General features: G+C 43.8%; 52 protein-coding genes, 1 tRNA gene and 1 rRNA gene (1 of these 54 running past the window's edge). 34 read left to right on the forward strand and 20 right to left on the reverse strand.

Annotation, left to right across the window (positions count from 1 at the left end):
* The 3 genes from rrf to MHN79_RS08685 all read left to right on the forward strand — a co-directional run.
* A 5S ribosomal RNA gene (rrf, locus tag MHN79_RS08675) occupies nt 1-93 on the forward strand; the annotation flags it as partial.
* Nucleotides 94-152: 59 nt separating this feature from the next.
* Nucleotides 153-243 (forward strand) — tRNA-Ser (locus tag MHN79_RS08680).
* Nucleotides 244-487: 244 nt separating this feature from the next.
* Complete coding sequence (locus MHN79_RS08685) at nt 488-1,198, forward strand: ester cyclase (protein ID WP_239172560.1); 711 nt, start codon at nt 488-490, stop codon at nt 1,196-1,198.
* 699 nt (nt 1,199-1,897) lie between these two features.
* On the opposite strand, the gene MHN79_RS08690 is transcribed toward MHN79_RS08685, so the two are convergent.
* Nucleotides 1,898-2,731 (reverse strand): SMP-30/gluconolactonase/LRE family protein, encoded by an 834-nt coding sequence (locus tag MHN79_RS08690; RefSeq protein ID WP_239172561.1) that lies wholly within the window; start codon nt 2,729-2,731, stop codon nt 1,898-1,900.
* Nucleotides 2,732-2,833: 102 nt separating this feature from the next.
* Between MHN79_RS08690 and MHN79_RS08695 the strand changes: the two genes are divergently transcribed.
* The gene (locus tag MHN79_RS08695; protein ID WP_239172562.1) at nt 2,834-3,427 is read left to right on the forward strand and encodes a helix-turn-helix transcriptional regulator; all 594 of its coding nucleotides are present in this window, start codon (nt 2,834-2,836) and stop codon (nt 3,425-3,427) included.
* Nucleotides 3,428-3,436: 9 nt separating this feature from the next.
* Nucleotides 3,437-4,003 carry a hypothetical protein gene (locus tag MHN79_RS08700; protein WP_239172563.1) on the forward strand — a complete coding sequence of 189 codons (567 nt, stop codon included), beginning with the start codon at nt 3,437-3,439 and terminating at the stop codon, nt 4,001-4,003.
* On the opposite strand, the gene MHN79_RS08705 is transcribed toward MHN79_RS08700, so the two are convergent.
* The 4 genes from MHN79_RS08705 to glnA form a co-directional block, all read right to left on the reverse strand.
* Nucleotides 3,977-4,402 (reverse strand): hypothetical protein, encoded by a 426-nt coding sequence (locus tag MHN79_RS08705; protein ID WP_239172564.1) that lies wholly within the window; start codon nt 4,400-4,402, stop codon nt 3,977-3,979. The two genes, MHN79_RS08700 and MHN79_RS08705, sit on opposite strands and share 27 nt — an antisense overlap.
* A 597-nt stretch (nt 4,403-4,999) precedes the next feature.
* Nucleotides 5,000-6,403, reverse strand: coding sequence for a nitrogen regulation protein NR(I) (gene glnG / locus MHN79_RS08710; protein WP_239172565.1), 1,404 nt, complete (start codon nt 6,401-6,403; stop codon nt 5,000-5,002).
* A gap of 28 nt (nt 6,404-6,431) precedes the next feature.
* Nucleotides 6,432-7,487, reverse strand: a complete 1,056-nt coding sequence (glnL, locus tag MHN79_RS08715) for a nitrogen regulation protein NR(II) (protein WP_239172566.1) — start codon at nt 7,485-7,487, stop codon at nt 6,432-6,434.
* A gap of 177 nt (nt 7,488-7,664) precedes the next feature.
* Nucleotides 7,665-9,074, reverse strand: a complete 1,410-nt coding sequence (glnA, locus tag MHN79_RS08720) for a glutamate--ammonia ligase (protein WP_114785849.1) — start codon at nt 9,072-9,074, stop codon at nt 7,665-7,667.
* A gap of 483 nt (nt 9,075-9,557) precedes the next feature.
* Here glnA and typA point away from each other — a divergent pair, with 483 nt between their 5' ends.
* The 9 genes from typA to MHN79_RS08765 all read left to right on the forward strand — a co-directional run bounded on the left by typA (nt 9,558) and on the right by MHN79_RS08765 (nt 19,470).
* Nucleotides 9,558-11,387 carry a translational GTPase TypA gene (gene typA / locus MHN79_RS08725; RefSeq protein ID WP_239172567.1) on the forward strand — a complete coding sequence of 610 codons (1,830 nt, stop codon included), beginning with the start codon at nt 9,558-9,560 and terminating at the stop codon, nt 11,385-11,387.
* A 331-nt stretch (nt 11,388-11,718) separates the two neighbouring features.
* On the forward strand, nt 11,719-13,395 hold the full coding sequence (locus MHN79_RS08730; protein ID WP_239172568.1) for a peptide ABC transporter substrate-binding protein: 1,677 nt from the start codon (nt 11,719-11,721) through the stop codon (nt 13,393-13,395).
* Nucleotides 13,396-13,410: 15 nt separating this feature from the next.
* A complete protein-coding gene (locus tag MHN79_RS08735; protein ID WP_239172569.1) occupies nt 13,411-14,340 on the forward strand; it encodes an ABC transporter ATP-binding protein in 930 nt (309 codons plus the stop codon).
* Complete coding sequence (locus MHN79_RS08740) at nt 14,340-15,167, forward strand: ATP-binding cassette domain-containing protein (protein WP_239172570.1); 828 nt, start codon at nt 14,340-14,342, stop codon at nt 15,165-15,167. Before MHN79_RS08735 ends, MHN79_RS08740 begins: the two co-directional genes overlap by 1 nt.
* Before the next feature lie 31 nt (nt 15,168-15,198).
* Nucleotides 15,199-16,170 (forward strand): ABC transporter permease, encoded by a 972-nt coding sequence (locus MHN79_RS08745; protein ID WP_239172571.1) that lies wholly within the window; start codon nt 15,199-15,201, stop codon nt 16,168-16,170.
* Nucleotides 16,167-17,075 (forward strand): ABC transporter permease, encoded by a 909-nt coding sequence (locus tag MHN79_RS08750; protein ID WP_239172572.1) that lies wholly within the window; start codon nt 16,167-16,169, stop codon nt 17,073-17,075. Before MHN79_RS08745 ends, MHN79_RS08750 begins: the two co-directional genes overlap by 4 nt.
* An 81-nt stretch (nt 17,076-17,156) precedes the next feature.
* Nucleotides 17,157-18,074 carry a virulence factor BrkB family protein gene (locus tag MHN79_RS08755; RefSeq protein WP_239172573.1) on the forward strand — a complete coding sequence of 306 codons (918 nt, stop codon included), beginning with the start codon at nt 17,157-17,159 and terminating at the stop codon, nt 18,072-18,074.
* On the forward strand, nt 18,046-18,480 hold the full coding sequence (gene dtd, locus MHN79_RS08760) for a D-aminoacyl-tRNA deacylase (RefSeq protein ID WP_239172574.1): 435 nt from the start codon (nt 18,046-18,048) through the stop codon (nt 18,478-18,480). Before MHN79_RS08755 ends, dtd begins: the two co-directional genes overlap by 29 nt.
* A 51-nt stretch (nt 18,481-18,531) precedes the next feature.
* A complete protein-coding gene (locus MHN79_RS08765) occupies nt 18,532-19,470 on the forward strand; it encodes a bifunctional GNAT family N-acetyltransferase/hotdog fold thioesterase (protein WP_239172575.1) in 939 nt (312 codons plus the stop codon).
* On the opposite strand, the gene MHN79_RS08770 is transcribed toward MHN79_RS08765, so the two are convergent.
* The 4 genes from MHN79_RS08770 to hslR form a co-directional block, all read right to left on the reverse strand.
* Entirely contained in the window at nt 19,425-21,356 is a 1,932-nt protein-coding gene (locus MHN79_RS08770) for an AsmA family protein (RefSeq protein WP_239172576.1), read from the reverse strand. The genes MHN79_RS08765 and MHN79_RS08770 overlap by 46 nt on opposite strands.
* A gap of 157 nt (nt 21,357-21,513) precedes the next feature.
* Complete coding sequence (gene pckA, locus MHN79_RS08775) at nt 21,514-23,142, reverse strand: phosphoenolpyruvate carboxykinase (ATP) (protein WP_239172577.1); 1,629 nt, start codon at nt 23,140-23,142, stop codon at nt 21,514-21,516.
* A gap of 337 nt (nt 23,143-23,479) precedes the next feature.
* Nucleotides 23,480-24,355 carry an Hsp33 family molecular chaperone HslO gene (gene hslO, locus MHN79_RS08780; RefSeq protein WP_239172578.1) on the reverse strand — a complete coding sequence of 292 codons (876 nt, stop codon included), beginning with the start codon at nt 24,353-24,355 and terminating at the stop codon, nt 23,480-23,482.
* A 53-nt stretch (nt 24,356-24,408) separates the two neighbouring features.
* Nucleotides 24,409-24,795 carry a ribosome-associated heat shock protein Hsp15 gene (hslR, locus tag MHN79_RS08785; RefSeq protein ID WP_239172724.1) on the reverse strand — a complete coding sequence of 129 codons (387 nt, stop codon included), beginning with the start codon at nt 24,793-24,795 and terminating at the stop codon, nt 24,409-24,411.
* 252 nt (nt 24,796-25,047) lie between these two features.
* Between hslR and gspC the strand changes: the two genes are divergently transcribed.
* From gspC to MHN79_RS08845, 12 genes are read left to right on the forward strand one after another with little or no spacing between them, the layout of a single operon-like run.
* Nucleotides 25,048-25,914, forward strand: coding sequence for a type II secretion system protein GspC (gene gspC, locus MHN79_RS08790; protein WP_114785861.1), 867 nt, complete (start codon nt 25,048-25,050; stop codon nt 25,912-25,914).
* A gap of 39 nt (nt 25,915-25,953) precedes the next feature.
* Complete coding sequence (gene gspD, locus MHN79_RS08795; RefSeq protein ID WP_239172579.1) at nt 25,954-28,002, forward strand: type II secretion system secretin GspD; 2,049 nt, start codon at nt 25,954-25,956, stop codon at nt 28,000-28,002.
* The gene (gspE, locus tag MHN79_RS08800) at nt 28,002-29,486 is read left to right on the forward strand and encodes a type II secretion system ATPase GspE (RefSeq protein WP_239172580.1); all 1,485 of its coding nucleotides are present in this window, start codon (nt 28,002-28,004) and stop codon (nt 29,484-29,486) included. The genes gspD and gspE overlap by 1 nt, the downstream gene beginning before the upstream one ends.
* Nucleotides 29,486-30,709: a type II secretion system inner membrane protein GspF gene (gene gspF, locus MHN79_RS08805; RefSeq protein WP_152429267.1), complete on the forward strand. Its 1,224-nt coding sequence runs from the start codon at nt 29,486-29,488 to the stop codon at nt 30,707-30,709. The genes gspE and gspF overlap by 1 nt, the downstream gene beginning before the upstream one ends.
* 53 nt (nt 30,710-30,762) lie before the next feature.
* On the forward strand, nt 30,763-31,206 hold the full coding sequence (gene gspG / locus MHN79_RS08810; protein ID WP_152429268.1) for a type II secretion system major pseudopilin GspG: 444 nt from the start codon (nt 30,763-30,765) through the stop codon (nt 31,204-31,206).
* Between the two features lie 33 nt (nt 31,207-31,239).
* On the forward strand, nt 31,240-31,839 hold the full coding sequence (gene gspH, locus MHN79_RS08815; RefSeq protein ID WP_239172581.1) for a type II secretion system minor pseudopilin GspH: 600 nt from the start codon (nt 31,240-31,242) through the stop codon (nt 31,837-31,839).
* Complete coding sequence (gspI, locus tag MHN79_RS08820) at nt 31,829-32,182, forward strand: type II secretion system minor pseudopilin GspI (protein ID WP_239172582.1); 354 nt, start codon at nt 31,829-31,831, stop codon at nt 32,180-32,182. The genes gspH and gspI overlap by 11 nt, the downstream gene beginning before the upstream one ends.
* Entirely contained in the window at nt 32,169-32,816 is a 648-nt protein-coding gene (gene gspJ, locus MHN79_RS08825) for a type II secretion system minor pseudopilin GspJ (RefSeq protein ID WP_239172583.1), read from the forward strand. The genes gspI and gspJ overlap by 14 nt, the downstream gene beginning before the upstream one ends.
* A complete protein-coding gene (gene gspK / locus MHN79_RS08830; RefSeq protein ID WP_239172725.1) occupies nt 32,816-33,835 on the forward strand; it encodes a type II secretion system minor pseudopilin GspK in 1,020 nt (339 codons plus the stop codon). The genes gspJ and gspK overlap by 1 nt, the downstream gene beginning before the upstream one ends.
* Nucleotides 33,798-35,009: a type II secretion system protein GspL gene (gene gspL, locus MHN79_RS08835; protein WP_239172584.1), complete on the forward strand. Its 1,212-nt coding sequence runs from the start codon at nt 33,798-33,800 to the stop codon at nt 35,007-35,009. The genes gspK and gspL overlap by 38 nt, the downstream gene beginning before the upstream one ends.
* Before the next feature lie 9 nt (nt 35,010-35,018).
* Nucleotides 35,019-35,510, forward strand: coding sequence for a type II secretion system protein M (locus tag MHN79_RS08840; protein WP_239172585.1), 492 nt, complete (start codon nt 35,019-35,021; stop codon nt 35,508-35,510).
* A 6-nt stretch (nt 35,511-35,516) separates the two neighbouring features.
* Nucleotides 35,517-36,281 carry a type II secretion system protein N gene (locus MHN79_RS08845; RefSeq protein WP_239172586.1) on the forward strand — a complete coding sequence of 255 codons (765 nt, stop codon included), beginning with the start codon at nt 35,517-35,519 and terminating at the stop codon, nt 36,279-36,281.
* 69 nt (nt 36,282-36,350) lie between these two features.
* Here the strand turns inward: MHN79_RS08845 and envZ are convergent, their stop codons facing one another.
* Together envZ and ompR are read right to left on the reverse strand one after the other, a co-directional pair.
* Nucleotides 36,351-37,664 carry a two-component system sensor histidine kinase EnvZ gene (gene envZ / locus MHN79_RS08850; protein WP_239172587.1) on the reverse strand — a complete coding sequence of 438 codons (1,314 nt, stop codon included), beginning with the start codon at nt 37,662-37,664 and terminating at the stop codon, nt 36,351-36,353.
* A gap of 70 nt (nt 37,665-37,734) precedes the next feature.
* Nucleotides 37,735-38,454: a two-component system response regulator OmpR gene (ompR, locus tag MHN79_RS08855; RefSeq protein WP_152429276.1), complete on the reverse strand. Its 720-nt coding sequence runs from the start codon at nt 38,452-38,454 to the stop codon at nt 37,735-37,737.
* A gap of 180 nt (nt 38,455-38,634) precedes the next feature.
* Between ompR and greB the strand changes: the two genes are divergently transcribed.
* Nucleotides 38,635-39,126 (forward strand): transcription elongation factor GreB, encoded by a 492-nt coding sequence (greB, locus tag MHN79_RS08860; RefSeq protein WP_239172588.1) that lies wholly within the window; start codon nt 38,635-38,637, stop codon nt 39,124-39,126.
* Nucleotides 39,127-39,163: 37 nt separating this feature from the next.
* Here greB and MHN79_RS08865 read toward each other — a convergent pair whose 3' ends face one another.
* The gene (locus MHN79_RS08865) at nt 39,164-41,068 is read right to left on the reverse strand and encodes a RimK/LysX family protein (protein ID WP_239172589.1); all 1,905 of its coding nucleotides are present in this window, start codon (nt 41,066-41,068) and stop codon (nt 39,164-39,166) included.
* 209 nt (nt 41,069-41,277) lie between these two features.
* On the opposite strand from MHN79_RS08865, the gene MHN79_RS08870 reads away from it, so the two are divergent.
* The gene (locus MHN79_RS08870; RefSeq protein ID WP_239172590.1) at nt 41,278-43,587 is read left to right on the forward strand and encodes a Tex family protein; all 2,310 of its coding nucleotides are present in this window, start codon (nt 41,278-41,280) and stop codon (nt 43,585-43,587) included.
* 59 nt (nt 43,588-43,646) lie between these two features.
* Here the strand turns inward: MHN79_RS08870 and MHN79_RS08875 are convergent, their stop codons facing one another.
* Nucleotides 43,647-44,117, reverse strand: coding sequence for an ATP-dependent Lon protease (locus MHN79_RS08875; protein WP_239172591.1), 471 nt, complete (start codon nt 44,115-44,117; stop codon nt 43,647-43,649).
* A 111-nt stretch (nt 44,118-44,228) separates the two neighbouring features.
* Entirely contained in the window at nt 44,229-45,026 is a 798-nt protein-coding gene (gene bioH / locus MHN79_RS08880; protein ID WP_239172592.1) for a pimeloyl-ACP methyl ester esterase BioH, read from the reverse strand.
* A gap of 62 nt (nt 45,027-45,088) precedes the next feature.
* On the opposite strand from bioH, the gene MHN79_RS08885 reads away from it, so the two are divergent.
* The 4 genes from MHN79_RS08885 to cysQ all read left to right on the forward strand — a co-directional run bounded on the left by MHN79_RS08885 (nt 45,089) and on the right by cysQ (nt 48,008).
* On the forward strand, nt 45,089-45,814 hold the full coding sequence (locus MHN79_RS08885; RefSeq protein ID WP_239172593.1) for a ComF family protein: 726 nt from the start codon (nt 45,089-45,091) through the stop codon (nt 45,812-45,814).
* Between the two features lie 72 nt (nt 45,815-45,886).
* The gene (gene nfuA / locus MHN79_RS08890) at nt 45,887-46,474 is read left to right on the forward strand and encodes a Fe-S biogenesis protein NfuA (RefSeq protein ID WP_114785880.1); all 588 of its coding nucleotides are present in this window, start codon (nt 45,887-45,889) and stop codon (nt 46,472-46,474) included.
* 130 nt (nt 46,475-46,604) lie between these two features.
* Nucleotides 46,605-47,153 carry an ADP compounds hydrolase NudE gene (nudE, locus tag MHN79_RS08895; RefSeq protein ID WP_239172594.1) on the forward strand — a complete coding sequence of 183 codons (549 nt, stop codon included), beginning with the start codon at nt 46,605-46,607 and terminating at the stop codon, nt 47,151-47,153.
* A 27-nt stretch (nt 47,154-47,180) separates the two neighbouring features.
* Nucleotides 47,181-48,008: a 3'(2'),5'-bisphosphate nucleotidase CysQ gene (cysQ, locus tag MHN79_RS08900; protein WP_239172595.1), complete on the forward strand. Its 828-nt coding sequence runs from the start codon at nt 47,181-47,183 to the stop codon at nt 48,006-48,008.
* A gap of 25 nt (nt 48,009-48,033) precedes the next feature.
* Here the strand turns inward: cysQ and recG are convergent, their stop codons facing one another.
* The 5 genes from recG to gmk all read right to left on the reverse strand — a co-directional run bounded on the left by recG (nt 48,034) and on the right by gmk (nt 54,134).
* Nucleotides 48,034-50,112 carry an ATP-dependent DNA helicase RecG gene (recG, locus tag MHN79_RS08905; protein ID WP_239172596.1) on the reverse strand — a complete coding sequence of 693 codons (2,079 nt, stop codon included), beginning with the start codon at nt 50,110-50,112 and terminating at the stop codon, nt 48,034-48,036.
* Between the two features lie 102 nt (nt 50,113-50,214).
* Entirely contained in the window at nt 50,215-50,898 is a 684-nt protein-coding gene (gene trmH, locus MHN79_RS08910; RefSeq protein WP_239172597.1) for a tRNA (guanosine(18)-2'-O)-methyltransferase TrmH, read from the reverse strand.
* 60 nt (nt 50,899-50,958) lie between these two features.
* The gene (gene spoT, locus MHN79_RS08915; protein WP_239172598.1) at nt 50,959-53,082 is read right to left on the reverse strand and encodes a bifunctional GTP diphosphokinase/guanosine-3',5'-bis pyrophosphate 3'-pyrophosphohydrolase; all 2,124 of its coding nucleotides are present in this window, start codon (nt 53,080-53,082) and stop codon (nt 50,959-50,961) included.
* Nucleotides 53,083-53,121: 39 nt separating this feature from the next.
* Nucleotides 53,122-53,394, reverse strand: coding sequence for a DNA-directed RNA polymerase subunit omega (gene rpoZ / locus MHN79_RS08920; protein ID WP_006957184.1), 273 nt, complete (start codon nt 53,392-53,394; stop codon nt 53,122-53,124).
* 116 nt (nt 53,395-53,510) lie between these two features.
* Entirely contained in the window at nt 53,511-54,134 is a 624-nt protein-coding gene (gene gmk, locus MHN79_RS08925; protein WP_239172599.1) for a guanylate kinase, read from the reverse strand.
* A 314-nt stretch (nt 54,135-54,448) separates the two neighbouring features.
* Here gmk and MHN79_RS08930 point away from each other — a divergent pair, with 314 nt between their 5' ends.
* Nucleotides 54,449-56,110: a hypothetical protein gene (locus MHN79_RS08930; RefSeq protein WP_239172600.1), complete on the forward strand. Its 1,662-nt coding sequence runs from the start codon at nt 54,449-54,451 to the stop codon at nt 56,108-56,110.
* Nucleotides 56,111-56,159: 49 nt separating this feature from the next.
* Here MHN79_RS08930 and MHN79_RS08935 read toward each other — a convergent pair whose 3' ends face one another.
* On the reverse strand, nt 56,160-57,026 hold the full coding sequence (locus MHN79_RS08935) for a YicC/YloC family endoribonuclease (RefSeq protein WP_239172601.1): 867 nt from the start codon (nt 57,024-57,026) through the stop codon (nt 56,160-56,162).
* 179 nt (nt 57,027-57,205) lie between these two features.
* Between MHN79_RS08935 and rph the strand changes: the two genes are divergently transcribed.
* Nucleotides 57,206-57,671, forward strand: partial view of a ribonuclease PH gene (rph, locus tag MHN79_RS08940; protein ID WP_152429295.1) — the 5' portion only. 251 nt of this gene lie beyond the right edge of the window; only the first 466 of its 717 coding nucleotides appear in the window; the start codon lies at nt 57,206-57,208; its stop codon lies beyond the right edge, outside the window.

Here is a 57,671-nt window from a genome sequence, read left to right on the forward strand (position 1 = left end):
CCCACCTGATCCCATGCCGAACTCAGTAGTGAAACGCAATAGCGCCGATGGTAGTGTGGGGCTTCCCCATGTGAGAGTAGGACATCGCCAGGCTTTAAACAATATCGAACTAAAGCAATATAAAATAAGACTTTAGTGAGATTACATATTATGGAGAGATGGCTGAGTGGTTGAAAGCACCGGTCTTGAAAACCGGCATACGTTAATAGCGTATCTAGGGTTCAAATCCCTATCTCTCCGCCACATCTAAAAGCCGCTGTTTTTACAGCGGCTTTTTTATTAATTACTTTGTCTAAAATTCCTTTGTTTGGACCTTAAAGTTAACCATTCGGTCTATTTATTTTTACATTTCAAGCAACTTCATAATACTTCATAGTTACCATTTAAGTTAAATATATGGAACAATAAGCTTATTGTCTTCAATCAATTTTGATATTTAACCCATGCCTATTCCGTTAAATAGAAAATAAAATATGTTGTAAAAAGTATGAAACATCGGGATCCAAATGCTCGCTTAGCGAGAAATTTTATGGAGCATGTTTGGCTAGAACGTGTTCAGGAAGGTTTGGATGAATTTTTGTCGCATCAAATTCTGGTAAAGTCACCTCTAAAACAGAGTGTAGGGGTAGATACGCTCACTAATGCATTTTCCGTTTGGTTTAGGGGATTTCCCAATCTTTCCTATCGCGAGAAAAAGTTTAATATTTCCAATGATAAAGTGGATATTGAGTGGGAAGTCGAGGGGAATCATTTAGGTGAGTTTTTTGGTTTCTCTCCAACTGGAAAGCCAATTCAGTACTCAGGAACGACAGAGCTTGTCATGTTTGATGGAAGAATACAAACTTACAGCGCTGATGTCCAAATCGGTGCGGTTATAGAGCAGATATCGTCACATACTCCTATTGTTGTAGAAAATGTCAGTGATGATATTTACATTAGGCTCAATCATATCTTAGGACTCAGTCTGACAAAAAGACAAATAGATTGTCTCGCACTCAATTGTTTGCGTTGTGATAATACACTCATCTTATCGAAGCTCAATATCAAATACACCACTTTCAGAACCCATATCGAGAGGATACTACCGATCCTTGGCTTGACCTCTCGAAAAGATATTTTTGATTGGGCGATGTCAAACCACATATTAGAACTCTTAATACACATTGGGTTAGAAAAGCTTCATTCGAGAGACGCTTAGTAAAAAGGTTTTGCGTTCGGTGCTCTAGCAATCTAGGTATTCGCTAAAGTCACTCTTCACTGTAATACTTGCAAAATAAAAAAGAGGGCATGAGACTCATACCCAAAAAACAAAATTACATTAGCAATAACTATGGTTTGTGGAAAAATTAGTCTGCCCAAGACATCAAAAAATTTAATGACACAAGCTAGAGTAGTAAGTCCACGTACATAATAACTATACCAACATTAAACATTTCCATCAATAAAAAGAACATTTTTGGTACAGATTGGTACATTTTGATGTGTGTTTAGTAAATATCTCAAAATTTCCTGTAGAAGCACTTACTTTATATTCATCGGTAATGTTTATAAGTTAATAATGATTGAGTTCAAAGAAGTTTAAGGCGTTCTCATTTATAATATCTGCCTGAAAAACACTAAATATCTTATGTTTATCCAGTTATGCTTAATGCCTTCTTTGTCATTTATTGGTCGGTATAGCGACAATTATGAAGCCACTAAAGTTTTTAGGGCTGCATTGAAATAGAAATCCTTGAGTACTCAAAAAGCATTTCTATTTCGCAATGAATAGTAGGTCTAAAAATAATGGCCTAACTTTTATTATAGAAATTAACATTAATAAAAATTCCTATAAAATTTACATACCAAATTTTTCTTTTGTAAAGAAATACTGCGATGTTTTAGCTATTCTTTGAGGTTACATCCTGATACCGGCTGTTTCAACTCTAGCTATATCTATCCGGCCATGTTTGCGATCTCGCGTTGAGCTCATAATATAAAGGTTTTTCATATCTTCACCACCGAGGACACAATCGAATGCAAGGTATCCATTTGGTAAATCTATCCGATGTGTTATTTCGCTATTTCCATTTATACGTACAACACCCATTAAACCAAACGGATCAGCAACCCATACACCTAATTCTTTATCCAAAGATATTCCATCAGGTATTAAATTATCAACTTGGCAGAAAAATTCTTTGTTGGCCAGCATTCCATTATTTTTTAATTTGAATCTAGATACAGTGCCGTTGAATGATTCGGCCACATATAGATAACCATCATAGATAACGCTACCATTTGGGAAAATGACACTATCGTCAACTATGCAGTAGTTACCATATTTATCGACCTTAAAGATCTTACCTGTCTTTTTATTCTCGGGTGTATCCCAATGGAACCCGATGTCTCCCACATAGGTATCACCATTAGAATGAGTTACCATATCATTTATAAAGAACTCTGTAGCTGATGATAAATCACAGTGTAAGGTCAGCTCTCTACCATCCCACTTATAAATTTTATAATTATCCATCATAGATGAGATTAGCATTTCTCCAGTAGGCAACCAACCGAGACCTGAAGGAAACGGTATATCAAAAAGCTTTATAGTATTTTCATTTTTAACCCTATAAACAGCATGACCATCCATATCGGAAAAAAATAATTGTCCATTATGCCAACGAGAACCTTCAGGAAACTTTATTCCCTCAGATACGATATTTTTAAAAATTTTAATACTTTTAGTCAATATTATGTACCTTGTTATTTAGCATTCACACAGCTCGATTTTCGTTCTACTATACAATAACTAAAGTTTGATGCTTAATGCTACAGTTTTATTGGGAGATATATGGCAGACAATCCATTCATAACATCTGGAAATCGTGTTCAATATCTGAGGCACCTCTTAAACCACTCACGAACGTCGTTTTCTGAACGATATGGTATTTCTCCATCTACTTTAAGGCAGTGGGAGTCAAGCAAAAAAGCTGAGACATCAGAGAGGGTATCAATCATTTTGTCCGAAGCTCTTAGAGGAGAGCTCAATATAAATGTTGATTGGCTTAGAACTGGAGAAGGTAATTCTCCTACACTAAAAGAGACTAGACAATTAGATTTCTACGATCTGTCAGTCGCTTATGATGATGCCTTTCGGCTAATAGATAGGTATAGGTCTGAAAAACTCGAAATTATAACAATTTCGAATAACGATTGGAGACCATGGCTTTCTTCAGGAGATATTGTTATAGCCTCACAAGCGGCTAAAGTACCCATTAAAAACAGGCTCTATATCGTGACTTCAAATGAAGGTATAAGATATTCGGGCTTTATAATTAGCTTAGAAAATAGTCTCCTAACCTTAGACACTGGTAATGGTACAATTGAAAATCTATATAAACCTCTTGATATAATGAAAGTAATTCAGATAAGATATCTATCATAAGGGCATACTATGAACTCTAGTGACTTAAGCGGAATAGAAAACTTAACCCGAACTCTAAAATCTTTATATAGAGATTTGGAGAAAGAGTGTGGATGCAACTACATTGCTTTTTTTAGAGAAAATGTAGTTACAAAAGACAAGATTTACTGGTCGTCTAATAAAGATTGGAGTTCCTATTTTTTTACTCCTGAAAATTTTCACCAATGTCATTTAGTAAATGCAGGTTCGAGCATGCTAGAAAATAATCCCCAAATCATCCTCCCTTGGGACTCGATTAAACCACTGACAATTTCTCAAAAAAGACTTAGTGGGGAAAGAAGAGAGCATGGTTTAGATCATGGTATAACATATGCCTCCGAAGTTAACGGTATATTTCAAGGACTAGCTCTTGCCACTGAAGCTAAACCTTATCGTTCACTGAGCTTCGCCAGAGATGTGATTGAAAACAAACAAAAAATATTTAACATCATAAAAAAAATAGATGAATGCATCAATAATAATTACTATCTTCATGAAAATAACTATCAAGGTACATGCAACTTAAGAGATTTAGTTAATAGAATTTATAACATTTAGGCATTCTTTAATAACAGTTTCTTTGTTAATTTTTTCATTATAGTAACGGTTAATTATATCGTTATCTCTAGTTAATGATGATATAATTTCTACCCTTTGCTTTGTGTTGATGTTTTTTATTTCAGATAAAATTGTTGATATATATATAATAGCTTCCATTTCTCGATTGAAAGAGTGAAATAGCAAGCTAGGTTCAACTTCCTTTTTGGTTAATAATGTTCTCCAATCATCAACAGATAAAACATCAGCATATATTCTGGCATACTTCTCATTTATTGGCCTAGTGCCTAGCTCATGTGCATTTACAGTTCTGATGTTAAGACCCAATTCTTTTGCAAACTTTGTAGCAGTTGGGTAGCCACTCCTAAGGCGAAGTGATCTTAGTAATGAAGTCTTCATGATAATATGTTTATTTTATAAAATATAATTTTTCAACATTAAACTGATAATTATTATAGATATTATATTTTAGATTAAAAATATAATATACACCAATACAAAATACCTCACAACAATCAATAAGGTTTATGTTTAATTTGTTAATCATTAGGATTTAATATGTTCCCTATAACTATGCCGTAATTAAATAAATTATTCTTTGGTAATCGCTAAGTCATAGGATAAGACTATTTCAGACCCTTGATCCAGTAGAGAAAATTTAAGGCTTATATTGCCACAGGTGTAATCACCTAGTTTAACTAGTCATTAGATAATTAAATGACTTATTTCTTTGCTGATGGTTGTAACTATAGTGTGTGATATCACAAAATCTAGTTTTATATAATGCTTGTAGTCATTTTTTGAGGACACCTATGTTATGGTGGCTGCTGTTAGGAAGTTGGATGGAAACGACACAAGTTCAATACGCTTTTTATTGGCTAGATATGCTTTTTTTTCGGAGATGGTATATCTCAGGGTTCTTGATAGAGCCCTGTTATGAAGCCATAAGCCAATTGGTTTGTACCCCGGGACTATTTAGTCACGGGGTTTTTTTGACTAGTAAAGTTCTTTGAGTTTTCTTGTTAGGGTATTTCTCCCCCAACCCAACACTTTCGCAGCGTCTTGCTTATGGCCTCTGGTATGCTCAAGAGCCGCTTCCAGAAGAATTCGTTCAAATTCAGGTAACGCTTTGGTGAGGATTTCGGTACTTCCCTCTGATAGTGAGCTTTTGGCCCACACCGCCAATTGACTTTGCCAACTTGTCGATGCTTTATCGCTTGAGCCTTCGACTGTGGTAAAGAGCTCAGTAGGGAGATCTGAAGGTAAGACTTCTCCTCCACTCGCCATAACAGTCAGCCAGCGACAGGTATTTTCGAGTTGTCTAACATTGCCCGGCCAATTGAGCTTACTAAGAGCTTGAATTGTGGATGAGTGAAGCGTTTTGGCATCTACTTCAAGCTCTTTGGCGGCTTCGGATAGAAAGTGTAAGGTAAGCTTCTCGATATCTTGTTTTCGTTTACGCAGTGCTGGAATGTGCACGCGTATCACGTTGAGTCGATGAAATAAATCTTCTCGAAAATCACCTTCATTGACCAAACTTTCTAAATGTTGATGTGTCGCGGCTATTATACGCACGTCAACTTGTATTGGTGAGTGGCCACCAACTCGGTAGAACTGCCCATCAGATAGTACGCGCAATAAGCGAGTTTGAATATCAAGTGGCATGTCGCCAATCTCATCGAGAAATAACGTGCCACCGTTAGCTTGCTCAAAACGACCCTGGCGTATGCTAGCAGCGCCAGTAAAGGCACCTTTTTCATGGCCAAATAACTCAGACTCTATGAGATCTTTTGGTATGGCAGCCATATTAAGTGCGATAAAAGGCTTAGATGCTCTCGGGCTATGCCTGTGAAGCGCTTTAGCAACCAGCTCTTTACCAGTACCAGACTCTCCATTGATCAGCACAGAAATTGACGAGCGTGAAAGCTTACCAATGGCACGAAAGACTTCTTGCATTGCTGGCGCTTCGCCTATGATTTCTGGCGTACTGTTGCTATTGATTTGGTTTAAGCTTTGAGCCTGTTTCTGCTCTTGATTATGGGACAGTGCTCTTTCAACTAGGTTGAGTGTGTCGTCGACGTCAAATGGTTTAGGTAAGTAATCAAAGGCTCCCTTTTTATAGGAATTAACCGCGGCATCTAGGTCTGAATGGGCGGTCATTATGATAACAGGTAGGTTGGGATAACTTTGGTTAACACGCTGTAATAAATCCATACCATCAATGCCTGGCATACGAATATCTGATACTAAAACGTCCGGTGTTTCGCGCTCCAAAGCCACTAAAACACTTTCTGCTTCGGTAAACGTCTCGCACTTTATATTCGCTGATGAGAGAGTTTTTTCTAACACCCAGCGAATAGAACTATCATCATCGACAACCCAGACGTATCCTTTACTCATAGGGCATTTATCCTTTCAGTTATACTATTCATGTAATCGAAATTGGTAGGTAGATGGTAAATTTTGTGTGACCTGGCCAGCTTTCTAGGTCAATTTTCCCTTGGTGCTGATCTATTAGGTTTTGGGCGATGGATAGCCCAAGGCCAGTCCCCCCTTCTCTGCCACTGACCATTGGATAGAACAGAGTATCTTGCAGATTTTCGGGTACTCCCGGTCCGTTATCTAGGATGTCGATTTTTGCTGCCAGCTTGTAGTTTTGGCCATGTATATTGACTTGGTGCGCTGTTCGAGTACGTATCAGGATATGGCCATAAGCTTGGTCTTGTAAGATCTGACCTGCGTTACTGACAATGTTCAGCATTGCTTGCTCTATTTGGTCTGCATCAAGCATGAATTCAGGCAGACTAGGGTCATAGTCTCGTTCAATTTTTATATGGGGCTCGGTATCTAGTTCGACCAACTGACGCACTTTTTCTAGGATAAGATGCAGGTTTTGGCATTTCTTTTCCCCTGGTCTTTGTGGCCCTAGCAGTCTGTCAACCAGTACTCTCAACCTATCTGCTTGCTCAATAATGATTTGGGTGTACTCGACCATTGAAGGATCGGGGAGCATTCGCTCTAAAAGCTGCGCCGCGCCGCGAAGACCGCCAAGAGGGTTTTTTATCTCGTGAGCCAGCCCTCTAACTAAAAGCTTGGCAGCTTGCTGCTGTGCGTGTTGATGGATCTCTTGGGATAAGCGACGCTGCTCTTCTACTTTTCTTAGCTCAACCAGAAGCAGCAATTGTTTGTGCCAGGTGATTGGACTGGTAGTCACCTCTAGAATCAGCGGCCTGTCATCGATTATTAATGTGCAGTTACTGTCTGTCATGCTTTGACCTGTTTGAACGGGTCGTAATAGCCAATCTAAATCAATGGATGGATTTTGCAATAGGTTGGTTAGCTTTTGCTCGGTGATACGCTTAGCATTATGAGCAAATAGCTGTTCGGCGGCAGCATTCAAATATTGAATTTGAAAAGATTCGTCAATGATAATCACAGCCGTGGTTTGGTGACTGAGTATGATGCTGTTGAGCTCACTATTCACATCTGATCCTCATCCATGATAACACTATCAAATTTTGCACCAAATTGGTGCGATAACTTAGTATGGATTAATTATGCTGCTAAGCGAAGCAAAAAGTTTGTTTCCCACAGTCAAAGCTTGATAGAAAAAAGGCCCACCTATCTGTGAGCCTATTTTAATTGCTGATTCAGTAATGAATCACACAGAGTAATACAGTTCAAACTCAAGTGGATGAGTGGTCATGTTGACCTGTGCAACATCTTGCGATTTAAGGTCGATATAAGAATCAATAAAGTCATCAGAGAACACACCGCCAGTTGTTAAGAACTCACGATCTTGATCGAGTGAATCAAGCGCGTCTTTTAGCGAGTATGCAACGGTTGGGATCTCTGCAGCTTCTTCAGCAGGCAGGTCGTAGAGATCCTTATCCATAGCTTCGCCTGGGTGAATCTTATTTTTAATTCCATCAAGGCCAGCCATAAGCATTGCAGCAAAGCATAAGTATGGGTTTGCTGATGGATCGCCGAAACGAACTTCAATACGTCTTGCTTTAGGGCTTGGTACGACTGGAATACGAATCGAAGCGCTTCGATTTCGAGCTGAATAAGCGAGCATTACAGGTGCTTCAAAACCAGGAACTAAGCGTTTGTACGAGTTAGTGGATGCATTAGCAAAGGCGTTAATGGCACGAGCGTGTTTGATGATACCACCAATGTAGTAAAGCGCGGTCTCAGAAAGGCCGCCGTACTTGTCACCTGCAAATAGGTTGACGCCGTCTTTTGCTAGAGACTGGTGAACGTGCATACCACTGCCGTTATCACCCACTAACGGTTTAGGCATGAATGTCGCTGTTTTGCCAAAGGCGTGCGCAACATTGTGTACTACGTACTTATAGACTTGGATTTCATCGGCTTTCGATGTAAGTGTGTTAAAGCGAGTTGCGATCTCGTTTTGTCCTGCTGTGGCAACTTCGTGGTGATGAGCTTCTACCACAAGCCCCATTTCTTCCATGATAAGACACATAGCAGAGCGGATGTCTTGGGATGAGTCGACAGGAGCTACAGGGAAGTACCCACCTTTAACGCCAGGACGGTGTCCTTTGTTGCCTTCTTCGTAATCAGAGCCTGTGTTCCACGCAGCTTCAACATCATCAATCTTGAAGAACGAACCTGACATGTTGGTTGAAAATTTGACGTCATCAAATAGGAAGAATTCTGGTTCAGGACCAATTAAAACAGTATCGGCAATACCGGTAGAGCGCATGAAGTCTTCTGCGCGCTTTGCAATTGAGCGAGGGTCTCTGTCGTAACCCTGCATGGTAGCTGGTTCAAGGATATCACAACGGATGTTGAGAGTGGCATCTTCAGTAAATGGGTCAAGGACGGCAGATGAAGCGTCTGGCATCATCACCATGTCTGATTCGTTGATACCTTTCCAGCCTGCAACGGAAGAACCATCGAACATTTTGCCTTCTTCGAAGAAATCGGCATCGATTTGGTGGGCCGGGATGGAGATGTGTTGCTCCTTCCCTTTAGTGTCGGTAAAACGTAGATCCACAAACTTAACTTCATTCTCTTGGATCAGTGACAGAACATTTTCAACTGACATCTTGGATAACCTCCAGTGTTATTAAAGCGGTAGAAGCTCGATTAAATAAACAAATCTAGCATTGATTAATTTCATTGGTATTAATCGATGCTGACTCTACACAAGCTAGTACCATGCCATGTTTTTTTATCTTTTAAAATCAATATATTAAAAATAAATTCCTTGTTTTGGTGCAAAATATTGCACCGATGTGGACTCTGTTTGCACCATGTTGGTGCGGAAAAATGATTTGTTTATACTAGAAGTCCAAGATTATTTCATTGCGCTAATAAATACTACTCATGTCAACGAGTAATGGTGTATTGGTAGACATATAGGTATTTTTTCGCATGGGTTGCGAAGAAAACTAATGTATCAGATCACATATTTCTGGGTTTTTCGCTAAAATCTGGTACATTACGGTCGTTTTTTTAATCAAATAAGCAGTGCTCGTTAAATGTACGATTTAAGAGGGTTGCTTCCTTTATAAGTGAATCAAGGTCCATGGCTACTCCACAGATTGATAATTTAAGAAATATCGCGATTATTGCGCACGTTGACCACGGTAAAACCACCCTGGTTGATAAACTATTGCAGCAATCCGGAACCCTAGAGTCTCGCGGTGAGGCAGAAGAGCGAGTCATGGACTCGAACGATATCGAGAAAGAACGTGGTATTACCATTCTTGCGAAAAATACCGCGATTAACTGGAATGACTACCGCATCAATATCGTCGATACTCCTGGACACGCGGACTTCGGTGGTGAAGTAGAGCGCATTATGTCAATGGTAGATTCAGTACTACTGATCGTTGATGCGGTTGATGGTCCTATGCCGCAGACTCGTTTTGTTACTCAAAAGGCGTTTGCACATGGCCTTAAGCCTATTGTCGTTATCAACAAGATTGACCGTCCAGGTGCTCGTCCTGACTGGGTAATGGACCAAGTTTTCGATCTGTTTGACAACTTAGGTGCCACCGATGAGCAGCTAGACTTTAAAGTGGTGTACGCTTCTGCATTAAATGGCTGGGCTTCACTAGAAGAAGGTGAAACTGGCGATGACATGGAACCACTATTTCAAACTATCGTTGAAGAAGTGGCTGCGCCTCAAGTTGACTTAGATGGCCCGCTTCAAATGCAGGTGTCTCAGCTTGATTACAGCTCTTACGTAGGTGTAATTGGTGTGGCACGTGTTACACGTGGTAGCGTCAAACCAAACCAGCAAGTGACGGTAGTCAGTGCCGATGGTAAGACGCGTAATGGTAAAGTGGGCACTGTCATGGGCTACCTTGGCTTAGATCGCCATGAAGTCGATCAAGCGAACGCCGGTGATATCATCGCGATTACAGGTCTTGGTGAGCTTAAAATTTCAGACACTATTTGTGCGCAAAACGCGGTTGAAGCTTTGCCTGCACTGTCGGTTGATGAGCCAACGGTTACCATGACTTTCCAAGTCAATACCTCTCCATTTGCAGGTAAAGAAGGTAAGTTTGTTACCTCACGTAATATCCTTGAGCGTCTTGAAAAAGAGCTAGTGCATAATGTGGCACTGCGCGTTGAACAAACAGACGATCCAGACAAATTCCGCGTTTCTGGTCGTGGTGAGCTTCATCTCTCTATCTTGATTGAGAACATGCGCCGTGAAGGTTTTGAACTCGCGGTATCTCGCCCTGAAGTTATTATCAAGGAAGAAGACGGTCAGCTAATGGAACCGTTTGAAACCGTAACTATTGATGTTATGGAAGAGCACCAAGGCGGCATCATGGAAAACATTGGCTTGCGTAAAGGTGAGCTGAAAGACATGTCACCTGATGGTAAAGGTCGAGTACGTATGGACTTTGTTATGCCATCGCGTGGCTTGATTGGTTTCCAAACTGAGTTTATGACCTTAACATCTGGCTCTGGTCTTCTTTATCATACTTTTGATCACTATGGTCCACACAAAGGTGGCAACATAGGTCAGCGTATTAACGGTGTATTAATTGCCAATGCGGCGGGTAAAGCTCTGACTAACGCACTGTTTAACCTACAAGAACGTGGTCGTATGTTTATCGGTCATGGTGTGGAAGTATACGAGGGTATGGTGATTGGTATTCATAGCCGAGACAACGATTTGACGGTTAACGCGCTTAAAGGTAAGCAGCTAACCAACGTTCGCGCCTCTGGTACTGATGATGCTCAGGTTCTGACGCCGCCAATCATTATGACTCTAGAGCAAGCACTTGAGTTTATCGATGATGATGAGCTAGTTGAAGTGACGCCAGAAAGCATCCGTATTCGTAAGAAGTTCCTTACAGAAAGCGATCGTAAGCGAGAAGCTCGTAACGCGAAATAGTCTAGCGGATTCTTTTATAAGCCCTACTGAAGTCTTTCAGTGGGGCTTTTTTATACCCTGATTCCACAAATAATCCTCACTCAATTATTTTTGCAATAAATATCATATGCTTGAGTTGATCGAGCAATTAATGCATATTGTTTGCTCGCATACATGGATCGTAGCGTACGTACAACGAGCAAATAATGGTTCTTACTGGACAAAACCTCTTTCGAGATGAATTTCCAACCCCTATTTGTTTACGGCACTGCGCATCTTGGTTTATCTCAATCTCAGGGCATTAAACGATTAATAAATAAGACTCTGAGTGTGCTTTCGATATGGAGATCGTATGAAACTCAACAAGACCCTTTTAGCAACATTTTGCAGTGCAGCACTACTGAGCACTCCCGCTATTTCAGCTGAAGATTCATTGACCATTGGTGTCTCTCAGTATCCAGCAACCCTTCACCCAGCCATAGATAGTGCCGTAGCTAGAGATTATATCCGCGGTTTTACTCAGCGCGATTCCATTGGTTTTGACCAAAACTGGCAATTAACCTGCTATTTGTGTGAGCAGGTTCCGACATTTGAAAATGGCTTGGCTAGCATTATTGACCGACCAGACGCTAAACCAGGAGAAAGTCAGCAAGGGATAAAAATGACCATTCGGCTGAAAAAAGATTTGTTCTGGGGCGACGGTACTCCAGTCACCAGCCAAGATCTTGCCTTCTGGCATCAAGTGGCAACATCGTCAGATGTTCAAGGTAACCCTGAGTTATCATTGGTTCGGCAAATTGAGAGAATGGATGTGATTGATGACCGAACGGTTGATATGTATATCGATAGAATCACGTATGAGTACAATTCTAGCCTGAGGCCAAAGATTCTTCCCCGTCATCTTGAAGAACCTATTTTTAAAGCTAATCCTAAAGAGTATCACCTTAAGACCAAGTACGTGACTGATCAAACGAATCCTGGTTTGTACAACGGACCTTATATTATTGAGCAAGCTAAGCAAGGTCAGTTTGTAAAGCTTGCCAGCAATCCATATTGGAAAGGCAAAGCGCCGCACTTTGAAAACATTACCATAAAAACCATTACTGATACTCAGGCCCTGCAGGCTAACCTTCTCTCTGGCGATATTGACTATATTCCGGGCGAGCTTGGTTTGACGTTAGATCAAGCTCTACAGTTTGATAAACGCTATGGCAGTAAATTTAATGTTGATATTCGACCTGCCGCTTTGTATGAGCACTTGGACATACAGCTGGATAACCCTCATCTAAGCGATGTTAGGGTGCGCCAAGCACTGCTTTACGGCCTTGACCGCGAGCTGCTGACGCAAAAGCTATTTCAGGGCAAGCAACCTGTAGCAACAACAAGCGTCAACCCTCTGGATTCGACATTTGACCCTAATACACCTTTCTACAACTACGACCCAGAGAAGGCTAAGCAGCTGCTTAAAGAGGCTGGCTATAAACTGGTCAACGGCGTACAGATGAAAGATGGTCAGCCATTAGAGCTAGAGTTTATGACCACGGCTGGTAATAAAACCCGTGAGTTGGTCCAGCAATTTGCTCAAGGTCAATGGAAGAAAGTTGGCATTAAAGTGGTGATTAATAACCAGCCTGCGCGCGTTTACTTTGGCGCAACTCTTAATGAGCGCAAACATAAAGGCTTAGCTATGTTTGCTTGGTCAAGTTCACCAGAAGGCTTACCCAACACAATATTGCATTCTGAGCATATCCCTAGCAAAGAGAATGGTTGGTCTGGGCAAAATTATGCGGGTTACTCAAATGCTAAAATGGACGGCTTGATTGACCAACTTGAAGCTGAAGTGGATGCAGAAAAACGCAAGGCGTTATGGAAGAGCTTGCAGAATCTTTATGCTACCGATTTACCAGCCCTTCCCCTTTACTACCGCTCTGAGAGCTATATCTATCCCAAGTGGCTTGTTGGCGTTGAACCGACAGGGCATCAGTATTATTCGAGCTTCTGGGCGGAAAACTGGGCCCGGGCCAATTAAGCGGTTGGTGTGTCTATGAGTGAAGTAGTATTAGACGTTCGTAATATGAGTGTGGCTTTGGGGCCACACCTTGCGGTGAAAGAGATCAGCTATCAAATTCATGCTGGTGAAATTTTAGGCGTAGTGGGTGAGTCAGGTTGTGGAAAATCACTGACTTCACTTGCAGTCATGGGGCTTTTGGATAAAAAGCTGGCACTGTCGGGTGAGATTCTATTTGCGGGTGAAAACCTAGTAGGTATGAGTGAGAAGCGTTATCAGCACATCCGTGGTGAAGGCATAGGTATGATTTTCCAAGAGCCTATGACGGCGCTTAACCCTGTTGTTACCGTTGGTGGACAAGTGGCGGAAATGTTTTTGGTTCATGAAGGCGTATCTAAAGCTGAAGCCATGAACCGGGCAATAGAAATGCTAAGGCAAGTACATATACCCTATCCGGAAAAGAGAGCGAAAGCGTTTCCTCATGAGCTGTCTGGTGGTATGCGTCAGCGAGTCATGATTGCCATGGCACTTGCCTGCAAACCTAAAGTATTGATTGCTGATGAGCCAACCACAGCATTGGATGTGACAGTCCAAGCCCAAGTCCTTGATTTGCTCGAAGAGCTAAGAGAGACCACAGGCACTGCTATCCAATTTATCAGTCATTCACTTGGTGTGGTGTCGCAAATTTCTGATCGCGTTATGGTGATGTACGCAGGGCAAGTAGTCGAAATTGCTGATGTAAATGATATTTTTGATAATCCACAACATCCCTATACCCAGGCATTGCTCGATACCATACCGCGAGTCGGGGTTGATATTAAACGTTTGCCAGCAATACCGGGGAGTGTTCCACCTCTTGACCAGCGGGGTGACAATTATACATTCCGCGATCGATGCCCTGAGCTTTTCGACCATTATACCCAACTGGCGAAGCAGCGTAATGAGCAAATGGTGAGGGGGTATTGATGGCGCTATTAAAAGTTAATAATTTGCACAAGTATTATGTGCTTGAGGCTGGCTCTGCTTTTGGGCGAAAGCCTAAGTACTTGCATGTGACCAAAAACGTTTCCCTTAGCCTAGAAGCAGGCAAGACCTTGGCTGTGGTCGGAGAGTCTGGATCTGGAAAGTCCACCTTAGGTAGGATGGTCAGCATGCTAGATAGACCTGCATCGGGCGAGATTTACATAGCCGGTCAAGAGGTGTCGCGCCTGAGTTCTAAACAGCAAAGGCCAATACGTCAACGGATAGGTTTAGTTTTTCAAGATCCTTACTCTGCGCTTAACCCAAGAATGCCAATCTTAGACTCTTTAATTGAGCCAATGAAAGTCAATAAAATTGGTCATCGACACTCTCAGCGAGACCGTGCGCTGGAGGTGCTAGAGTGGGTTGGGATGCATGAAGATGTGCTCACTCGATACCCTCATGAGTTTTCAGGAGGTCAGAGGCAGCGTATTGCTATTGCACGAGCCCTGATGTTGAAGCCTGAGCTTATTATTGCTGATGAACCGCTCTCTGCTCTGGATGTATCGGTACAATCTCAAATCTTGAACTTGTTTAAAGATCTGCAAGAGGAACATGGAATCGCCTTTTTCTTCATTAGTCATGATATGGCAGTGGTATACCACTTGGCTGATGAAGTGGTCGTGATGAAAAATGGTGAGATTGTCGAGCAAGCGGATAAGGCGAGCTTTTTCGCACATCCTAAGCACCCATATAGCCAAGAGCTACTTAATGCAGTGCCTGATATCGGTAATGTAAGACGTCGTAATCAGATCGAGAGAAAATCAGCATGAAAGTAACAAATAATCCACAGATAGGGGGACGATGATGAAACGCTTTCTTATTTCTCGTTTCCTACAAATGGTGCTGGTACTCTTTTTAGCATCATTTGCTGCCTACAACTTGATGGGGCTTATGCCTGGCGACCCGATTGATTTGTTGGTGCAAAGTAATCCAAGCATGACTTCGGAAGATATTGCTCGGCTTAAAGCTGAGCAGGGTTTGGATAAACCCGTCTACGTGAGATATTTTATTTGGCTAAAAGATGCCATGCATGGTGATCTTGGATACTCACGTATGTTTGCCCAGCCTGCAATTGATGTGCTTTGGGACGCAATGAAAAATACCTTAATTCTGGTGGGCAGTGGCACTTTGTTGTCGATTTTAATTGCTTTACCGATTGGAGTTTTGTGTGCGGTTAAGAAAAACAAAGCGACAGACTACATTATTAGCGGCTTAACCTACCTATTTTTGTCGACACCGGCAGCTTGGCTGGCTCTTATGTTGATTATGGTGTTTGCCGTGGTATTGCCTGTGTTTCCAGCAGGAGGTACAGGCGAGGCTGAGGGTGCACAAGGGTTGGCAAAGCTTGAATATATGATTTTGCCAATATTGAGTTTAACCTTGCTCAGCATCGCATCCATTTCACGTTTTATGCGCTCAAGTATGCTTGAGGTCTTTCGCCAAGACTTTGTGCGCACCGCGAAGGCAAAGGGATTGTCGTCGACTCGTGTGCTACTAAAACACTGTATCAAAAATGGCATGCTTCCAATGATCACTGTGCTTGCAATGGATGTGGCAGGATTAATGAGCGGTGCTGTATTGACGGAAACGATTTTTAGTTGGCCTGGTATCGGGAAATTAACCGTTGATTCAATAAATGGTAATGATTACAACGTTGCCATGCTTTGTTTTATGGTCGCGACGACAGCGATACTTGTGATGAACTTTATTGCTGACATTCTTTACTCAAAAGTCGATCCAAGAATTGATTTAACTAAGGGGGGCGTCCAATGAGTTATATAGTAAAACGCAGTCAAAACCCTTGGTTTCAGGTCGCTCAGCGCTTATCTCGGCATAAGCTGGCCATGTTGTCATTGGTGTTTTTATGCCTATTGGCTCTGGTTTGCTTCGGAGCAAATCCTATTGCACTTTGGTTAGGTGTCGATCCCTATGCCGATGATTTGTTCTCTCGCTTCTCCCCACCTAGTGGTCTCAATCTGTTAGGAACCGATGAGCTGGGGCGTGATATTTTTACCCGCTTACTGCTTGGTGGCCAAGTCTCACTGACATTTGCTTTTATGGCTGCCTTAACCACATCTGTTATAGGCACGGTGCTCGGAGTGATAGCTGGCTACTATGGCGGTAGAGTTGACGCATTTATCATGCGCAGTGCCGACTTTATTATTAGCTTGCCAAGCATTATGTTGCTTATACTGATCCAAAGTGTCGACATGACCAAGCTTGGGCTGTCTGAAGAACTGGTTCGCAGTGATAGTTTTAGTATCTACCGATTAGTGCTGGTGCTCTCCATTTTGGGCTGGCCTTTTGCCGCTCGTTTAGTGCGCTCGAATACTCTCTCTGTTAAACACAGGGAATATGTTCAGGCGGCCATTGGTTACGGTGCGAGTCATTGGTTTGTGATGGTAAGACATATTATTCCCAATGTGATAGCCCCTGTGATCACAGCTACAACATTGGGTGTCGGCGGTGCGATTTTAACTGAAAGCGCATTGAGCTTTTTGGGTTTTGGTATTAACCCACCGACACCATCTTGGGGTAATATGTTGCAAAACGCTCGCGAAGCTATGTGGCTTTATCCTATGGCCGCTGTCTATCCCGGTCTTATGGTTTTAATGACGGTGATTACAATTAATTTCTTGGGAGATGGGTTACAAGAAGCGATTGATCCTAAATCATAGGTAAACACTTTGGCCTGTTTTCTTGCAAGCAGGTTGATATCAGGTAGGCAGGCCTTAGTTTTATTCTGATTGGGGGATTTGATGTCAAACATTGAGCAGATTAGCAAACATGGCGTGAGATTTGGACGATACCTACTCGCAAGAATGCATCATGATAGAATCAATGTTAATGCTGGTTATCTAGCTTACATCACCTTACTTTCCATTGTTCCTATGCTGACTGTGCTTTTGTCGGTGTTATCTTCGTTTGCGATTTTCGCTAATGCCGGAGATGTTATTCAAGACTTTGTGATTACTCACTTCGTCCCTGCTGCTGGGGATGCGGTCAAGCAAGCTCTACTCGAATTTGTGGCTAATACAGGTAAGATGACGGCGGTTGGCGGTTTGTTTTTGTTTGTTGCGGCTTTGATGCTGATTTCTAACATTGACAAGAATCTTAACTACATTTGGCGAGTTGAGCACAAGCGCCGCAAAGTGTTTTCCTTTTCTATGTATTGGATGGTGCTGACACTGGGGCCAATTTTAGTTGGTGCAAGCATTGCAGCCACTTCCTATGTTACCTCTTTAAAGATACTCGATAGTGAGGCTATCTCAGGGATTTATGAGCTGATATTACGCTGGCTGCCCTTTTTATTGTCATTTTTTGCCTTTATGGGGCTGTACATTCTAGTTCCTAACAAAAAAGTTCATATATCACATGCATTTATTGGTGCTATTGTTGCTGCTTTATTGTTTGAGGCAAGTAAAAAAGGTTTCGCTGCATACATCACTCAGTTTCCTTCGTATCAACTTATATACGGCGCCTTAGCGGCCATCCCAATTTTGTTTGTCTGGGTGTATTTATGTTGGTTGATTGTTTTGATTGGCGCAGAGGTGACGGCTGCATTGGGTGAGCGTGATCAGTGGAGCGAGCCTCAAGAAGTGGTACACTTGGCCTCAGATAATGGTCAGCAGAAAGAAGGAAAGCGTAGTGATAGCACTGATCCAGAGAGTGAGTGAGGCCGCTGTACGAGTCAATGGTGAAGTTATTGGTGAAATAAATCATGGATTATTGGTGCTGTTAGGTGTTGAGAAAGGTGATGATGAAGCAAAAGCAAAGCGTTTAGTGGAGCGGGTAACGTCTTATCGTGTGTTTAGCGATGACGAAGGTAAGATGAACCTCAATGTTAAACAGGTTGACGGTCAAGTGCTGGTGGTTTCTCAATTTACCTTACCAGCAGATACCAATAAAGGCACGCGAGCTGGCTTTTCACGCGGTGCTCATCCAGTTGACGCTGAGCGCCTTTATGACTACTTTGCTAACCAGTGTGCTGAATTGATACCAACCGAGCGTGGGCAGTTTGCAGCAGATATGAAGGTTTCATTGGTTAATGATGGGCCAGTGACTTTCTGGTTACAGGTATAAAATTAAGATGTAAAAGCTGATGGCTGTACGTAGCCAAAAACAGGGATTTTTATGTTTAAGCTGATCACCCCACAAACGGATAATCAACTCAACAAGTATTATCACTTTCGCTGGCAGATGCTTCGTGAGCCGTGGCGTATGCCAATTGGCTCTGAGCGAGATGAATATGACCCCATGAGCCATCATCGTATGATTGTCGATGGTAGGGGAAGGCCAATGGCTGTAGGGCGCCTTTACATTACGCCTGATAGTGAAGGGCAGATACGTTACATGGCGGTCAAAAATACTCGCCGTAGTAAAGGCGTTGGCTCTCTGGTATTGGTGGCTTTGGAGTCATTAGCTCGCCAAGAAGGCGCTAAGCGTTTGGTTTGCAATGCTCGCGAGGATGCGATTTCTTTTTATGAAAAGAATGGTTTTGAGCGACGTGGCGAGCTTACTGATGAGCGTGGTCCTATTCGCCATCAGCAAATGGTTAAACAACTAGATCCTCTGGCCAATGTATTGCGCCGTCCTGATTGGTGTAAAGAGTTGCAAGAGCGCTGGGAACATCAGATCCCCATCAGCGATAAAATGGGAATTAAGATCAACCAATATACGGGGTATCAATTTGAATGTGGTTCGCAGTTAAACCCTAACTTAAACCCACATAACACCATGTTTGCGGGCTCTGCTTTTACTCTAGCGACGTTAACGGGTTGGGGTATGACCTGGATGTTGATGAAAGAGCGTGGTCTAAGTGGTGATATTGTTCTCGCTGACAGCCAAATTCGCTACAGGCATCCAGTGACCCAAAACCCTGTTGCGTCGACTTCTCTTGATGGGATCAGTGGCGACTTGGATCGTCTAGCTTCTGGCCGTAAAGCTCGAATTATTATTTACGTTACTATCTATAGTGGTGACGTACCAGCCGTCGAGTTTGTGGGCACTTACATGCTTCTTCCAGATTATAAATCAGTGCTTGGAGCTCCCTCTACTGACGATACGGCTTGACGATTACTTTCAGGTGAACAGACTTCTTGCACTATATTGGTCTGACTTAAAATATCAGACCAAAGCCTTTTACACTCAGCTTCGCTGGTAAAAATTAAGGTGCCGAACTGGTATTTAGCAAGATCGATGTTACCTGCGAGTTGCGCCTTTTCCCCTTTAGCTGAGATTTGCATGCGGCCTCTGTCTATCGCTATTTTTATGGTGTTGAGAGGCCATTCTCTCTGATACGTTGTTTTATCATCACTTTGCACTCTCAGGGAAGCTTGATGTAGGTGTAAGTTAGCAGAGCCTGTTAGGCTATGAGCAAAGATTGGATAATCTCCCGAGAGGCCTTCAAGGCTAATGTCTGCTTCAGCTATTCCTATGACTTGAAAGGGTAATTTTTCTTGAAGTAAGGGTAAATCGATAGGAAATCCATCGATATTTAATGATAGTTGCCAAGGAGCACTTAGCTCTTGTCTTTGCCACTGGCCGCTGGCTTCTATGTATCCTCTGGCTAATGGTAAGAAGGCTCGATCAATACTGATGTTTTCATTTTTAGCAGTGAGTTTAACAATAGCTTGTGTGGTCAGTAAATTATCTAAACTGGCATTGTTGGCACTTGCCTCTACACTGCCAGAGTACAAGCTAGGTTTGCCGTTTTGGATTAACTGCAAATCCTTGCCTTCAATATTAATGCCTGAAACTTGCCAGTAAGGGCGCTGCTCAACTTGAATCAATTGAGAGTTTTTAACCTCTAGTGTTTTGATTGTAAGAGTATCGAGAAAGCTTGAGGCTTTGTCCAAAATCACAACTAATTGGTTTGTATCCTCTAACCACTTAACACCTGAGACTTTGAGCCAGTTGAGGTTGACTTGCTTTTGAGTTAAAGAACCACTCATTTGAATTCGACCTTGCTTGAAGTCTGCGTCGAACTCATCCAAAGAAATAGCCGAGTTAGACATATTGAGCCTAGCGGTCGGGCTAATAAGACGCAGCTGTTCATAATCTATGCTTTCAGCGTTGAATGACAGGCTTGCTTGTTCTTGCTGCTTTAAGGCTTGATTGGTGAAAAAGTTTTCTAGCGAAGCATCAATTTGATTGAGATTCCAGTTTCCATAACTAATGTCACTGTTGAGAATATCCAAACTGTTGATGTGATAGACAGGCAATGCTAAGTCTTGAAAGCCATTAAACAATTTCTCGACGGCTAAAGCTTTGGAAAGCTTGAGTTTATTGACGGTAACGTTAATCAGTGACCAGCCTTGCGGGTATTGCTCCGCTTGACCTGAAACATCGGCACCACGCCACTTAAAGGAAGCTCCATAGATGGTGCTATCTTGCGCTTGATATTGCGCGTCAATCAGCAACTTATCCAGAGCTTCGCCATCCACATACAACTGTTGGGCTGATAATTGAACTTTGCCATACGGAGCCGTCTGCTTTGGCGAGAGCCACTCTGGCTTTTGTATTTGCAGATTAACGTCCCGCGCTGACCAATTAGGCGCTTGAATATCAACGTGCTGAAGAGCCAGCTGTTGTATCTTAAATGAGTGTAATAGCGGCGAATTGAGCGCGCTTAGTGTTAAATTTGCCTCTTCGATCAAAATCGAATCAAAAGACAGTTTATTATCTTTCCAAAGTGATGAGGATGCCCAAAGCGAGAGTTTGGGAATGTGTAAATCTTGGTTGCCATCGGTTATATCAACGTCTGTTAGAGTCAATTGGTAGGGTGGCGAGTATGCTGCCTGCTGCACTTTTATCGTATAAGGTGAAAATTGGTCCAGAATGGCATTGACAATTTTCCCTGAATAAGGCGATTGGAGCAGAAAAAACAGTGAGACTATCAACAAGCTGCTTACACAAACTATGATAACAGAGGTGATGACGAAGACTTTTTTTAACATTCCAACCTTCTCCCAGTTCAGACTGCAGCTAGCTTGGAACATTTTTCTTTTTCAGGCAACAAAAAGCCCCTTTAACTAGGGGCTTAACATCTAAATTTACCGATTTGCTTGCTTTGTTACTTGAAATAATATCGAGGTAACTAAAGCTTAAGCTGCGTTAGTCGAGCTGAGGGCCAGCCGCGACTAAAGATTTACCTTCATCATTGTCTGTATATTTAGCAAAGTTGTTGATAAAGCGCTGAGCAAGATCTTTGGCTTTATTTTCCCACTCTTGAGGCTCTGCATACGTGTCGCGAGGATCCAATATGCCAGAATCGACATCATGCAACGCGGTTGGGACCTCCAAGTTGAAGATAGGAATATGCTTAGTGTCTGCGTTTTCAATTGAGCCATCTAGAATAGCATCTATAATTCCGCGAGTATCCTGAATAGAGATTCGTTTACCACTACCATTCCAACCCGTATTGACGAGATATGCTTCTGCGCCTGCCGCTTCCATACGTTTAACCAGTACTTCAGCATATTTGGTTGGATGTAGGGTTAGGAAAGCTGCGCCAAAACACGCTGAGAAAGTTGGTGTTGGCTCAGTAATTCCACGTTCGGTACCAGCAAGTTTTGCCGTAAAGCCTGAGAGGAAATGGTACTTTGTTTGTTCTGGTGTTAGCTTAGATACTGGTGGTAATACCCCAAATGCATCGGCTGACAGGAAGATCACCTTATTGGCATGCCCCCCCTTAGATACAGGCTTGACGATATTCTCTATGTGCTCGATCGGGTAAGATACACGAGTGTTTTCAGTTTTAGATCCATCATCAAAATCGATAGAACCATCGCTAAGCACAGTGACGTTTTCTAGCAATGCATCGCGTCGGATTGCATTGTATATATCAGGTTCAGCTTCTTTAGATAGCTTAATGGTTTTGGCATAGCAGCCACCTTCAAAGTTGAATACGCCGTCATCATCCCAGCCATGTTCGTCATCACCAATGAGTGCGCGCTTAGGATCGGTTGATAGGGTTGTCTTACCTGTTCCTGAGAGACCAAAGAATACTGCCACATCGCCATCTTTACCCATGTTGGCAGAGCAGTGCATGGAGGCAATATCTTGCAAGGGTAAGAAGTAGTTCATCATGGCGAACATACCTTTCTTCATCTCGCCACCGTACCATGTACCACCGATAAGCTGCATACGCTCAGTTAGGTTAAATACAGTAAAGTTTTCTGAATTCAGACCGTGTTCTTGCCATTTTGTGTTAGTACATTTAGCACCGTTCATGACTACGAAGTCGGGCTCAAATGTTTTCAATTCTTCTTCGCTAGGGCGAATGAACATGTTTTTGACAAAGTGTGCTTGCCACGCGACTTCAGTAATCACGCGGATGCTCAGGCGAGTATCTGGATTGGCCCCGCAATAGCCATCAACCACAAAAACACGTTTACCTGAAAGTTGGCTGGTAACCTCGCCTTTTAGGTCATTCCAAACTTGCTGTGTGATTGGTTTGTTGTCATTTTTTACCGCGTCAGAAGTCCACCACATGTGCTCTTCTGTCGTTGCGTCTTTTACTATGTACTTATCTTTCGGTGAGCGCCCAGTAAAAATACCAGTGTCCACAGCCACGGCACCTAGTTCTGTTACCACGCCCTTTTCATAACCTTGTAGGTCGGCGCGAGTTTCTTCTTCGAACAGCATTTCGTAACTTGGGTTGCGAACAACCTCTTTTACGTTGTGAAGCCCATGTTTGGTAAGATCAATTGTTGCAGCCTGTGCATGCTCCATAACGGTCATAGGTGCTCCTTGTAGGAATATATCGTAGGGATGTTCTAATAATGTTTTAGTGGTTATCTGCTCACCATGCTAACAACGGGTGCTGGGCAAAACAGGGATGCAGTTCAAAAAGAATCCATGTTAGCCATTCGGTTTTCAGCGACTCATCACACAATAGCTGCGACAGTGTATCGCGTACGCAAAGGATTGCGCTAGAGATAAATTAATTATTAATATACAAAAATTAAGAGGTTGTTTTATTACAGTAATCTTGTTTATTTGGTGACTTAGATCGCAAAAGACCAGATTTTTTCTGGTCTTTTGATAAGGGAATTACAGTCTTTTTGTACGTGGTGAATTAATGAAGTGTGTTGTCACCTGAACTAGCTTGTTTGAACAGCTCTGAAACTTGAGTTTGATCGAAGGAGTAGCTTGTACCACAGTAATCGCAATGCAAAGAAATTGAGCCTACTTCAGCCAAGATGTCGTTCACTTCCTTGCGTTCTAGCGTCACTATGGCCGCGCCACTTTTCTCTCTCGAGCAGCCACAGTGGAAAACCACAGGTTGAGGTTCAAAGACGCGCACTTTCTCTTGGTTATACAAACGATACAAAAGCTCATTCGCCTCAAGAGAGAACAACTCATCATCTTTTACTGTGTCTGTTAGCTGTTCAAGATGCTCAAAGTCTTCTGGACTCCCTTTGCCGTCAGGCATGATTTGTATCAGCATGCCAGCAGCTTGTGGTTTACATTGGTGTTCGCCAGTTCGTATCCAAAGACGAGTTTTAAGCTGCTCTGAATTGGCAAAGTATCCCTCTAGAGTTTCTGCTAAGCTGTCGCCTTCAAGAGCAACAATACCTTGATAGCGCTCAGCGTTTTTCGGCTCAATAGTGATAACCAAATAGCCTTTGCCCATCATATCGTGAATAGTTGCATCGTCTTTTATGTCGCCTTCCCAACGCGCTACGCCACGAACTTTTTGGTCATTGTCGCCATTAATTACGGCTAGGGACACAGGACCATCACCTTGCAACTGCATGGTAATAGAACCTTCGAACTTTAGTGTGGCGGTTAACAATGTGGCAGAGACTAATAGCTCACCTAAGAGTGTTTTCAGAGGTGTGGGATATTCCTTACTGGAGATAATCCGTTGGTATTCATCACTCAATTGTACCAACTCGCCACGTACTGAAAGGTCTTCAAAGAGATAACGGTTTAAAACATTGTGTGCCATTAAGTATTTCCTCGTACGTATGGTACATATATCAGCGGCATGCAGGCTGATATTTATTGGTGTTTAAATTTAATTATATCGCGTCGCTGCTTTTTGTCTGGGCGGCGATCGGGGCTGGGGTTGTGAGCATGAAGCTTTCGCTGCGTTGCATTCTCTTCACGCTTAGCAATACTGCTTTCAGTTTCACTGTAGAGAGTTTGTGCTTCTGGTGCTCCACGCCTTTGGTCAGAAATCTTTTCTATCACCACGGTTTTTTCCTCATGGCCCTGGCGAAGTGTAATGATGGCTCCTAGCTCGACTGTTTTACTCGGTTTGCTGCGTTGACCATTGTAATGGACTTTCCCGCCATCGACCATATTGCGAGCAATGGAGCGTGTTTTATAAAAGCGAGCAGCCCAGAGCCACTTATCGAGCCTCACTGCTTCAATTTCTGTAACCATAGTGGATACTAACCTCTGACTGATATCAATCTTGTGCCAAATTATTTGACTAACAATGGTGACACAGCGCTCATTTTTCAAGGTACATGACAAAATTCTGCACCTTTGTGTGTTAATCAGTTCGATTACAGTGTTGGTGGTTGAATATTTTGGTAGAATGCTCAGTTCAAACGAAAACGTTAATGTAAAAATACTTGCTAAGTAACAAATACCTAGCATAGCTTTGTCAGCTGGTTATCGAAAGGATTGTGAGTGAATATTCGTGGTGTAATTCAACTGGACACTTTTGTGAAAAATCAGGATCGCTTAAGTGCAGTGACGACCGTCATATTGCTAGCAATGAGTGCATGGGTTGCTGGCGCTCTAATTTGGCAGCCGCTGGAATCTCAGTCAGTGACGGCTTGGAAGCCTTCTACTTTTTCGAATAATGTTGAGAAAGGAGCAGGCTTAAATATTGCTGATCTACAAAATAGCCATTTATTTGGTCGCTATCAGGCGAATGCTCCTGCAGTGAAGAAAAAAGTGGTCACTGAGGCACCTAAAAGTCGTTTGAGCGTTGTTCTCGTTGGTGTTGTAACCAGTAGTGAAGAAGGAAAAAACTTAGCGGTAGTGTCCAATAGAGGCCAACAAGCCACCTATGGTATTGGTGAAACACTTGAAGGTACAAGAGCGACAGTCGTTGAAGTACTCTATGACCGCATTATAGTGGATAACTCAGGCCGCAATGAAACAGTCATGTTGGAAGGGTTAAAATATACTAAAGATCCTCAACCTCAGCCGAAATCCAAATCAGTCAAGGCAGAGGTATCGGCTGATAAGTTAGATGAAATTCGTACGGCCATCCGTAAAGACCCCAAACAAATTTTCCAATATGTTCGCATGTCTCAAATGAAAAGGGATGGTGAAGTCATAGGGTATCGTCTGTCCCCAGGCAGAGATAAAGAATTGTTTGAATCGGTTGGTCTAAAACCTGGGGATGTCGCAACGCAGATTAACGGCCAAAGTCTGAGTAACCCTGCTGCGATGGGTGAGATTTTTAAAAACATGTCTTCGCTTACAGAGCTCAATCTGACGGTGGAAAGGGATGGCCAATCTTTTGAAATTTATATTGAATTATAATAATGATGCAAACGCATACATCATTCCGAGGAGTAGAAGGTGAACCATTGGCTTAAAAAAAGCGCTTGGCTTTTAGCAGGAAGCTTATTGACGTTTCCCGCTGCGGTAGTGGCGAATGAATACAGTGCGAGCTTTAAAGGCACAGATATTCAAGAATTTATTAATATTGTTGGCCGTAACCTAGAAAAAACTATCATTGTTGACCCTTCAGTGCGTGGCAAAATAGATGTTCGCAGTTATGACATGCTGACGGAAAAGCAATATTACAGCTTCTTTCTTAACGTTCTGGAAGTCTATGGATACGCGGTCGTTGAAATGGATAACGGTGTTATTAAAGTTATCAAGTCAAAAGATGCGAAAACTTCTGCGATTCCAGTCGTTGGTGATGGCGCTATTGGCGGTGATGCTGTTGTGACCCGTGTGGTGGCTGTACGCAATGTGTCGGTTAGGGAGTTATCTCCTTTGTTGCGTCAGCTTAACGACAATGCTGGAGCTGGTAATGTGGTTCACTATGACCCTGCCAACATAATTCTTATCACAGGTCGCGCCGCAGTAGTTAACCGATTAGCCGATATCATCAAACGAGTAGACCAAGCAGGCGATAAAGAAATTGAAGTGGTTGAGCTTGACAACGCCTCGGCTGCGGAAATGGTTCGTATCGTTGAAGCTTTGAATAAGACGACAGATAACAAAAGCACTCCAGCCTTCCTTCAGCCTAAATTGGTTGCAGACGATCGTACCAACTCTATTCTAATCTCTGGAGATCCTCAGGTTCGTCAGAGGTTACGCAAGCTTATTAAGCAGCTTGATATTGAAATGGCAACTAAGGGCAACAACCGTGTTGTCTACCTCAAGTATGCTAAAGCAGAAGATTTGGTCGATGTGTTGAAAGGGGTATCAGAAAACCTTCAGGAGGAAAAATCAACGGGCACTAAAGGGGCAAAAACTTCCAAGCGTAATGAGGTGATGATCTCAGCCCATGAAGGGACTAATGCGTTAGTCTTGACCGCGCCACCTGATATCATGAACTCTCTGCTTGATGTGGTATCTCAGATTGATATTCGCCGAGCACAAGTGTTAATCGAGGCCTTAATTGTAGAAATGTCAGAGGGTGACGGGATTAACCTAGGTGTGCAATGGGGCTCGCTGGAAACTGGCGCTGTGATTCAGTATCCAAATTCGGGAGCACAGATTGGTCAAGTGATGGTGGGGCTTGAAGAAGCCAAGGACAAAGAAAACTCAAACTTAACGTATGACCCTGACAATGATTCGGCCAATGATGCTGGTTATGTTGAACAAATTACAACAGAAAGTGGTGACTACTCCACTTTAGCCTCAGCATTGGGCGGCGTTAATGGAGCGGCACTGAGTGTTGTAATGGGTGATTGGACAGCTTTGATCAGTGCCGTCTCAAGCGATACTCAATCTAATATCCTATCTTCACCAAGTATTACTGTGGTTGATAACGAAGAAGCAAAATTTATCGTCGGCGAGGAGGTTCCGGTAATAACAGGTTCGCAGACGGGCTCAAACAACGACAACCCATTCCAAACGGTTGAGCGTAAAGACGTTGGCGTTCAACTGACGGTTACGCCGCAAATCAATGAAGGGACGTCAGTCCAATTGACTATTACCCAAGAAGTGTCCAATGTGCTGCCAGCAACGACTAACGCCGCGGTGGATGTGAGTTTTGCCAAGCGTCAGCTCAATACCACGGTTATGGTAGAAGATGGCCAGATGATAGTACTCGGCGGTCTTATCGATGAGCAAACTACAGAGAGTGAGTCTAAAGTCCCGCTTTTGGGTGACATTCCTTACTTGGGCCGATTATTTAAATCCACCAGTTCGCAAAAGACGAAAAGGAATCTGATGGTCTTTATTAAGCCGACTATCATGCGTGATGGCTTAACAGCGGATGGTATCACGCAGCGTAAATACAACTTTATTCGTGCAGAGCAGCTGTATAAAGCAGAGGAAGGTATCAAGCTGATGGATGATGTTCCAGTACCAGTATTGCCTAAGTTTGGAGATGACATTCGCCATCCTGCAGAAATACAGGCCTTCTTGGATCAGATGGAAGCCCAGTGATGGATGAAGTAATCACATTTCGCCGCTTACCTTTTAGCTTTGCTAATCGATTTAAAATGGTGTTGGAGCCGAGTGAGCAAGGGTTGGCCCTCTACTATGTCGCTCCTTTGGCTTTTGAAGCACTGCTTGAAGTTAAGCGAGTTGTTGGTGAAGGTTTTGAAATTCAAGAAGTATCGAAAGAATCTTTTGATACCAAGCTCACAGAAGCTTATCAACGCGATTCATCAGAAGCTCGTCAGTTGATGGAAGATCTCGGTGCTGATAACGATGACTTTTTCTCCTTGGCAGAGGACTTGCCACAAGATGAAGACTTATTGGAATCTGACGATGATGCGCCAATTATCAAGTTGATTAACGCCATGCTCGGCGAAGCTATCAAAGAAGGTGCTTCGGATATTCATATTGAAACCTTCGAGAAAGCCCTATCTATTCGTTTTCGCATTGATGGTGTTTTACGTGATGTGTTGTCCCCAAGTAGAAAGCTTGCTCCTTTGCTAGTTTCTAGGGTCAAGGTTATGGCCAAACTGGATATAGCAGAAAAGCGCATTCCTCAAGATGGTCGTATTTCACTACGTATTGGCGGTCGAGCGGTTGATGTTCGTGTGTCGACCATGCCATCTTCACATGGCGAACGTGTGGTAATGCGACTACTCGATAAAAATGCCACTCGCCTTGATCTGCACAGTTTAGGAATGACACCTGAGAACCACGCTAATTTTCGTACTATGATTGAGCGCCCCCATGGCATTATTTTGGTTACTGGCCCGACAGGTTCAGGTAAATCGACCACTTTGTATGCCGGGCTTCAGGAGCTTAACAGCAATGAGCGTAACATTCTGACCGTTGAAGATCCGATTGAATTTGATATTGATGGGATAGGCCAAACTCAGGTAAACCCTAAAGTTGATATGACTTTTGCTCGCGGCCTGAGAGCAATATTACGTCAAGATCCTGATGTAGTTATGGTGGGCGAAATACGTGACTTAGAAACGGCTCAAATCGCGGTTCAAGCCTCTTTGACTGGCCACTTGGTTATGTCGACCCTGCATACAAATACTGCCGTTGGTGCAATCACTCGTTTGCGAGATATGGGAATCGAGCCATTTCTAATTTCTTCTTCACTACTCGGTGTGTTGGCTCAGCGTCTGGTTCGGACTTTGTGCTCCGAATGTAAAGAGCCTTATCAAGCGGATAAAGAGACGAAAAAGCTGTTCGAACTTAATGAGCAAGATGAGCTAACTCTGTTCAAGCCCAAAGGGTGTGAACACTGCAATAACAAAGGTTATCGAGGTCGTACCGGTATTCATGAGCTTCTTGTTGTCGATGAGCAGGTACAAGAGAGTATTCATAGTGAAGCCGGTGAGCAAGCGATTGAAAAAGTGATTCGCCAATATACGCCAAGTATTCGTCAAGATGGTCTAAGCAAGGTTCGTAATGGCATTACCTCTCTTGAAGAAGTAATGAGAGTGACGAAGGAAGGTTAATGGCAGCATTTGAATACAAAGCTTTAAATAAAAAAGGAAAAAATCAAAAGGGTGTTATTGAAGGTGATAACGCTCGCCAAGTTCGTGCTCGCCTTAAAGAGCAGGGTCTAATTCCGATTGAAGTGACAGAAACGCGGCAAAAAGCCAAGAAGCAAAATGAGCAAGCGGGTTTTACCTTCAAACGTGGTATTAGCACCCCTGATTTGGCTTTGATTACCCGTCAGCTCGCTACTTTGGTGCAATCGGGTATGCCGTTGGAGGAATGTCTTAAGGCTGTGTCTGAGCAATCAGAAAAGCCACGTATCCGAACCATGCTTTTGGCGGTTCGCTCGAAAGTGACGGAGGGTTACACTCTTTCGGATAGTTTGGCCGACTTTCCCCATATCTTCGATGACTTATTCCGCTCTATGGTGTCTGCAGGAGAAAAGTCGGGTCATTTAGATGCGGTTTTAGAGCGCCTAGCTGATTATGCAGAAAATCGCCAAAAAATGCGCTCTAAGCTGCAACAAGCCATGATTTACCCTGTGGTACTGGTTGTTTTTGCGATTGGGATTGTGGCCTTTTTGTTGGCGGCTGTGGTGCCTAAGATTATTGGTCAATTTGTACAAATGGGGCAGGAATTACCTCAATCGACTCAGATTCTTTTGGCATCGAGTGATTTTATTCAGCATTGGGGAATCCAGATATTCTTTGCTATCGTAGTCTTGGTTTATGTGTCTAAGTTTGCTTTGAGCAAACCAAATTTACGTTTGAGTTGGGACCGTAAAGTTGTACATATGCCATTAATCGGCAAGATCTCGCGTGGATTAAATACGTCGCGGTTTGCGCGTACGTTATCTATTTGTACATCAAGTGCTATCCCTATTCTTGAAGGTATGAAGGTCGCAGTTGATGTAATGTCTAACCACTATGTAAAACAGCAGGTTTTGAGTGCCACAGATAATGTTCGTGAAGGTGCGAGCCTGAGAAAATCTCTCGAACAAACTAAGTTATTCCCCCCTATGATGCTGCATATGATAGCCAGTGGTGAGCAAAGTGGAGAATTAGAAAGTATGCTCACTCGCGCAGCGGATACTCAAGATGCGAACTTTGAATCCACAGTCAATATTGCGTTAGGTATTTTCACTCCAGCTCTTATCGCCTTGATGGCTGGGCTGGTTCTGTTTATTGTGATGGCAACTATGATGCCAATTTTGGAAATGAATAACTTAATGAGTGGTTAGTCATAGTCAGGCGACTTTCCCGTCTTGATACGAGTTTTTATATGGAGAATCTAATGAAAGGAAAAATGAGGAAGCAATCTGGTTTCACCCTGTTAGAGGTCATGGTTGTTATAGTTATTCTGGGTATCCTAGCCAGTTTTGTTGTTCCTAACTTACTCGGTAATAAAGAAAAAGCGGACCAACAGAAGGCCATTACCGATATTGTTGCACTAGAAAATTCACTGGATATGTACAAACTGGATAACAGTGTCTATCCAACTACCGACCAAGGTTTGGAAGCATTGGTTAAAAAGCCTTCCAGTCCTGAGCCGCGTAACTACCGTGAGGGGGGCTATGTGAAGCGTTTGCCAACAGACCCATGGGGAAATGACTATCAATACTTAAGCCCGGGTGATCATGGCAATGTTGATATCTTCACATTGGGAGCGGATGGCCAAGAAGGTGGTGAAGGTATTAATGCCGATATCGGCAACTGGAACATTCAAGACTTTCAATAAGGCAGTGGCGGCATAAGCCGCCCTCTTTTTCTTATGCATCAAAGATATTCAAATCGCTTTCGAGCTGGATTTACATTGCTCGAGATTTTGCTTGTCCTAGTATTGGTTTCGCTGGCATCTGTTGCGGTAATTTCAACGTTGCCAACCAGTGCTAAGGACGAGTCAAAGATACAAGCAAAATCACTCTATCAACGTCTCTTATTGCTCAATGAAGAGGCGATGCTGAGTGGCCGTGATTATGGTTTAAGAGCGGATGAAAAAAAATCTTCTTACTATCTGATGACACTAGAAACTGAAGGTTGGAAAAAGCTTAACATCGATCAAATCCCTTATGAAACAAAGCTTGAAGACTCTGTGGTCATGGCTTTATCTTTAGGCGGAAGTGCATGGGATGATGATAGGTTGTTTAAGCCTGGTGGCTTGTTTGATGATGATTTGCATGAGGACCTGTTCGAGAAGAAAAAACTTCCTCCACCGCAAATTTTCATTGTTTCTAGTGGAGAGGTAACGCCATTCACTGTCTCTATCTATCCACAGCGAGGTGATGAAGAGCAGGATGCGTGGAAAGTGACTGCTAAAGAGAATGGTCAGATAGTGCTTTTAGCTCCAGGAGAAAGTCTTGATGAAAGCTAAGCGCGGAATGACACTATTAGAGGTATTAATCGCTTTGGCTATTTTTGCCACCGCTGCTATCGCGACAATTCGTTCCGTAAGCCAGCACATTAATACTCTCAGTTACCTTGAAGAAAAAACTTTCGCTTCCTTGGTGGCGGATAACCAAATGGCGCAAGTCTTGTTGTCACAGAGCAAGCCGAGTAAAAAGAAAGGCAAAGAGGAATTAGCTGGTCGAGAGTGGTTTTGGTCGATAGAGCCAGTAGCAACGCAAGGTGATATTTTGCAAGCCTTCGATGTGAAGGTGGCGACGACTGAAAAAGGCTCTCCTGTAGTAACGGTAAGAAGCTATGTGCAGAAATAAAACGCCTCTTAAACCGTCGGGTTTTACACTTATTGAAGTTTTGGTAGCCATTGCTATCTTTGCCAGTTTAAGTATTGGTGCCTATCAAGTGCTGAACCAGGTACAACGCAGTAATGCTTTGTCACTAGAACGCAGTGAAAGATTAAAAATGCTGCAGCGAACTCTTGTTTATATGGATGGCGACTTTCGCCAGATGGCGACACGCAAAACCCGAACCAATGGTGAAGAGACCAATGGCATGTTGCTGCAATGGAAGGAATACCTTTTGGACTCTGATGCAAAAGGTATCATGTTTACTCGTTTAGGTTGGCATAATCCACAGCAGCAATTCCCTCGAGGCGAGATAAGCAAAGTCGGTTATCGGATAAAAGATGATGTGCTCGAGAGAGTGTGGTGGCGCTATGCTGATACTCCTGCTGGTCAAGAAGGTATTTCTTTACCACTGATCGATAAAGTTGAGTCTTTCGAAGTTAAGTTTATGGAAGGCTCTGATTGGAAAAAAGAGTGGACCAAGAAAGAGGCCTTGCCAAAGGCGGTCTCTGTCGAACTGCAACTGAAGGATTATGGCAAGATTGAGCGCATTTATTTGGTTGCAGGTAGTGAAGCAAGTAATTCAGAGGAGAAGACGCCATGATGAGGCGCTCTCAGCAGGGTGTTGCCCTTATCGTCATTTTGCTTGTTTTGGCTGTTATGGTGAGTATCGCTGCGAGCATGGCTGATAGGCTATTTACCCAATTTAAGCGCGCACAAAATCAGCTCAACTATCAGCAAGCTTATTGGTACAGTTTGAGTGTTGAAGCTCTAGCAAAATATGGTATTGAGCAAAGTTACCAAGATAACCCAGATAGTATTAACTTATCTCAACCTTGGGCTAATGAATTTGATAGTTTGCCGCTTGAGTATGGTACGGTTAGTGGTAAATTAATCGATGCACAGGCATGCTTTAATATCAATGCATTGGCGGGGCTAGAAACAAACGCTGGGTCGTCTCAAGTGCCATTTTTGGTGGCTAGATTTCAAAACCTACTTGAAGAGTTAGAAATAGAAAACTATCAGGCGGAAACAATATCTCAATCTTTATGGGAATATACCGATAGTAACGATTCGGTGAATTCACCTTCAGGCGCTGAAGATAGCTATTATGAGGGTTTGTCTCCAGCCTATCTAAGCGCTAATACTTTGCTCGCTGATAACAGTGAGCTTCGAGCGGTCAAAGAAGTCAGTGGCGATACCATGGAAAAAATTAATTCTATGATTTGCGCACTGCCCACCAGTGATTTACGCCTCAATGTAAATACCATATCGGTAGATCATGCCGCTTTGCTGGTTGCAATGTTTTATCCTAACTTGAGCGCATCACAAGCGAAAGAAGTTCTGGATGATCGAGGTCCAGATGGTTGGGCCTCGATAGATGACTTTATGAATCAAGCTGTATTGATTAGCTTGGGCGATGAAGTCAAAAAAGAAGTAAAAAAGTACTTGAGTGTCGATAGCAAGTATTTTGAGATGGATGCTGAGGTGTTGGTGGATAATTCTAGGGTGCGACTTCGCAGCCTGTTATTTAGTGATGATAAAAAAACTGCAACGGTAGTACGCCGTCGCTTTGGAGGGATTGGTGAACGAGTTTCTAATCGTTCGGCTGAGCAAAAATAAAACAGCGGTCATTCAGTGGCTGGTTTGGTCTGAAATCCAAAAGGAAGTGATAGCGAGCGGAGAGCTGCAGGATCATCAGGATTTATCAGACCTAACTCACTATGCGCAAGGGCGCCAGCTTATTTTATTGGTGTCTACTGCCAACCTAGTGTTAACTCAAGTTGATATTCCAGCTGGGGCAAATCGTCAGCTTGAGTCGATGCTGCCATTTCTGCTTGAAGATGACATTGCTCAGGATGTTGATGAGCTACATTTTACTGTGCTTGCGAAGCAAGATGGTAAAGCAAATGTGTGTGGCATGGATCATAGTTGGTTGGAAGCCATTATTGCTGATTTTCGTGAGTTAGGTTTCGTGGTGCGTAAAGTCATACCTGATGCACTTGCTTTACCAGTCTCTGAGGAAATGGGCTTAACAGCAGTAGAAGTTGATGGGCAGTGGCTGGTAAAAAAAGGGCCTTATCAAGCCATGAGTATAGAGGCCTCTTGGCTTCGTCTTCTAGTGCAATCTGAATGGGTTAAACAAGGTGATGACTATTTGTCGCTACAAGCATTCTCACCATTACCAGATTTAGATTTGGGTCAAGATCAAGACTGGAAAAATGCCTCGCCTAAATTAGTCATGCAGCTGCTGGCAGAAGGTGCGGTACAGAGCAAGTTGAACCTTCTATCCGGAGAGTTTAAACCTAAATCTTCGTTTGGTCGTCACCTTAAGGTATGGAGAAAAGCGGGTATAGCGGCTGGTGTGCTACTTGTTATGGTCGGTGTGAACAATTGGCTGCAGATCCGAAATGCAGAAGCTCAAGCCAATGCATACCGTAGTGAAAGTGAGCGTATATTCCGCCAAATAACCAACAAGAATAAGATCCCAACGGTCACCTATTTGAAACGAGAATTACAGCGTGAGGAAAAAGTCTTGTCTGGTAGTGGTGGTGAATCAGTGCTTGATTGGATGATAAAAATGCCTCAAGTGATGAAGCAAGTACCGGGACTCAAATTGACCAGCTTTAAATACGACGGCTCCAGAGGTGAGGTGCGATTGCAGGCACAGAGTAATGACTTTCAAACCTTTGAGAAAGCTCGAGAGCTGATGTCAGATAAATTCATGGTTGAGCAAGGGCAATTGAGTAAGTCTGGTGCTTTAGTCAACGGTACCTTCGTGCTTAGACGTCTGTAAGAGGTGGAGATGAAGCAGTTATTAACATCAATACAGCTTTGGTGGATGAAGACCAGCCAACGTGAGCAACGTATGTTGATGGTTTGCGGTGGATTTTTGTTTTTGGGTATCCTCTATTGGGGTATCGTACAGCCTATAATTGAAAGGGCTGATGCCGCGACGCAGCGCATTCAAAACGAAAAACAGCTTTTGAGTTGGGTTAGAGATAAAGCAGATAGTATCAGTCAACTTCGCGCCAATGGTGGAGCGTCCTCATCCAATTTGCCTTTAAATCAATCTATCTCTTCTACAGCCTCTCGTTTTGGTGCGGAACTTGTGAGAGTCCAGCCTCGAGGAGAGGAACTGCAAGTGTGGGTGCAGCCGATGCCGTTCAATCGTTTGATTGACTGGATGACTTTCCTGAAAGAAAGTCATGGTGTGTCTGCAACTTTTATGGATATTGATAAAGGTGAGCAAGAAGGAACTGTTGAAATTAAGCGCCTCCAGTTTGTAAAAGGATAGTGTGCGGTGAAAAAAATTATTCTGCTGAGTTTTGCTCTGTTTATAGTGTTTTTAATAAGTGCTATCGCACATCTGCCCGCTCAGATAGCACTGAATTATCTGCCTTTGCCCCAACAGCTTATGGTAAGCGGGGTCATAGGCTCTTTTTGGAATGGTCGAGCTGATTCTATTAAGTGGCAAGATAGTAACTATGGTTCTCTGAACTGGACGTTATCACCACTTAAGCTCCTGCTTGGTAAAGCAGAGGCGCAAGTACGCTTTGGTCAGGGTAGCGATATGCAGATTTCTGGGCGAGGAACTGTCGGCCTGAGTATGTCTGGTCCTTATGCTCATAAGTTAGTTGCTTCTCTTCCAGTTGATAAAGCCCTTGAGCTAGCTCCGCCGCTTCCCATTCCTATTGAGCTCAACGGTAAAGTGGAATTGAGTATTCAATCTATGGTTTATGCTGCGCCATATTGTCAATCGGCTATAGGCTCATTGGTGTGGAATACAGACAAAGTTGTTACTCCTCTTGACGAACTAAAACTAGGTCCAGTGATTGCCAACTTTACTTGTAATAATAGTGATATCAAGGTGAAAGCGGAGCAAAGCAGTCAAGATGTTGTAAGTTCAGGCGATCTTGAACTTAGCTCAAATCGCACTTATCAAGCATCGGCATGGTTTAAACCAGGGGAAAATTTCCCTCAAGCTCTTGCGGAGCAATTGAAGTGGCTACCCTCGCCAGACGGGCAAGGCCGCTATCAGCTTAGTTACCAGGGTAAGCTTAACTAAAGGCAGCAACTTGAGTTAGATATTTGCTATAAATAGGCGCTTGTATTTGTGGCAAATATCGAGATCGGGCTAGCTAGCCCTGATAGTTGGAAAACTAATTTGCGCTCTAAGTCCGCCATTGCTGCGATTATTAATAGTGACGCTTCCTTGGTGCTGATTAGCGATGCGTTTGACTATCGCGAGACCTAGCCCAGTTCCCTCGCTTCCACGGGCTGTATCACCGCGAGTAAAGGGTTCAAACAGTTTTCCTATCTGACTTTCCTCGATCCCTGTGCCATTGTCTTCCACACAAACCCATACAAGTGCATTATCTGCTGTGATACCCGTGCTGACTTTAACCCAGCCATTGCCATAACGCATGGCGTTGATCACCAGATTAGTAATGGCGCGCTTGATAGCTATCGGGCTTCCATAGGCAAACTTGAGTGGCCTGTGATACTCAGTTTCGATTTTTACTTCATATCCACCTTCAGCAGAACTCACTTCATTGGCGATGTCGTTTAGATTAATAGCAACAAACGTTTCTCTATCGACGGGTTTTAGATAATCCATAAACTGATTGATGATCTGATTGCATTCCTCAGTATCACTAATGATGCCCTCAGCAAGATAACTATCCTGTGGTGACATCATTTCGGTTGCGAGACGTATGCGTGTCAGTGGGGTTCTCAAATCGTGACTGATGCCAGCCATGAGTAAGGTTCGGTCTTCTTCAAGTGCTTGAATGCCTTTGGCCATTTGATTAAAAGCGCGGGTAACGGCGCGAATTTCTGATGCACCCTTCACCGGTAAAGGAGGAGGGATATTGCCTTTACCCACTCCTTTGGCGGCTTTTTCTAGTACTATAAGAGGCCGGTTTTGTAAGCGGATAAAAAGCCAGCCACCAGCGACGATTAGTAAAGCCACTAACAAGCTATTGCGAAATAATGGCGCAAAGTCTTCTTCATGTAATTCGGACAATGGAATACGGAGAATAGAGCCGGGTAGGGAGTCAATTTTCATCCACAGTATATAGCTATCCTCTCCGAGCGTCATGCGCACATCGGTTCCAGCGCCGAGCTCTTTGCTCATGTCTTCACTCATGAGATCTATGGTCATTCCTTGATAATACTCGGCCGCAATTGGGCTATCTTCACTATGAATAGTGACCCCAAGCTGCTCAAGTACTCTTCTTCGTAAAGGTGCGTCCATTTGGAGCTGATGCTCAGCATTTGCAGAGTCATCAAGCATAAGGCTTATTTCATGACCGAGAATCTTATTGAATTGTTGTAAGCTGGGCATCAAGGCGTAATTGAATACAGCGTAATAGGAATAAATTTGGCTTGCGATAAGTAAGGTAAAAAAGATAAAGATTGATTGGGTAAATGAGCTAGTAATACGCATGCCAGTAACCTTAGTCACAATGAATAAAAGAAATGCGAGACATAAGCTCGCATTCTTAGCGGATTAGCTATTATGCCTCTTTGCCATCTGGAACAAAAACATAACCTAGTCCCCAGACAGTTTGTATGTAGCGTGGCTTACTTGGGTCGAGCTCAAGCATTCGGCGCAGACGCGAAATCTGTACGTCAATCGAGCGCTCCATCGCTGAATACTCTCTGCCTCTGGCCATGTTCATCAGCTTATCTCGAGACATGGGCTCTCTGGCGTTGGTGACCAGTGCCTTTAAAACGGCGAACTCCCCTGATGTCAGAGGCATAGATTCTTCGCCTTTAAACATCTCTCGAGTGCCGAGGTTTAGGCTAAACTCGCCAAACTCGACAACAGATTCTTCAGCACTAGGGGCGCCCGGAAGTTCAACCGTTTGACGACGTAATACGGCCTTGATTCGAGCAAGCAGTTCGCGGGGATTAAAGGGTTTAGGTAGATAGTCATCTGCTCCCACCTCTAAACCGACAATGCGATCGATTTCATCGCCTTTGGCAGTTAGCATTAAAATCGGAAGAGTGCTGTTTGCATTGCGTAGTCGTCGGCAGATAGATAAACCGTCCTCTCCTGGTAGCATGAGATCCAGCACCATTAAATGGAAGTTTTCACGGGTCAATAGGCGGTCCATTTGTTCGCTGTTGGCAACACTGCGCACTTGAAACCCTTGTTCAGACAAGTAACGCTCTAACAGTGCACGCAAACGCGCATCGTCATCAACAACCAAAACTTTGTGCTTTTCTTGCATAGAATGCTTCCACCTATTTGTATATCCAGTGCTCAGAGTGAGGGGCTAGGACTTTTGCCTTGCGAATAAAATGTAACACCCTTTAGTAAAAATTAGTCAAAAGAATTGTTAATGATTATTACCTTTTTGATCCTTTTTAGCTAATGTATATGCCAAGATCAACCGAGTAGTATTGAAGCAATGAAAACAAACTTGATCACCCGTGAAGGTTTTCAGCGATTAAAAGATGAACTTGATTTTTTGTGGAAAGAAGAACGTCCAGAAGTGACCAAAAAAGTCACTTGGGCTGCTGGTTTGGGCGATCGCTCAGAAAATGCGGATTACCAATATAACAAAAAACGCTTACGAGAAATTGATCGACGGGTTCGCTACCTTAGGAAGCGTATAGAGCAGGTTAAAGTGGTCGACTATTCGCCTCAGCAAGAGGGAAAGGTTTTTTTTGGAGCATGGGTAGAAGTAGAAAATCAAATGGGCGAAGTGAAAAAATTTCGTATTGTTGGTCCAGATGAAATTTACGGCGATGCAAAGGACTATATTTCGATTGATTCACCTATGGCGAGAGCGCTAATCAAAAAAGAAATCGATGATGAAGTGATGGTAAGAACCCCTGAAGGGGAGAAAGAGTGGTTTGTAAACAAGATTGATTATAAGGCTGATGTTGAGCCTAGTTAGAATGCCGCCGCGCATTTGCGCGGCGGTAGAAGATTGATTATTTCTCGTAGTCAGGCTTGTCTGTCACTATATAGTTGGTTTCACTAGAGACCATAACACCATGTTTTAGGAAGTTTTTGCCTAAAATCATGCTGTAATGAAAGCGGCTGCGATCTTGAAGGTTTACTCTCACTTTCTTTTCCAAGTCACCGAGTTTTACTTGCATTTCAACCACAGGGCGAACATTGGCTTTTTCCCCCTTTTTGGCCTTAATTCGCATCGTATCTACGACGGGCTTGGTAAAAGTTTTGCTCATGCCCGCGTCGTTTTTATAGGTAAAGCTAACCATGTCTTGGCCATCTTTTTTAAATTGCTTGATATTTAAAGCGTTTATCGAGCTGACATCCGCACCAGTATCAAGTTTGACCGGAAAAGACATACCTTCGACTTGCGCAACTTCAATATGGCCAGCTTTAAAAATGGGGGCGTTTTCTAGTAGATGATCTGACCGTGTGTTTAAGAGTACGCCACCTTTGGCAATGTTATGACCCAATACAAAAAAGGGCTGTTGATCTTTATCTAGGATATCCAGAGCAACATTCATTGGTCTTTCTTTGCTGCCAAGCTGGACATTTCCTTCTATTACAGGGCGTACGGAGTCACCGACTTTAAGCTTTTTAATCACAGGTTTTGTAATTTTTTCCGCTTTCCCTGTCTCTGTTGGTAGATAGAAAGTCACTACTTCTTTTTTATCCTTTTCAGTGAGCTCGAAGCTCTCTACGCGAAGCAAAGGGGTTTTGACCACAAAGCTTGGGTAAGCAGGCAGACGAATATTATCCAGCTTGATGGATTCTTGCGTCGAAATCACTAGAGGGTCAGATTTTAGAGCGTCGCTGAATGGCTTGTTGTGTTGGAGTAAGTTTTCTTTGTCGGTGTCGATAACAAAGTGTTGGCTTGCTAAATCCTTACCAATTCTAATTTGCGAGCTGAACTTACTCCGGTCGCGCAAATAGACCAACCAATTTTGGTTATGCGTCTTATCTATTGTAACGGGTAGGTAAACCAAAGGACGTTCACCACTGCTGGTTTTTAGCATCCGAACTAAAGGCAAGCTCATAGTTTGGCGCTGTTTGTTCTTTCCCTCCAGAACAAACGAGACTTGCTTATTCTTTTTGTCTACTTGGATGTCTAGTGCATGGGCACTGGTATAGCGAGTTGTGGTTGAAATGCTGGTTTTATAGGGAATATCAGAGACGGTAACTAAGTCTTTTTTACCAATCATCTTCGCATTGGGCTGCTCTTGAAGATAGTTATATCCGGCTAGCACCCAAGCATTGTTGTTAAGGTAGGTTTTGCCAATTAGGATTGGAGCTGAAAAGTGAGAGCGGTCGGTTAAATTAACCAAAGTCTCTACTTTCTTGCTCGCAATTGTCAGAGGCATCATTATCGCGGGGCGCAAAATGGGCGCTTGGCTGGTGCGGCTGCGGATGACACTCAACTTCTCCAGCTCTTTGTCGACGGGTATTTTCTTACCTGTTATGGGGTTTGGTATCTCAAAAGTGACGTGGACTTGATAGGCATCAAAGCTGTCATTATCCCAGCTTGCTGCGGCAAATTTCTCAGCATCCCAAGTTCCATCGGTACCAATTAAATCACCGAAAACTGCCCACATAAGTTGGTCATCTTGGTACTTTTTAAACTTAGGGTTGTTGCTGTATAGGTGAACATTTTCGGCATGAATAGAGGTGCTATCAGCACCAGTATCAATTTTGCCAGCAAAAGGTATTTGAGCAAGCTCAGAAATACCACTGAAGTAGACGTTTTCGACTCGGCCTAGTACAGGTTTGCTATCGAGCTGGTAAATAGGATTTTGTGTGGTGGCTGCAAGGGCTTGCTGCCAAGTCAATGGGTTGGCAAGTAAAGCCACCATTAGCACTAAGGCCGAAGACAGTTTCTTCATCATAGTTTCCCGTAGATATTTAAGCGCAAAGGTATGTTCTAATACCCAGAGGTGATCTGCTTTCAGTTGTTCCAGTTTTGACATAAATCTGATGGATGTCTATCAGGAGTTGGTAAATTTTACTCAACATAGTTAAAAACATTGCAAATTCTGTATAGAACCCCAATGTTCTACGGATAAATCCCATCACTAAGAATGAAGAGAATCACCGGATGAGCCAAGCTATCTGTCAAATGATTGCTCAAGAACTTAATGTTCGTCCTGAGCAAGTCACTGCTGCTGTCGACCTAATTGATGACGGCAATACCGTTCCTTTTATTGCCCGATACCGAAAGGAGGCGACAGGTGGCCTGGATGATACCCAATTACGTAATCTCGATAGCCGACTCGTTTACTTAAGGGAACTAGAGGATCGCCGTCAGACCATTCTAAAGTCGATTGAGGAGCAAGGTAAACTCACCGACCAATTGGCAAAAGATATTCACCAAGCGGAGAGTAAAACCCGTTTGGAAGACTTGTATTTGCCTTTTAAACCTAAACGTCGAACCAAGGGGCAAATTGCCATTGAGGCGGGTCTTGAGCCATTGGCAGAAAAGTTGTGGAATCACCCTGAACATGATCCTGAGCAACAGGCCTCTGATCATGTTGATTTGGATAAAGGTATAGCAGATACCAAAGCGGCGCTTGATGGTGCACGTGCCATTATCATGGAGCAAATCGCAGAAGACGCCGATCTGCTGGAAAAAATACGTTCATATCTAAACCGTCACGCTGAACTGGAAGCCAGAGTTGTTGAAGGAAAAGAGCACGAAGGAGAGAAATTTAAAGACTATTTCTCACACTCTGAGCCTTTCAATAAAGTGCCTTCTCATCGCGCGCTTGCCATGCTGCGTGGTCGCAATGAAGGCTTTCTTACACTGACCATGAATTCGGATCCTTCGCAAGAGCAAGGTGCTCGTCAGTCTTATTGTGAAACCATTATCGCCGATCATTATGGTATTACTCTAAGCGAGGCCCCAAGTGATGGCTGGCGTAAGCAAGTGATCAGCTGGGCGTGGCGCGTGAAAGTGTCAATGCACATGGAAACTGAGCTCATGGGTGCGATGAAAGAACGAGCAGAGGTTGAAGCAATAGAAGTTTTTGCTACTAACCTCAAAGACCTTTTAATGGCAGCGCCTGCTGGTCCTCGAGCGACCTTAGGGTTGGATCCAGGCTTGAGAACCGGCTCAAAAATCGCTGTGGTAGATTCAACAGGTAAAGTGCTAACGACCGATACCATTTATCCTCATCCTCCGCAAAATCAATATGATAAATCAGCGCAAACAGTGGCTAAGTTAGTTGAAAAATATCAGGTAGATTTAATCGCGATTGGTAATGGCACGGCGTCGCGTGAAACAGACAGTTTTGTGGCAGACTTAGTCAAAACTCACAATCTTAAAGTACAAAAAATAATGGTGAGTGAAGCTGGCGCTTCGGTTTATTCTGCTTCTGAACTTGCTGCAAAGGAATTTCCCAACCTAGATGTGTCACTGCGAGGAGCGGTTTCGATTGCTCGCCGCCTGCAAGACCCCTTAGCAGAGTTAGTGAAAATCGACCCTAAATCTATTGGTGTGGGCCAATACCAGCATGATGTCAGTCAATCTATGCTGGCGAAACGCTTGGACGCAGTGGTTGAAGATTGTGTGAATGCTGTTGGCGTTGACGTCAACACGGCTTCATCCGCTCTATTGAGCCGAGTGGCAGGTCTGTCTAGTACGATTGCACAAAATATTGTCGACTATCGCGATCAACATGGTCGATTCGAGGCGCGCACCGTGCTTAAAAAAGTCGCTCGCCTTGGGCCTAAAGCCTTTGAGCAGTGCGCGGGCTTTTTGCGCATCATGGGAGGCAAAAATCCATTGGATGCCTCATCGGTTCATCCAGAAGCGTATCCTGTAGTAAAAGCCATTGCAGAAAAAAACGCTAAGAAAGTGGATGCGCTGATTGGCGACACTCAGTTTTTACGGGGGTTGCATGCGATTGACTACACTGATGAGCACTTTGGCCTGCCTACGGTAACTGACATTATCAAAGAGCTTGATAAACCCGGCCGAGACCCTCGTCCAGAGTTCAAGACGGCAACTTTTGCCGATGGCGTTAATGCGGTGTCCGATCTTGAACCAGGAATGGTACTGGAAGGCGTTGTGTCTAATGTGGCTAACTTTGGCGCTTTCGTTGATATTGGGGTGCATCAGGACGGTCTAGTGCATATTTCGGCATTAACCGATCGCTTTGTTTCTGATCCAAGAGAGGTGGTCAAAGCGGGCGATATCGTTAAAGTCAAAGTGATGGAAGTCGATGTTCAGCGCAAGCGTATTGGTCTATCCATGCGCCTTACCGATGAGCCTGGGCAAGATAACCGCTCACAACGTGCGGCACCAGCAAATAAAAAACAGGGCCGTACTTCGGCCCACAGTGATGAATCGTCAAATAATGCAATGGGCGGCGCTTTTGCTGCCGCTTTTGCCAAAGCGAAAAAATAACGTTTCGGCCGATACAAACCCCCGTACACGGGGGTTTTTTATTAGTATCAAGCGTTTTATTACAACACCGCTATGACATCCGAAGGAGTGTTTGGTGCAACCGCATCGCCATAATGAAATTTGATGATGGTTCTGCGTTTGGCCATTCTCCCTTCAGTGATCGCTGCATCAATAATGTACCTTGGTAACCGAAAGCGCATTGCGTAGCCTTTGCCTTGATCCTTACTGTAGCTATCTAGAGCAATTAGCTTGAAAATCCTATCGAGAGTATCGTTAGGGTTCTCATGATAAGTCGGCTTCACATCATCTTCTTCACTGGCTTCATAGCTGGGATGCTCGGCAGGATCCCAAGAAGATTGTTTTCGCCTTTTATCGTCCGCTTTGACTTGGCGCTCAGCGTTACTTTTGGTTAATGCCACCGTAGGGTTGACAGGCTCTCGAACCTTGTTGTCTCGTGCAACCTGTTCGGTTTGCACATTAACCGATGGAGCGATCAGCGGTACGCTTACGTTCGTAGGTGATACGAGCATTGCTTAACCTCCTCACGCTCAGTCAACAACGCATAATAAAACAGCGTTTTCTTGACTTAGTTACTTATCGGCTTACTTGATTAAAATTTTAGCTTATTGATTAAATTATTTTTATTTTACCTTGGCGAAGTGAATGACCTTTTGGCAAAACTGCTCATTTTCAGTGATAAAGGGGGCATGTGAGGAAGCGCTAAATACATGACTATCACTTATAGGCATGAGTGCATCGACCTCTATTGCCACTTGCTTGGGAACTAAGCCATCTAAGCGACCATACAAACGAAGGGTTGGAATATCTAACTGTTTGAGAAGGTGCCTGTGATCGATGCTTGAAAGCAGCTCTAGGCCAGCAATGAGTGACTCAGTATTGGGTAATGGCCGAGATAATACCGCTTGTTTAAGGCTTTTGATATCTTGACGCGCAGAAGGACTGCCCATTGCCTGCAAGGCCATAAACCTCTCGATTGTGAGTTTGAAATCATCGACTAATTGCTCAGTGAAATTGTTGAGCACTTTGGGCTGTATTCCTTTCCATTGTTTGTGCGCAGAAAACTTTGGTGAGCTGGCAACCGTGATTAATTTAGCGATATGCTCGGGGTGTTTTAAGGCGATGTGTGTAGCAACTAAGCCACCTAGTGACCAGCCGAGCCAGGTCGCGTTCTTCGGCGCCTCGGTCAGGATTTGCTGACTCAAGTCTTCTAAGGTGTTAAACGTGAGATGATTGCTGTGGCCAAAGCCGGGCAGGTCAATAACATGAACTCGAAAATGTTCACTTAATTGCTCGGCAGTTTGATGCCAAACCGCCCCATTCATCCCCCAGCCGTGGATAAGAATCAAGTCACTGCCTTGACCGCTACGTTGCCAGTATGGCGCTGCGTGTTTGCTCTCAGTTTGTACCACGTTTTTCATCCTTAAGGTTTCATTCAAACGGTTAAATTATCCTGACTACTGGTTTGGCAGGCAAAGAGCACATGTTAACCGATTGGATTGGCAAATACACAGCTTACCTGTTACCCAAGCATTGCGACTTATGTGGCTTACTTATTGAGAGACCGTATTCACATCCCATTGTCTGTCGTATCTGTCTGGATAATATGACTCGTCAGTCTCGCTGTTTACGTTGTGGGCTTATCGTACCAGTCGAAGCAGAGCAATGTGGGCGCTGCCTTGTCTCACCGCCTCCTTGGTCGCGCTTGTATTGTGTCGGTGATTATCAACAGCCTCTATCAAGTTATATTCATCGATTAAAGTATTCTGGGCAGTTTTGGCATGCGAGAACACTGGCTTTACTCCTTACTCCTCACCTTAGGGAAAAACCGGACTTGATTACTTTTGTGCCACTGCACTGGCAGCGATTTTTATATCGAGGCTATAACCAAAGCCAGCATTTGGCTTGGGAAATTAGTCAATCTATGCAGGTCAACTGCGGTGGCATTTTTCGTAAAGTCAGGGCAACACTGCGCCAACAAGGTATGACTAAACAGCAAAGAAAACGCAATGTCAGGCAGACTTTTAAGCTGCGCCAGCCCATTCATGCTGAACATGTCGCCATTGTTGATGATGTTTTAACTACGGGAAGTACAGTTGAACCTTTGTGCGAACTTCTTACTCAGCATGGAGTGAAAAGGATTGATATATATTGCATTTGTCGTACCTCTGAACCTAGGGATAAGCTAAGTGGTGCGAATTTGATCTAAAGGGCTAGATCTTGCAGAAATCAGGAGTAAAATGAGAGGTAAATAGCCTACAAAATTACTCAGGTATTCGTCGTGTCAAATTCTATTACTATTACTGAAAATGCCCAGCAGCACTTTGCTAACCTATTAAGTCAGCAACCTGAAGGCACAAACATTCGCGTGTTTGTGGTAAACCCTGGTACTCAGAATGCCGAGTGCGGCGTTTCTTATTGCCCAGTGGAAGCCATTGAATCTTCGGACACAGAAATTAAATATCAAAGCTTCTCTGCGTATATTGATGAACTAAGCTTGCCTTTTCTTGAAGACGCTGAGATTGACTATGTGACCGATAAAATGGGCTCTCAACTGACCCTAAAAGCTCCCAATGCTAAAATGCGTAAGGTAGCGGATGATGCGCCATTGCTTGAACGTGTTGAGTATGCGATTCAAACCCAAGTTAACCCTCAGTTAGCAGGGCATGGCGGACACGTCAATTTGGTTGAAATTACCGACGATGGTGTTGCTATTGTTGCCTTTGGTGGTGGTTGTAATGGCTGCTCTATGGTTGATGTAACGCTTAAAGAAGGCATTGAGAAAGAGCTGTTGCAGCAATTTGAAGGCGAATTGACAGCGGTTCGTGATGCGACAGAACATGATCGTGGGGAGCACTCATACTACTAAATAAAACTGGCTTAGTAAGAAAAATCAATGGCCGTGATTTGAAAGGTTGGCGATAAAGTCAGCCTTTTTTGTTTTCAAAACTATTTGTTTTCTCATATATTAGTGGCTTAACCAGACTAAGGAGTAGTGAGTGGCCAAGCAAAACCTTCCCATAATCCTAGGTAAACAGACGGTAGCAAAGTCTAGGCTATTTACTGTTGAGGCGCTTGATTTACGTTTTAGTAATGGTGTCGAACGAACCTATGAGCGAATGAAGCCTAGTGGTCGAACGGCGGTTATGATGGTGCCGGTGACAAAAGAAGGGGACTTGTTGCTAGTTAGGGAATATGCAGCAGGCACTGAATCTTATGAACTGGGTTTTCCAAAAGGTCTAGTGGATCTTGGAGAGCTGCCCATTGATGCTGCAAACCGAGAGCTCAAAGAGGAGATTGGTTTAGGAGCTAATAAACTTACGCCGCTCAAAGATGTTGTCCTCGCCCCTTCTTATTTTTCGAGTAAAATGACCTTGTTTATTGCAGAAGATCTATACTCAGAACAATTGGAAGGTGATGAACCAGAGCCCCTGGAAGTGATTCGTTGGCCACTTTCTCAAGCAGAAGAGCTTCTTACTCACCTCGACTTTAGTGAAGCGCGCAGTATAACAGCGTTATTACTTGCTCTACGTACCCTAAAACCATAACCAATGTAGAGCCTTGAAGGATTGATTATGCCAATGACCGAAGACTTTTCTCAGCATTTGCCTGCCGTGATTGATATTGCTCGGGCGGCGGGCCAGTTAACGCTTGATATCTATCAGAAAAAAGACTACCAAGCCTACACAAAAAGTGATCAGACCCCGGTAACGAGCGCTGATATTGCCGCTCATAAATTAATATTGGAAAAGCTAACCGAGCTTACTCCAGAGACACCTGTGCTCTCTGAAGAGGATGCGGATGTTAGTTTAGAGAAAAGGTTGAATTGGCATCGCTACTGGTTAGTCGACCCCTTAGACGGAACTCAGGAGTTTATTGCTCGCAGTGGTGACTTTGCCACCATAATCGCGCTAGTGGAAGATCATAGGCCGGTGATGGGAGTGGTTTATAGCCCAGTTTCAGGCGTTACTTATTATGCCTACAAGAATAAAGGTGCGTGGAAGATCCCGGATATGGATGAGAGCCTGCGTATCAACACGCTACATCATGAAGGGCAAGCCGATTCGATTGCGATGGCAATAAGTCGCAGGCAAGACATTAGCCGTATTACCAGCCGAATGAATAGTCGATGGAATTACGATCTTGTTCCACTTGGATCTGCGGCTTTGAAAGCTTGTCTGGTTGCAGAAGGGGCAGTTGATTGTTATTTGCGCCTTGGGCCTACTGGTGAATGGGATACAGCGGCGACTCAGTGCATTGTTGAAGAAGCGGGAGGGCGCATATTAAGTACCCAACTTGAACCGCTTTCCTATAATGAGCGAGAAACATTAGAAAACCCGAATTTTATTGTGCTTGGCGATCAGAGCCTGCCTTGGGATGAAATCCTACAAGTAAAGGACTGATCTACATTGCCTTAAGCACCATGGATTAGGCCTTGGAGTAGATATCTCTCTCGCCAAGCCATCGTTCAATAATTGCACTTGCCTTTTCTGGGTAGTTATCATGAATATGACGCGCGACACGCTGAACTTCGGGAATTAAGTGCTGATCTCTCACTAAATCTGCGATTTTAAAATCGGCAATGCCAGTTTGTTTGGTGCCGAGCAACTCTCCTGGCCCGCGAATTTCCAAATCGCGCTGTGCAATCACAAATCCATCGTTACTTTCTCTAAGTACGCCTAAGCGTTTTTGTGCCGTTTTCGATAAAGGTGAGTGATATAACAAAACACAGTGACTGGCGACACTGCCTCGACCAACTCTTCCTCGCAGCTGATGAAGCTGAGCTAAACCTAAACGCTCTGGGTTTTCAATAATCATCAAGCTAGAGTTTGGTACGTCGACACCAACTTCTATTACCGTTGTCGCAACCAATAAGTGCAGTTTGTTATCCTTGAAATCCTGCATGACTGACTGTTTTTCTGCTGGTTTCATCCGGCCGTGGACCAAACCAATTTTTACCTCGGGTAATTTTGCTTGTAATTCTTGAGCTGTGTCCTCTGCTGCTTGTGCTTCGAGTACTTCTGACTCATCAATCAAGGTACAAACCCAATAAGCTTGTTTGCCTTCATTGAGGCAAGCGTTGCGCACCCTTTCGACAATCTGGTCACGTTTGCTATCAGGGATGGCGACGGTTTGAATGGGGGTTCTGCCTGGGGGTAGCTCATCAATCACAGAGGTTTCCAGATCGGCATAGGCTGTCATCGCTAGAGTGCGAGGGATCGGGGTTGCGGTCATAATGAGCTGATGAGGGTATGCACCTTTCTTTTGTCCTTTTTCTCTCAGTTCAAGGCGCTGATGAACACCAAAGCGGTGTTGCTCATCAATAATCACCAGCGCTAAGTTATGAAAATTTACCTGCTCTTGAAACAAGGCGTGGGTACCGACGACCATTCGAGCTTGGCCGCTGGCAATATTCTCCAGCTCCGCTTGTTTGGCTTTACCTTTGAGTTTTCCGGCCAGCCAACCCACCTCAATACCCATTGGCTCAAGCCATTGTTTAAAATTAATTGCATGCTGCTCTGCCAGAAGTTCAGTTGGAGCCATAAGGGCGACTTGATAATTATGTTCAAGCGCTCTCAGGGCTGCGAGTGCTGCAACCAAGGTTTTCCCTGACCCTACATCGCCTTGCACTAGACGCATCATGGGGTGAGGCTTTTCTAAATCTTGTTCAATTTCCTTTACAACTCGTGACTGTGCCTGGGTGGGAGAAAAAGGTAGCTGCTGCAATAGCTTTTGTTTTAATTCTGTTTTTTTAGACAGAGGGAAAGCGGCGTCTTTCTGACATTTACTTCTTACCGATAGCATAGATAGGTTTTGCGCCAATAATTCTTCCATGATAAGGCGAATTTGTGCTGGATGTTTGCCTTGTTCGAAGGCTTCCAGATCTATATTTGGAGCGGGCCTATGTATGATATGCAGCGCTTGGTTTAAGGAGGTTTGTTGATCGTATAGCCCAGCCGGTAAGAGCTCTTGTACCGCTGTCTTGTTTAGCAATTCTAGAGCCTGATCGGTTAAACTACGCAGCGTAAGCTGGCGCAGACCGTCAGTAGTTGGATAGACTGGGGTCAGCGTCTTTTCAAGTTTGGTGGCTTGTTCAGGTGCATAAAATTTGTAGTCAGGATGAATGATTTCCAGACCCGTGCTCCCTCGCTTTACCTCGCCATAAGCATGGACTTGCTTGCCTTCACTAAAGTTATTTTTCATTGCAGCAGTAAAATTGAAAAATCTTAGTGTAATCGTCCCATTACCATCACTGACCTTTACTGCCAGCATGCGGCGTTTCCCAAACAAAGTGTCGGCACTCATTACCTTGCCTTGAACACTAGCCCACAAACCAGGATGCAGTTTGATGATAGGGTAGATGCGTGTTCTATCCTCATAGCGATGGGGGAGGTGGAAGAGCAAGTCTTGAACTGAATGAAGACCTACTTTTGATAACTTTTCTGCGACTTTCGCTCCAACACCAGTCAGAGAAGTTAAGGAAATGGCAGAGAGTAATTGAGACATGACACAGCTCGGTATGTTATTTACTGGCTAATCGACTTTACTAGTTAACCACTGAGCTGTGTTTTTGTACAGGGAAACTTAGGTCCTGTGCCGAGTTTTGCTTTATTTTTGCTGCATCTCTCGCCACCAATCTTCACTTGCGATTACCTCGCCCTGTTCATCGATAAGTGGATAAGGCAAGCCTTTACGCTTGGCAACTTTGGCTAGCACAGGGTGGCCGCGTTCAAACAAAACTTTTTGCACAGTGTTTTCAGCCAGTGGATTGGCTGGGTTGTCATATAAGCCCGCAGCTTGCCTCTGGCGCTGAGCTTCATACATGATAACGGCACTGGCAACTGACACATTGAGTGATTGCACCATGCCCAGCATCGGAATAATGATATCTTTATCGGCGAGCTGTTTGGCTTGCTCTGATGCTCCCATCTTTTCGCCACCTAGAATGATGGCTGTTGGCTTGGTGTAATCAATATCGCGAAAATCGACCGCGATTTCAGATAAGTTGGTGACTAAAACCTGCATATTTTGCTGTTTTAGTACACTCACGGCGTCGTTAATCGTGTCGTGGGTTTCTACTTCTACCCAGTTGCGAGCTCCCGCTGATGTATGACTGAGCGTGCGCATCGCATTTGGCCAAACGGCATGTATTTTATGGATAGCGGTGGCATCGGCGCTGCGAATTACGGCTGAGACATTGTTGGGTTTATGGACTTCTTCTAGACAAAATGTCAGGTCAGTCTGGCGTGACTTAAGGACTTGTTGAATCCGTTGGTAACGTTCTAAGTTCATAGTGATGTATGTGATTTAAGCCCTTGAGCTAGTGAGCTCAAGGGCATAGTTAAGACAAGGTTAGTTTTTGCGACGTCGCACCTTAAGAGCATGAGGCATGGCTTTAATTTTGCGCATGATGCCAGCAAGATGGACCCTATCCTTGGTGGTGAGCAGAACAGTGACTGTGTATAAACGACCGTCTTTCTCTTCCGTTGATAGTCCGTGAATATTCGACCCCGTTTTTGAGATAACATTAGTTAGCTCGGCAAGAACGCCTTGACGATTTTGCACATCCACGTATAGCTCGGTTATAAACTCTTGTTCATAATTATCAGACCATTCTACCGCCATGTACTTATCAAGCTCTTTTTGATAGCCGCGTACATTCGGGCAGGTCTCTCTGTGGACAACCAAGCCTCGCCCTGGTGATACATGGGCAATGATATGGTCATCCGGTATCGGATGGCAGCAGTTAGCAAAGGTGAGAAGTAATCCTTCCGCGCCGCGTATTGGCAACTTCTTCTTCGGTTTACCGCCTTCTGAAGGCTGGGCTTCTGTGAGCTCATCGGCATCGCCTAGTAGCCTGCGCGCAATCACTATGCTCATCAACTCACCCAGCCCGATGTCTGCCAATAGATCATCGACGTTATCGATTTTTAACTCAGACAATACATGCTGGATATTCTCTTCACGAATATCTGATAGAGACAAATCACCTAGAGCGTGATTGAGTAAACGGCGACCAAGGGTGATGGACTCTTCGCGGCGCATGGTTTTGAGTACTTGGCGTATTTTGGTCCGAGCCCGTGATGTAACCACATAGTTTAGCCAAGCTGCGTTGGGACGAGCTCCGGGCGCGCTGATGATTTCAATCGCTTGACCATTTTTGAGCGATTTACTCAAAGGATAAGGATTACGATCCACTCGTGCGCCGACACAGGTATTGCCCACATCGGTGTGAACAGCGTAGGCAAAATCGACAGCGGTCGCACCCACAGGGAGCTCAACAATACGACCTTTGGGGGTAAACACATAAATTTCGTCCGGGAAGAGATCCGATTTTACGTTTTCGATAAATTCGAATGAGTTACCCGCGCTTTGCTGTAGTTCCAGCAGGCTTTGCATCCAGCGCTGAGCTTTAATTTGCGCTGTGGTACCAGAGCGATCGCTGTTGCCTTTATAAGACCAGTGTGCCGCGACCCCTTTGTCTGCCATTTGGTCCATGTCTTCAGTGCGGATCTGGACTTCAACGGGCACACCATGAGGGCCAACCATAGAGGTGTGAATGGACTGATAACCATTGGCCTTAGGCACGGCTATGTAATCTTTCATTCTCCCAGGACGCGGTTTATACAAGCTGTGAACTTGTCCTAAAACGCGATAACAGGTGTCGGCGTCAGAGACAACAACTCTGAATGCGTAGATATCCATGATGGTGTGAAAGCGTTGTTCTTTGGTCTTCATCTTGTTGTAGATGGAATAGAGGTTTTTCTCTCGACCAAACACTCGGGCTTTGAGACCAACTTCTTCGAGGCGGCCTTCAATTTCATCATGGATACGCTGAATCATCTCTTTACGGTTACCACGCGCCGATTTAACAACGGCCTTTAATACACGGTAGCGATTTGGATACAAGGCTTCAAAGCCTAACTCTTCGAGTTCAGTTTTGATGTTATGGATACCCAAACGATGAGCAAGTGGTGAGTATATTTCTAGGGTTTCTCTGGCAATACGACGTTTCTTGTCTGCTCGAAGCGCCCCTAAAGTGCGCATGTTATGGGTTCTGTCGGCAAGCTTGATAAGAATGACACGGATATCTTGCACCATGGCAAGAACCATTTTACGAAAATTTTCTGCTTGCGCTTCTTTACGATCGCGAAACTTGAGCTTATCAAGTTTCGATACCCCGTCGACCAGTTCAGCAACGGTCGCACCAAATTGATTTTCTAAATCTTGTTTGGTTGCGGCAGTGTCTTCGATGACATCATGCAGTAGTGCGGCTTGTAGCGTTTCAATATCAAGGCGCATTTCAGCCAGAATTCGCGCCACGGCTACAGGGTGGATAATATAAGGTTCGCCACTTGAGCGAGTTTGCCCTTCATGGGCATCTTTCGCTACCACATAAGATTGACGCAGAGCCTCAATTTGAGGCTCTGGTAAGTATTCTTGGGCAACGTCTTTTAAGCTGTCGAATAAATACAAACTTTAGGCCCGAAAGATAGTTATTAGAAGACTGTCAGATTAGCGACTGTGTGCAATACTGCTTACAGCGGCTAGTTCTGCTGCTTCTTGTTCCTGTTGTTCCTGACGCTCTCTAGCATCAAGAATTTCTTTAGTGATTAGGCCTTCTTCAATTTCGCGTAGAGCGATAACCGTTGCCTTATCATTCTCCTCTGGCACTAGTGAATCTTTACCACCAGTTTGCATTTGACGAGCGCGGCGAGCCGCAATAAGAACTAGGTCGAAGCGGTTGCCAACTTTTTCAACAGCGTCTTGAACAGTTACGCGTGCCATGAGAACTCCAAATTAGTTAACTAAAAATTTTGTATGACGAGAAATTATACAGTCTCTATGTTCTCAGTGTCTAGTAGCCACTGAGAGTAATTAGTGATAAACCACCTATAGGCGGCTTAATCTGCTAAAAGTGCATCAAGCATCACCTTATATTTGGCGGCTTGTTTATCTTGTTTTAATCTTTCTGCTCGAATGATCGCCTTAAAATCGATAAGTGCGTTATCGAAATCGTCGTTAACAATCACATAGTCATATTCGGTATAGTGAGAAATCTCAGATTTTGCTTCTGCCATACGTTTTGCAATCACAGCTTCACTGTCTTGCCCGCGAGCATTGAGTCGACGTTCCAACTCATCATCTGAAGGCGGTAAGATAAAGATACTCTGCGCTTTGGGCATTTGTTTACGGATTTGCTGGGCACCTTGCCAATCGATATCCAGGAAGACATCAATACCTTTATCTAAATTCTCTTCAATCCACAGACGTGATGTTCCATAGTAGTTGCCAAACACTTCAGCGTATTCAAGAAAAGCGCCTTGTTCGATAAGCTCTTCGAAGGATTCTTTTTGCACAAAGTGATAATGAACACCATCTTGTTCACCTGGGCGCATGCCACGGGTCGTGTGTGATACTGACACCTTCATGGCATAGGTTGGATTGGTCTCTAGCATGGCAGAAATCAAGCTAGATTTTCCTGCTCCGCTTGGCGCGGATACGATGTAAAGAGTGCCTTTTCCCATGGGTACATTCCAAATTTGTTTCTATTTTGCCAGCTTTACGCTGACATCTTAAAGATAGCACTGACCGTGAGAAATCACTGAAGTGATTAAGTTTCAGTCAGAAAAAGGGAGCCGAAGGTTAGCACAGGTTGTTTATCTGGAACAAGCATTCGAGGTGGTCGATATAGCCTAGTGTATTTGAAGAGTCGATATTCTAGTGAAAAACTTCTTAGTTTTAAGGCAATATCAGAAAAAACACCTAGGATTATAAGGAAAAATTGTTGATTTTTTTGACAACAGTTTTGAGTCAGATGCAATCACCCAAGGGAGAGTAAGTGTTGTTAAAGCGAATTTTTTTGGTAGTAATGCTTGGTTTTCCTGTAGGTGTCGGAGCAAATGGTGATTCTTCTACCGTCAATGTGGCTGATGATAAGGTTTGTGAGCAAAGTGCATGCCCTAGCAATCAAGGGTCTGATCTAAAGAAGCCTGAACAAGGGTATTACCAATATCTACTCAATCAATTTAGACAGGTGATCCCAGGAGAAATGGATGGTTTTGCCGCTGTGGTTAAAGGAGCCAACCATAGCCGTTTTCCCTATTGGTATCTCAATGATAGCTTTATCTTCAATCAATACACCTATGATTACATCAGCGCGCGAGTTATGCCTGATATGGTCCGCGGCAGTGCTGAGCTGCTTGAAGGAAAAAGCTTCAATCACGCTTATTTACAGGTGATGTCTGCTATCTCTTATGGTTTGAATGAGCAAACAAAGCAGCAGTTAGCGGAGCATCAAAAAGAGCTAGAAACGCTTGCCAGTGAGCTGGTTGATGTTTACGAATACGCGTTTAATCCGATTACCCCAGAATACATAGAGAAGGCGAATCAAGCGCTTGAACCTTACAAAGGCAATGTTGAGACAAAACTCGACTATGTTGTCGATTATGCGGTTGCATTTAATTGGAGCGGGCATGCAGCAAAAGACGAGCCGCCAATAGCATTTTCCAAGCTTGCAGATGCGAACAACTTAACCCAAATTTTACCGGAGATGCCAGCCTCAGGTGCAGGGGTGTTGCAAAAGCTCGGCTTGTACTTGCATTCCTATCAGGTGATAAGCGCGATGAGTAATGGCTTCCAGCACAATTCTTCAATGCTTAAGTCTGCAATAAGTAATCTACAGTCACCTATGCATGACTCTGGTGGAATCAAGACCTTTAATCCAGTTGATGGCAGTGAGTCAAAAGATTATCAGCCCAGATATGATATTGGTATTTCACTTGCCGATATTACAAACTCTTTAAATAGCCCCGAACGAACGCTCGGCGTAACACTGTATCTTGACCCTGAGAAGGCTCAATCAGCGCAGCAAGCCTTAGTTGGCAATCTAGAGTTTGTTGATGATGTAGGGCGGTCGGTTGATTTAAACTCCCTCGCTAAAGCAGAACCGATAAAGATAGAGGTTAGCTATCAAGGTTATGTTTATTTGCCAATTAAAAAAGACAGTTTGAGCTCAGATGGGCAGTCTGGCTGGTATTTTAATGACCCTATTTGGCAGTCAATCCAGAATAAAGGCCAAGATGAAACTGGATATCAGCTGATATATAAACCACCTTTTAACCTTGGTTGCCATAATCAAGGTGGTAATTTAGCTGAACTAACAGGCGTGCTAATTGCCAACCCTCCTCAAGTAATGATTACTTTTGAAGGGGCGGCTAAGGCATTGCCAAGTCTGTTTGTTCAAGGCTCTGGCATCGGCAAGATTCAATTTGACTCTCAAGGCCCTAGCCTCGGAGTTGGACAGCGCAGTTATCGCTATCGGATTACCGATGGTAAAAATGGCCAGAAGAGCCTAACTTTCACATCCGATAATCAGAGAGAGCCTGACTCTCAGGCAAGTACTCTAAAAGCTAGTGTCCCGTTGGGGCTAAGAATGGCAGAGGTGCTATTGGTGACATACAAGTACCCTGCCGAACAAGGGAATAGAGCTTGCCAAATATAGCGAACCAGCTTTAGGCCGTAATGGTTTGACCTAGAGCTGGTTTTTATCTTTATTCAATATTTTGGATCTGCTCTCGCATCTGTTCGATAAGAACCTTTAGCTCAACGCCTGAGGCTGTGATATCTGTGCTTATTGATTTAGATGCCAAGGTGTTGGACTCGCGGTTAAACTCTTGCATCATAAAATCTAAGCGCCGGCCACAAGCGCCGCCTTTTTTAAGGATATTATTGGCTTCTTTTACGTGCGAATCGAGGCGATCTAGCTCCTCAGCAACATCAGACTTTTGCGCAAGAAGGATAAGTTCTTGTTCGACACGAGAAGGGTCAAGCTCGACCTTGGCTTCTTCAAATTTTGAGAACAAACGCTCGCGTTGCCACTCGATGATCTCTGGCATTCGAGCACGCACTTTGATGACTTCTTGTGTGATGGCAGACAAACGCTGCTCAATTAAGGCTTTCATGTTGTCGCCTTCACGGCCACGAGCTTCAATGAACTCGCTTACCGCGTCATCAAATGCAGCCAGTAAGTCTTTGTTAATCGCATCCATGTCCTGTTCAGAGGTTTCCATAACCCCTGGCCAGTTCATGATTTGAAATGGGTTTAATCGGTTGTCATCGCCTGTCATTGTCATCACTTGCTTAGCGGCATTGATCACTTGGTTGGCGAGAGTTTCGTTGATGCTGAGCTCGCCTTTGGCGGCAGGGTTAGATTCAAAACGCAGCGCACATTCTACTTTTCCGCGTGCTAGGCGCTTTCTAAAGCGCTCACGCAGAACAGGCTCTAGGCCACGAAATTGCTCAGGTAGTCGAAAGTAGGTTTCCAAATAACGTTGGTTGACGCTGCGGATTTCCCATACTGCGCTGCCCCATTCACCTTTTACCTCTTTACGAGCATAAGCGGTCATACTGTAGATCATCGAATTTTCCTGTCTTAATCATCTGTGAAAATAACGCGTGGCAATAGTAGCAGAATACGCGAGATTTGGTATCGCTGAAAAATAGGGTGCTTTTCCAGCACAGAGCTTTCTGCTAGAATCTTGCCCCAATCTGATTCGTCTTCCCCCTATCTGTAGATAGACAACTAAGGTAGATGCCAATGCGTCCAAACGATCGCAAGGCGGACCAAGTTCGCCCAATTAAAATCACTCGTAATTACACGGCTTACGCTGAAGGCTCAGTTCTGGTTGAGTTTGGCAATACGAAAGTATTATGCAATGCGACCGTTGAAGAAAATGTACCTCGCTGGCTAAAAGGTCAAGGTAAAGGCTGGGTGACGGCTGAATACGGTATGTTACCTCGCTCGACGCACTCCCGCATGCGCCGTGAAGCGGCGAGTGGAAAACAAGGTGGTCGCACCATGGAAATTCAGCGTCTGATTGCGCGTAGTTTAAGGGCTGTGGTCGATCTTGAAGCTATGGGCGAAATTATGGTGACTGTCGATTGTGACGTGATTCAAGCCGATGGCGGAACGCGTACGGCCGCTATTTCTGGTGCCAGTGTTGCTATGGCTGATGCATTTCAGCATTTAGTCGATGGTGGTAAGTTGAAAGCAAACCCGATGA

Origin of the sequence: Vibrio sp. Of14-4 (genome assembly GCF_022347625.1) — a bacterium.
GTDB lineage: Bacteria > Pseudomonadota > Gammaproteobacteria > Enterobacterales > Vibrionaceae > Vibrio > Vibrio pristinus.

Excerpts from the sequence above, each read along its gene's own strand:
- MHN79_RS08685 (WP_239172560.1), top strand. The coding sequence starts at position 488 with ATGAAACATCGGGATCCAAATGCTCGCTTAGCGAGAAATTTTATGGAG.
- MHN79_RS08695 (WP_239172562.1), top strand. The coding sequence starts at position 2,834 with ATGGCAGACAATCCATTCATAACATCTGGAAATCGTGTTCAATATCTG.
- MHN79_RS08700 (WP_239172563.1), top strand. The coding sequence starts at position 3,437 with ATGAACTCTAGTGACTTAAGCGGAATAGAAAACTTAACCCGAACTCTA.
- MHN79_RS08705 (WP_239172564.1), bottom strand. The coding sequence starts at position 4,402 with ATGAAGACTTCATTACTAAGATCACTTCGCCTTAGGAGTGGCTACCCA.
- glnG (WP_239172565.1), bottom strand. The coding sequence starts at position 6,403 with ATGAGTAAAGGATACGTCTGGGTTGTCGATGATGATAGTTCTATTCGC.
- glnA (WP_114785849.1), bottom strand. The coding sequence starts at position 9,074 with ATGTCAGTTGAAAATGTTCTGTCACTGATCCAAGAGAATGAAGTTAAG.
- typA (WP_239172567.1), top strand. The coding sequence starts at position 9,558 with ATGGCTACTCCACAGATTGATAATTTAAGAAATATCGCGATTATTGCG.
- MHN79_RS08730 (WP_239172568.1), top strand. The coding sequence starts at position 11,719 with ATGAAACTCAACAAGACCCTTTTAGCAACATTTTGCAGTGCAGCACTA.
- MHN79_RS08735 (WP_239172569.1), top strand. The coding sequence starts at position 13,411 with ATGAGTGAAGTAGTATTAGACGTTCGTAATATGAGTGTGGCTTTGGGG.
- MHN79_RS08740 (WP_239172570.1), top strand. The coding sequence starts at position 14,340 with ATGGCGCTATTAAAAGTTAATAATTTGCACAAGTATTATGTGCTTGAG.
- MHN79_RS08745 (WP_239172571.1), top strand. The coding sequence starts at position 15,199 with ATGATGAAACGCTTTCTTATTTCTCGTTTCCTACAAATGGTGCTGGTA.
- MHN79_RS08750 (WP_239172572.1), top strand. The coding sequence starts at position 16,167 with ATGAGTTATATAGTAAAACGCAGTCAAAACCCTTGGTTTCAGGTCGCT.
- MHN79_RS08755 (WP_239172573.1), top strand. The coding sequence starts at position 17,157 with ATGTCAAACATTGAGCAGATTAGCAAACATGGCGTGAGATTTGGACGA.
- MHN79_RS08765 (WP_239172575.1), top strand. The coding sequence starts at position 18,532 with ATGTTTAAGCTGATCACCCCACAAACGGATAATCAACTCAACAAGTAT.
- MHN79_RS08770 (WP_239172576.1), bottom strand. The coding sequence starts at position 21,356 with ATGTTAAAAAAAGTCTTCGTCATCACCTCTGTTATCATAGTTTGTGTA.
- pckA (WP_239172577.1), bottom strand. The coding sequence starts at position 23,142 with ATGACCGTTATGGAGCATGCACAGGCTGCAACAATTGATCTTACCAAA.
- hslO (WP_239172578.1), bottom strand. The coding sequence starts at position 24,355 with ATGGCACACAATGTTTTAAACCGTTATCTCTTTGAAGACCTTTCAGTA.
- hslR (WP_239172724.1), bottom strand. The coding sequence starts at position 24,795 with ATGGTTACAGAAATTGAAGCAGTGAGGCTCGATAAGTGGCTCTGGGCT.
- gspE (WP_239172580.1), top strand. The coding sequence starts at position 28,002 with ATGGATGAAGTAATCACATTTCGCCGCTTACCTTTTAGCTTTGCTAAT.
- gspF (WP_152429267.1), top strand. The coding sequence starts at position 29,486 with ATGGCAGCATTTGAATACAAAGCTTTAAATAAAAAAGGAAAAAATCAA.
- gspG (WP_152429268.1), top strand. The coding sequence starts at position 30,763 with ATGAAAGGAAAAATGAGGAAGCAATCTGGTTTCACCCTGTTAGAGGTC.
- gspH (WP_239172581.1), top strand. The coding sequence starts at position 31,240 with ATGCATCAAAGATATTCAAATCGCTTTCGAGCTGGATTTACATTGCTC.
- gspI (WP_239172582.1), top strand. The coding sequence starts at position 31,829 with ATGAAAGCTAAGCGCGGAATGACACTATTAGAGGTATTAATCGCTTTG.
- gspJ (WP_239172583.1), top strand. The coding sequence starts at position 32,169 with ATGTGCAGAAATAAAACGCCTCTTAAACCGTCGGGTTTTACACTTATT.
- gspK (WP_239172725.1), top strand. The coding sequence starts at position 32,816 with ATGAGGCGCTCTCAGCAGGGTGTTGCCCTTATCGTCATTTTGCTTGTT.
- MHN79_RS08840 (WP_239172585.1), top strand. The coding sequence starts at position 35,019 with ATGAAGCAGTTATTAACATCAATACAGCTTTGGTGGATGAAGACCAGC.
- envZ (WP_239172587.1), bottom strand. The coding sequence starts at position 37,664 with ATGCGTATTACTAGCTCATTTACCCAATCAATCTTTATCTTTTTTACC.
- ompR (WP_152429276.1), bottom strand. The coding sequence starts at position 38,454 with ATGCAAGAAAAGCACAAAGTTTTGGTTGTTGATGACGATGCGCGTTTG.
- greB (WP_239172588.1), top strand. The coding sequence starts at position 38,635 with ATGAAAACAAACTTGATCACCCGTGAAGGTTTTCAGCGATTAAAAGAT.
- MHN79_RS08865 (WP_239172589.1), bottom strand. The coding sequence starts at position 41,068 with ATGATGAAGAAACTGTCTTCGGCCTTAGTGCTAATGGTGGCTTTACTT.
- MHN79_RS08870 (WP_239172590.1), top strand. The coding sequence starts at position 41,278 with ATGAGCCAAGCTATCTGTCAAATGATTGCTCAAGAACTTAATGTTCGT.
- MHN79_RS08875 (WP_239172591.1), bottom strand. The coding sequence starts at position 44,117 with ATGCTCGTATCACCTACGAACGTAAGCGTACCGCTGATCGCTCCATCG.
- bioH (WP_239172592.1), bottom strand. The coding sequence starts at position 45,026 with ATGAAAAACGTGGTACAAACTGAGAGCAAACACGCAGCGCCATACTGG.
- MHN79_RS08885 (WP_239172593.1), top strand. The coding sequence starts at position 45,089 with ATGTTAACCGATTGGATTGGCAAATACACAGCTTACCTGTTACCCAAG.
- cysQ (WP_239172595.1), top strand. The coding sequence starts at position 47,181 with ATGCCAATGACCGAAGACTTTTCTCAGCATTTGCCTGCCGTGATTGAT.
- recG (WP_239172596.1), bottom strand. The coding sequence starts at position 50,112 with ATGTCTCAATTACTCTCTGCCATTTCCTTAACTTCTCTGACTGGTGTT.
- trmH (WP_239172597.1), bottom strand. The coding sequence starts at position 50,898 with ATGAACTTAGAACGTTACCAACGGATTCAACAAGTCCTTAAGTCACGC.
- rpoZ (WP_006957184.1), bottom strand. The coding sequence starts at position 53,394 with ATGGCACGCGTAACTGTTCAAGACGCTGTTGAAAAAGTTGGCAACCGC.
- gmk (WP_239172599.1), bottom strand. The coding sequence starts at position 54,134 with ATGGGAAAAGGCACTCTTTACATCGTATCCGCGCCAAGCGGAGCAGGA.
- MHN79_RS08935 (WP_239172601.1), bottom strand. The coding sequence starts at position 57,026 with ATGATCTACAGTATGACCGCTTATGCTCGTAAAGAGGTAAAAGGTGAA.